The sequence below is a fragment of the Streptomyces sp. XY006 genome, assembly GCF_002237655.1.
Taxonomy (GTDB): Bacteria; Actinomycetota; Actinomycetes; order Streptomycetales; family Streptomycetaceae; genus Streptomyces; species Streptomyces levis.
In genome coordinates this window covers 57,152-109,332 of the sequence record NZ_NOKT01000029.1, presented here as the reverse complement: position 1 = coordinate 109,332, position 52,181 = coordinate 57,152, and the positions used below count along the sequence as shown (strand labels likewise).

The following is a 52,181-nucleotide window of genomic DNA, read 5'->3' as shown; positions in this document are numbered from 1 at the left end:
GACACCGGCTCGGAATCACCGTCGCGCACGCCCGGCCCGGATCATCTCGCGCGCCCCCGGCCCGCCCCCGACACCGGCCCGGATCATCTCGCGCGCCCCCGGCCCGCCCCCGACACCGGCCCGGATCATCTCGCGCACCCCCGGCCCGCCCCCGACACCGGCCCGGATCATCTCGCGCGCCCCCGGCCCACCCCCGACACCGCCCCGGCATCACCGTCGCGTACGCCCTGGGCGGTGATCGCGCGGTCGGGCGGTCGGCTGGCGGTGTCGTCCGGTGTCAGTCCGTCGGTCCGGCCGCCGTCTCCCCGTCCGGGGCCGACGCGCCGGTGCGTGACCGGCCCGCCCCGATTCCGGCCCGGCGCCGATCGCCGTGCCCAGGCCCAGGGCCAGTCCCAGCCCCACGTTGTCGAAGACGGTGAGGCCGAGCACGAGCCCCACCGCCGTGCCGAGTGACAGCCCGAGCGACACGCCCGTAGCCGCGCGCTTCCCGGCGGGCGACGGACCGCCGCCCTCCCCGGTGTTCCGCTGATCTTTCCCCATCGGCCCATCCTCGCACGGGGAGAATTCGCCCGGAATTCACCCGGCGAAAGGGCCCGAAAAGGGCAGGAGCCCCGTCGCCTTGCGGCGCGGGGCTCCTTGGGTACTGCTATCAGACCGGCGTGACGTTCTCAGCCTGCGGGCCCTTCGGACCCTGCGTGACGTCGAAAGACACCTGCTGGTTCTCCTCCAGGGACCGGAATCCCTGCGCGTTGATCGCGGAGTAGTGGACGAAGACGTCGGGGCCGCCGCCCTCCTGGGCGATGAAACCAAAGCCCTTTTCGGCGTTGAACCACTTCACGGTTCCGGTAGCCATAAGCCCTCCTTGGGCTCAAAAGGGTTGCCCTGCTCCAGAACCAGCAAGTGTGAAGATGAATTCTGCACAACTGCATATGTCTGAGAATGACGAGAGCCCGCGGTCACATGCTCCGCAGGCTCTGTACTGCAAGGGAAACCAAACTGCAACTTGCGACGAGCCTAGCACGCGGGCCCCGGAATGCAATAGGGGTCAAGATCACGTCACCCGAATGTTTGAACATCCCCCGGCCGACTGGCGGAGCGGCCGCGAGCGGCGGCCGGAGCCCCGACGGCGGGGCCGGACGCGGGGCCCGGTGCCGTGAGGGCTAGCCTCACGATGTGGACAATCCTCGCACCCGGCCGCGCGTCGGCCACATCCAGTTCCTGAACTGCCTGCCCCTGTACTGGGGGCTCGCCAGAACGGGCACGCTCCTCGACTTCGAGCTCACCAAGGACACCCCGGAGAAGCTCAGCGAGAAGCTGGTGCAGGGCGATCTCGACATCGGTCCGGTCACCCTGGTCGAGTTCCTCAAGCACGCCGACGACCTGGTCGCCTTCCCCGACATCGCCGTCGGCTGCGACGGCCCGGTCATGTCCTGCGTGATCGTCTCGCAGGTCCCCCTGGACCGGCTGGACGGCGCCCGCGTCGCCCTCGGCTCGACCTCCCGCACCTCCGTCCGCCTCGCCCAGCTGCTCCTCGCCGAGCGCTACGGCGTCCAGCCGGACTACTACACCTGCCCGCCCGACCTCGGCCTGATGATGCGGGAGGCCGACGCCGCCGTCCTCATCGGCGACGCGGCCCTGCGCGCCAACATGCTCGACGGGCCCCGCTACGGCCTGGACGTGCACGACCTGGGCGCGCTGTGGAAGGAGTGGACGGGCCTGCCGTTCGTCTTCGCGGTCTGGGCGGCGCGCCGCGAGTACGCCGAGCGCGAGCCGGCCATCACGCGCAAGGTGCACGCGGCGTTCCTGGACTCCCGCAACCTCTCCCTGGAGGAGGTCGGCAAGGTCGCCGAGCAGGCCGCCCGCTGGGAGGCCTTCGACGAGGAGACCCTCGCGCGGTACTTCACCACCCTCGACTTCCGCTTCGGCGGACCCCAGCTGGAGGCGGTCGCCGAGTTCGCCCGGCGGGTCGGCCCGACCACCGGCTTCCCGGCGGACGTGAAGGTGGACCTGCTCCAGCCGTGAGCCCGGCGGCGCCCCGGCACTACTCTGCTGGGAGGTGCGGGCGTGCCGGGGCCGGGGAGCGACCCCGCGCGCCTACGGGGGAGGGGTGACGCCATGCGGCCGCTCGACGTCGACGAACCCACGGTCGTGGGTCCCTACCGGCTGCTCGGCCGGCTGGGCTCCGGCGGCATGGGCCGGGTCTATCTGGGCCGCAGCGCCGGGGGCCGCACGGTCGCCGTGAAGATCGTGCATCCGCACTTCGCGCTGGACGAGGAGTTCCGGGCGCGCTTCCGGCGGGAGGTCGAGGCCGCGCGCCGGGTGGGCGGTGCGTGGACCGCGTCCGTCCTGGACGCGGACCCGGACGCGCGCGTGCCCTGGGTGGCGACGGCGTACGCCGCCGGTCCCTCGCTGTCCGCCGCGGTCGCCGACGGCGGGCCGCTGCCGGCCCACACCGTACGGGCGCTCGGGGCGGGGCTCGCCGAGGCGCTGGCGGCGGTGCACGAGCTGGGGCTCGTCCACCGCGACGTGAAGCCGTCGAACGTGCTGCTCACCCTGGACGGGCCGCTGCTGATCGACTTCGGCATCGCCCGGGCCACCGACGGCACGGCGTCCCTGACGTCCACCGGCGTCTCCGTCGGCTCGCCCGGTTACATGTCGCCCGAGCAGATCCTGGGCAAGGGCGTCACGGGCGCGGCGGACGTCTTCTCGCTGGGTGCGGTCCTCGCGTACGCGGCGACCGGCGAACCGCCCTTCCCCGGTGACTCCTCGGCGGCCCTGCTCTACAAGGTGGTGCACGAGGAACCGGAACTGGGCCTGCTGGACGGGGAGTTGCGCTCCCTGACGGCGGCCTGCCTGGCCAAGGACCCGGGCGCGCGGCCGGGCTCCGCGGAACTGGCCCGGCGGCTGGCTCCCCAGGGGGCGGCCCGGCTGGTGGCGGGCGGCTGGCTGCCGGGGCCGCTGGTGGAACAGGTGAGCCGCAGTGCCGTACGGCTGCTGAACCTGGAGGCGACGGAGGCAGGCGCGCCCTCGGGTCCGGTGGCGTTCAGCAGCCCGTCGGTGGGGGAGCCGGAGGCGGGCCTGGCCGAGGGTGTCCCGGCCGGCCCCGGCGTGACGGATGGCTCGGGTGGCGCGGGGGTCTTCGGACCGCCCCCGGTGATGGACGGGCCGGCGGCCTCACCGCGCGTACCGGCGTCCGCCGCACCGGCCTCCACCGCCGTGCCCGAACCCCGCGACGGGCGCCGGGAGGATACCGTCGTTCCCTCCGAAGGGCGTCGGCCCGGCAAGGTGTCCGTGTCCGTGGCCGCGACCTCCGCGCCCGAGGGCGAGGGGCGGGTGCGGAGGCTGAGCTGCACCGTCGCGCTGGCCGTCGCGGGGGCGATGGCCGCCGTGACGATCGGGTCGGTCCTCGTCTTCGACCTGCTGCCGGGCGGGGGCGGCGGGGACGACGCGGGTTCCGGCAGCAACGACGCCTACTCGCCGCCCGGGGCGAGCGCGAGCTCCGCCCCGTCCGGCACGGTGCCCGCCGCCTACCTCGGTACCTGGGAGGGCCAGGGCACCGCCCTGGACGGCAGACTGCCGCTCGGCACGTTCCGGGTCACCGTGCAACGGGCCGAGGTCGGAGAGGAGTTGGGCCGCGTCCGGCAGACCGACCAGCTCGGCGGCGTCTGCGTGGACGTCCTCACCCTGAAGCAGGTGACGAAGAAGGAGCTCGTCGCCACGTCGGTCGGCGCGAAGACCAACCACAGCGGCTGCAACCCGGCTTCCACCACCGTCCGGCTCACACCGACGGGCGACGATCTCCAGTACCGCTCGGAGAGCGCGGAGTCGGGTCGTCCGCAGGCCCGGCTGTCGAAGGTGCGGTAGCGGACGACCGGCGCACGTGCCGGGCGAACAGGCCGACGAGCAACGCGATCACCGCCAGACAGGCAGCCAGGCCCACGGCCCACAGCCACGGGTAGTGCACATGCACCCAGCAGGGACCGCCCTCGCGGTAGCAGTCACCGTCCCAGTCCCGGCGCCGTTTCGGCCGTGCGGTCGCGCTGATCGCCCCCGCGATCAGGTAGCCCGCGACCAGCCCGGGCAGCGAGGCGGTCGCCCAGGCCAGCGACCGCGGCTTGCTCTTCTTCCAGTCCATCCGGGTCAGCGGCGCCGCCCAGGCGAGGAAGACGAGCGGGATCAGCGCACCGACCGTGCCGGCGAAGGCGTACGCACCGCCCGGCCAGGCGGGAGCGAGACCGCCCCACAGCTCGTGACCCCAGTACCACTCGAAGAGGAGCAGCGGCGTCAGCAGCAGCAGGAAGGGCGCCGGGGACCACCAAGCAGCCCCAGGCACAGCCCCGGTCCCGCTTCTCCACCGCGTCGGCGTGTGACCACCCGGGGCGGTGGTCGTAGCGCAGCGCCGATCCCGCCGCCTTCCTCCGTTTCGGCTTCGCCGAACCGCCGCTCAACGCCTCACCCCGGGACGACGACCGTGCGCAGCTCGCCGTCGCCGAGGTGCAGCATGCCCTTGCCCGGGGCGACCTGGCCGCCCACCATGCTGCGCGAGAGGCGGACGCCGATGAGGTCGCCGCTGGAGGACTCCTGCGGGGAGAGCAGGATGCCGCGGCGGGCCTTCTTCGCGTCGACCTGCCAGCCCGAGAAGCCGCTGCACACGTCCTCCTCGTCACCGGCGATGACCAGGGCGAGGCCCCGCTCGGCGCCCCGTGAGACCAGCTTCTTCAGCTGGCTCTCGGCGTCGCAGTCCTCCAGGATCTCGCCGTCGTCGACGAGCACCGCGATCGGCTCCTCCAGGGACGCCTGGTCGATCAGCTCCTCGAAGTCGTCCTCGTCGATGTCGTCGCCGGTGAAGACCTTCAGCACGCCGTCCGTACCGTCGAGTCCGCGCAGCGGCGACTGGCGCGGCGCCGCGATCACCAGCCGCGTGCCCTGGGCCAGGAACGAGTGCGCGAAGTTCAGCAGCACCGTCGAGCGGCCCGACTTGGCCGGACCCGCGATGACGAACGCCGGTACGCCCTGGGCGAGATCGGGCCCGAAGCCGACGATCTCGTCACCGCCGATGCCGGCCAGACCGTACAGCCGCGAACGGGACGCGTCCGGGTCGCGCAGTTCCCACGCCTCCGGGAAGGAGATCCGGCTGGGCAGGCTGTCCACGCGGAACGGGCGCCGTGCGCGCGGCACGTCCGCGTCGCGCGCGGCGGCCGCCTCGCCGATCGCCGCCAGCGCCGCTGCCTGGCCCTGGCCGCTGGTGTCCTCGGCGAGCAGCGCGAACTGCGTCTCCGTACCGGACTCGTTGCGGAAGGCACGGCCCGGCGGGATCTCCTCCGGCACCTTGCGCACCGGGATCCCGAGCGAGGAGAAGTCGCTGCGGTCCGCCAGGCGCAGGCCGTACTTGTCCTCGGTGAGCGTGGCGATCCGGCCCACCAGCAGCGTCCGGTCACCGGTGAGCACCAGGTGGATGCCGACGCTCGCGCCCTCGCGCATCATCGTCTGCAACTCGTCGGTGAGCGAGCCGTGGTCGATCTCGCCCAGCGTGGGCACCCAGCCCTCCCAGCGGTCCAGCAGCACCACGATGTGCGGCAGCCGCTCGTCCTCCGACACCGCCGCCCGCTGTTCGCCGATGTCCGCGAAGCCCTTGTCCGCCAGCAGGTCCTGGCGGCGGCCCAGTTCGCCCTTGAGCCGGTTGACCAGCCGTACCACCCGCTCGGTCTGGTTGCGCCCGACCACCGCGCCGCAGTGCGGCAGCCGGGTCAGGGCGTTGAGCGCGCCGTTGCCGCAGTCGATGCCGTACAGGTGCACGTCGGCGACGGAGTGGGTGCGGGCGATCGAGCCGGCCAGGGTGCGCAGCACCTGGGAGCGGCCGCTGCGCGGGGCACCGCCGATCATCAGATGCCCGAAGGAGGAGAAGTCCACCACGACCGGGCGGCGCGACTGGCTCGCCGGCAGGTCCTCGACGCCGTACGGGGCGGGCGCCAGCTTGCCGGGGCCGCCGGCGAACGCGGGCGGCTCGATCTCGTCCAGCAGCAGCGTCTCGTCCAGGGCGGGCAGCCACGGGCTGTGCTGGGGCGGGATGCCGAGGGAGCGGTTGGCGTCCCGGATCGTGTCGACGAGGACCTTCAGGTCGGTGATCTCCTCGTCCTCCCGCGCCTCCGCCTTCGGCTTGGCCAGCGCCGCCCTGCCGAGGTCCTCCCAGGCCAGCGGACCCACCCAGGGCATCAGCACGGCCGGGTCGGCCGCACCCGGGCGCCGTCCGCCGACGCGTCCCGACTGGAAGGGGACCAGGGAGGCGTGCCCGAGACGGGCGTACGCGCGGCCCGGGGTGCTCTTGGAGATGTGCCCGGCCTCGGGCGAGTCGATGACGTCGGTCGACTCGCCGCCGTCCGTCACGCGCAGCGCGATCCGCAGGTTGGTGTTGGCGCGGATCTCGGGGGAGACCACACCGGACGGCCGCTGGGTCGCCAGCAGCAGGTGGATGCCGAGGGACCGCCCTCGCTGGGCGATGTTCACCAGCCCGGTCACGAAGTCGGGCAGATCGCGCACCATCGAGGCGAACTCGTCGATGACGATGAGCAGTCGGGGTACGGGCCGGTGCGAGGGGTCGCGGCGCACCAGATCCTGGTAGTCCTCGATGTCCTTGGCGTCAGCGGCGGCCAGGATGTGCTCGCGCCGGTGCAGCTCGGCCCCGAGCGACTCCAGCGCGCGCTCCACGAGATGGGCGTCGAGGTCGGTCACCATGCCGACGGTGTGCGGCAGATGGACACAGTCCTTGAAGGCCGCGCCACCCTTGTAGTCGACCAGCACGAACGTCATGTTCTCGGGCGTGTTCGCCACCGCCAGCGCCGCCACGATGGTCTGCAGCAGCTCCGACTTGCCCGAACCGGTCGTACCGGCGATCAGACCGTGCGGCCCGTCCTTGCGGATGTCGATCCCGAACGGCCCGTCGTACGACTCACCGATCACGGCCAGCGTCGACTGACCGCCCATCCGCCAGCGGGCGACGATCGCGTCACTGGTCGGCGGCTCCAGCTGCAGCACGTCCAGCAGCCGGCTGGAGGCCGGCAGCGCCGAGTCCTCGGTCTCGCCGCTGATGTCCCGCAGCGGCGACAGCGACCGCGCCAGCCGCAGACACCAGGCCGGGGAGACGAAGTCGGGCCGTACGTCCTTCAGCCGCTCGGCACCGGCCTCCTCCACGCGCAGCCGCAACTTCTCGACGCGGCCCGCCTGTTCGGGCTGCGGGGCGCTGGTGTGCCAGGCCTGGAAGGAGGGGAAACCCCCGGCCACCGGCTGCGCCTGCTGCGATGCCTGCTGCTGTCCGTGCTGCTGGAGCTGTCGGTCCGGCTCGGACTCCTCGGCCTTCGGCTCGGCGACGACGTACGCCTGGCACTCGCCGGGCAGGAACCGCTCCTCGGCGTCCAGGCAGATGGCGAACATGGACACCGACGGGCCCTCGCGCAGCAGCCGTACGACGCCGGGCAGGGACCGCAGCCGGCGCGAGCCGTCCCACACCACCACGATGTCCGGGTCGCTGAACGTCGAGCCCTGCGACCTGTTCTGCTCGGCGGCCTTCTTGCGGGCGTCGAGGATCTGCGTCAGCTCACCGATCCGGGCGCCGACGGTCTCGGCGTCGGTCCCGATCAGCGCGTTGACGTCCTGCCCGCCGGAGGGGCGGGCGTGCGGCAGCCAGCGCACCCAGTCCCAGGACTCCCGCGCGGCGTTCTCGCTCAGCACGTAGAACTGCACGTCCATCGGGCTGTGCAGCGCCGCCGCCTGCGCGACGGCCCAACGCCCCAGCGCCCGGGCGGAGTCACCGGGCCCGGCCATGCCGACCACCCCGAGAGTGCGCAGGTGCAGCGCGACCGGGGCGTCCTCGATCTTCCAGGTCACCTGACGGCGGTGGTCGTCCTGCTCGGGATCGTCCAGCACGACCTCGGAGGGCAACTGCCCCGTCCCCACCCGCAGCAGGAGGTGGTCCCGGTCGGTACGCCGCCGCTCCCAGAGCCGGGTGCGGGGCCCGGTCCCGACGGCCAGCACGGTCGCCGGGTCGGGTATGGCGTGCCGCCGGTCGTTCCGCTCCGCGACGAGGGCGTCCTGGGCGTCCTTCTCGATCCGCTCCTTCTGCTCCTCGTACTCCTTGACCTGCTTGGCGTGCGACTTACGCCCGTGCTTCTTGTCGTTGTAGTAGTTCGCGAAGAGCAGGACCGGGCTCAGTGCGGCCATGATCAGGTAGTACCAGCGCTGGAAGATCATCACCGAGACGACGGCACCGACCAGCGGCGTCAGCGCCATCAGCCACGGCAGCGGCCGGGCCTCGTACTCGCGGGGCGCCGAGGGCAGCCGGAAGTTGGTCTGCCGCTCGGGCGGACGCAGCCGCGGGGGCCGGTTGTAGTCCAGCCCGATGCCGTCGTCGGACCACTTCAGGGCGGCGTTCGGGGGCGTGTACCGGGTGAGTTCGAGCAGGGTGTTCCCGACCCCGATCTGCGCGCCGAGGGGCCACTCGACGGGTCCGTCGTCGGCGTCCTGTTCCTGCTCGCCCTTCTTGCCCTTCCGCTTGCGGCCCTTGTCGCCGCCGGACTCCTCCTTGTCGTCTCCGGCGAGGGGAGTGCCGTCGAGGGTGACGTGCTCCCGGTCCGTGTGGACGGCGACCCGGCAGGTGCCGTCGGTGGCGACGGAGAGGGTCAGGGCCCGGGCGTCGACCTCGGGATCCTCGATCCGGACGTACGCCGCCGCCCCGCTGCCGATGTCGTACCGCCCGACCCCGAGCCGGTGCACGAACCCGGCGGCCGGACCGCCGACGACCCGCAACTCGACGAGCCCGGTGGGCTCACCCGGCAGACACCCGGAGGGATCCTGGAGGCTGACGACGGCGCCCTCGCGCAGGGGCGAGCCGACGACGGTGGCGGCGGGATCGACGGCGTATCCGTCCACGTACACGAGGGGCGCGTTGTTGGCCGGCGCGTGCCGGTGCTGTCCGAGCGGGATGACCTGCGCCCCGCTGTGCCCCACCTGCTTGGCGAGCTCCTGGGCGATGTCCCCCACGGTGGACTCAGGATCCGCATCGAGCACGACGTCGGCGGTGCCACCGCCGTACGGGTCGACGACGGTCAGAGTCAGGCGCACGACTTGTCCTCCCCGTGCCACTGGGCCGGTGTGGCCGCTGTGGTGTCCATTGCTGCGCCCGCTCCAGTCACGTGTCGTCACCGGGGTCACAGCCGTAAGGACGATATCCGTTCGGTGCGGTGGCGGGGCAATGGGGAGGTGCGGTGATGTTCCCAATGGCAATGTCGTGCACGCTTTCACGACGCCCCGTTCACAAGCCGAGGATGTGGCACCACAGGCCACACCCGTAAGCTGCAGGCGCAAGAGCGGACGATCACACCGGTTGCCACGTGCGATCGGCAACTCGGCTTACGGGCCGACGAGTCCGCACACAGGGAGCCACGGGGGTTGGCCCTGCGGCGTTGTGAGAGGGAGCGGCTTCATGGCCAAGGACCTTGACATCACATATCAGGACATGCGGGAAGCTGCCAAGCATGTCGTGAAGGAGAAGGAAAAGCTCCAGGAGAAGCTCGAGGGCCTCCGCAAGTACATCAACAACCTCGTGCAGTCCGGTTATGTCACGAAGAGCTCGTCGAAGGCGTTCGACGAGAACTTCGACGAGTTCGTGCAGGGCACGAAGACGACGCTGGACGGTCTGGACGGCATGGGCGACTACCTGACCATGGCGGCGGACAAGTTCGAGCAGATCGACGAGGAACTGGCGAAGCAGGCTCGCAAGTAGGCGACTTCCGGTGTCGTGGGCGGTGCGGCGGGGTGCGGGGCACCTCGCCGCACCGTCGTGCGCGGAGCGTTCGTATGCGCGAGCGAGGGGGCGGGGACCTTGGTGAAGCGTGCCACCGGGACGCGGAGCGGCAAGCAGGACGAAGCCGACGTCCGCTTTCGGATGCGGGACGGCCTCGGGATAGCCGGCGGGGTCGCCTTCCTGGGGGCCGTCCTCGCGGTGATCCTTCTGGTGTTCGGCCTGTCGAAAAGCCTTGCACGGGAGACGCTTCCGCAGCTGGCGGACTATCTTCCCGGGGGTTCCTGGGTGGCCGGTGGGGCCCTCGGAGCGCTCACCGTCGTGGGTGCCGTGGGAGTGCGCGGCTCCGCGTCACTGTCCGCGCCCGGACATGCGACTCGCTTCGGGCGGGCTTGGCGGCACGCCCGCACGGCGATCTGCTGGGCGGCAGCCTTCTGCCCGTTCCTGTACCTCCTGAGCGGCCTGCCCAGCCGCAACTGCCGCTCCGCCGGCTGCGCCTATGTTCCCGGGACGGGCACGGCCTTCTTGGCTTACGCGCTCACCGCCGGCGCGGCGGGATGGTGCCTGTACCGCTGGACGAGAGGGCGGGCGGAGGAGCGGGCGGCCCAGGCGCGGGAGAGGGCGCGGAGGTTGCGCAAGGAGGGCAAGGGCAAGAGCCGGGCGGTGCGTCGGCGTTGAGCGCCCACAGGAGCGTCACCGCATGCACCGCACGGCCCTGCGGCATGCCGTCAGCCGGTCGTCACGGGGACGCCGGCCGCGGAAAGCGCGTCAGCGATGGCCCTGGCATCGGGAGATCGGAATTCGATCGCCTCTCCCGACCGGAGCAGCACGTCCACTGAGGGCGGAAGCCAGGCCACCCCACTGCCCATCAGGACCGCGCCCTCTACTTCGGCGAGCGGAAGATTGAGGACGGCCCCGTCCGCCCCGCGGGCGCGCAGATCGCCTGCCTCGACCGCCAGCACCCCGGTCCGCGAGGGGCCCTGGTCCCAAGCGGCGGAGACGGTCCCGGCGGGCCCGCCGTCCGGCTCGCCCAGACCGAAGCGCACCGGGTGCGACGCCGCTCCGCCGGAAAAGGCCGAGGCGAGGGAACGCGCGGTGCTGTCGAGTTCGGCCCGCTCCCGGCGGCGCATGCGTACGACCTTGGGCAAGCCCAGCACAATGACCAGCAACGCCAGCAGACCGGCCACGGCCAGACCAGCGGCGTCGTGAGGGCGGGCGACGGCGAAGACCACGGTGACGAGAGCAGCCGGGGCAAAGAGGGCCGTGTAGAGCAGAGCCGGATGGATCTGGAAGCCGGACAGGGAGGTCGTCGCCGATAGGGCGCCGGTCGACGCCGTCTGCGCCAGCCGGGTGCGATGCAGCTCTCTCCGGCGCGCCCGTGCCCTGACTACCCGCTCCCGTTCGGACCAGCCGTAGCGTCCGGCGTACTTGCTGATCGTGCTCCAGGCGAAGAGACCTGCGACGACCAGACAGGGCAGCAACCCGAGCACAGAGGGGTCGGACATGTCGGCGAGGACGACGGTGGCCAGGATGAGCGACAGGACGAGCGCAAGAGCCGCGTAGAAGAAGCGGCCGTGCGGATACCCCTCCGCTCCATAGCGGGCGGGGAAGTCCGAGTCGGGTCCACGATCCACCGCAGCCCACTGCCGCAGCAACTCGAAGCGCTTGGTCGACCGCTTGCGCAGGGCACCAAGGACGATCAGCGCCGGAACGGCCACGACGGCCAGAAGCACGACGCCGAGGACGACGGTCACGGCGACGTCGGTGGAGTCGTTCGCCTCGGATTCCGCGGCGTCGATCACCATCGCGGGGACCAGTCCGGCGACAAGAGTCACCGCTCCCGCGCACAGGAGGAAGACGAGGGCACGCGAGCGGGCGAGGTCCTCGCGGATCAGCACAGCCAGCGCCTGCCCCTGGTCCCGCAGACGCGAGCCACGGTCCGGCCAGCTGTCCGGTGCCCCCGGGGGGTCAGGTAGGGGCGCCGCCCGCAAGAACGAGGCGCGGGCCGGAGGGTGACCGTCGTTCGTGTTCGTCGTCATGTCCGTTCCTGTGTCGTCAGCTCATTCACCCGGGGTTCGGGAGGTGAATACCGAGTGGCCGGCGATGACCGCGACCAGGCCGGCCAGCTCTCGCACTTGGTCGGGATCCAGACTCGTCCCGATGACGAGGAGTCCTTTACCACCGTCTGCAGGACAGGTAAGCACTCCGGCCAGACCGGTTCGCAACTCGGTGCCGACCTCGCCCTCCCAGTCGCGCGGGACTGCTACCGAGGGCTGGGAGATGAAGCCGAAGCCCAATCCCATGTCGGTGGGGAATCTCTCGACGTATGCCATCTTGTCGGCGAATCGCTGGTCGAATACCTGGGCCAGGAGCTCGCCGAGGTCCATCTCGTCCGGGCGCTCAGGCACGGCGACGACACCGCCGTAGACCTGCCAGGCGGCCTGTGTACCGGTACTCGGCAGCGGAGCTGTGATCACCCCGTACATCAGTACACCGTCTGCGAGGAACCTGTCGTAGCAGTAAAGGAGGCCGTCAGTGAATTCCTGTCTACGTTGCTCGGGTGTGTTCGGGTAGGTGAGACGGACGAGTTCGGCGCACCGTGCCCGGGTGGCCTCTCTGTCGGTTCCGTCGGCCATGAGATCGAACCAGTCCGGCGGGACGAAGAAACTCACCTCGCCGGGGGTGATGCTCGCGGGATCGATCGTGGTGCTCAATTGGTGACCTTCGGCTTTTCTGTGAGAGGACCGAAGTCCCAGGAGAAGATCTTGCCCAGCGTCTCGACGCTGTCACCGCTGCCTTCAGCCGTCATGACGTTCCCGGTCCACGTGGTGAAGTACTGTCCGGTTCGCCAGATGAATTCGCTGTGGCCCATGGCGTAGGTGCTTCCGGCCAGTTGAAAGTAGCCCATGGGCAGCTCTTTGGCCGGCCCTACGAGTTGAGGCACCATCCGGGTGGGCGCTCCGGAGGCCTTTGCTGCGGCGAGAATCCCTTCGCCGACCTTGGCGCCCACCTTGCCCAAGCCGAATCCGACGGCATCCATGATGACGTCCTTCGTCAGCAATGCCTTGCCGAAGCTTCCGGTCGTGCCCACCGCAGAAAGGTAGTGGGCGCCGAGAGCGACTCCGGCGAGGACAAGTGAAGCAGCGCCGAGGAACTGGAGTCCGGGAACGAGCGCGAGCAGTCCGGTCACCGCGCTGAGCAGCCCGGCGATGTCCCCGATGAGGTCGAGCAGTGGCGCCAGTTTTCCGAGGACTTCGATCGCTTGATCGTGAAGCCAGGCCGCTGCGTCGGCGATGGCATCGAGCGCTTTGCTGATACTCTCGCCGAGCTTTTCCCAGAACCCTGGCTCGTTCGGCGCGATGTCGATGGCCTTCTGCAAACGCTTCGCGGCGTTGCGGCCCTCTTCCTCATAGTCATGGTGAAGCGTGCGGGCACGCTTGCGGACTTCTTCGACGGGGTCCGCGTCGTCGCCACCGGAGCCGGTCGGCTTCTTCTTCTCCGCCTCCGGCCCGTCCTTGTCCTTGGACTTGTCGGCCGCGGCCTTTGCTTCAGCGGCTTCCCGTTCGAGACTGCGGGCCTTCTTCTGCTTGTCCTCCATGTAGTCGGACCAGCCTTGGATGACGCGCTTCGCCTTGTCGAACGAATCGTAGGCGTCCTCGACCTTCGGCCGGAAGTCGTCGTCAAGCAGTTCCCGGAACGCGATCGCGGCTTTTCCGCGCCAGTCTCCGTCCGCTGCGCCCTTGAGGACACGCTTGATCTCGCCCAGGGCGTCCGCGGTATGCCGAATCGAATCAGCTACCTTGTCTACAGCTACATGGTCCCCGGGGCAAGGGACGAAGCCCAGCACTGGGAAGTCGTCGACGGTCGGTGCACTCACTTCTTCTTTGCCGCCTTCGAGAGCTCCTTGGCAAGGTCCAGATCGAGCTGATCGAAAGCCTTCTCAATCGTGTCGAGGGTTTTGGCGGCCCCCTTGGAGAACTTACGCAGTTGCTTGATCCCGTAGGACCATTCGTCGCCGAACTCCTCCATGCGGCGTTCCAGGTCGGACGCCCCCATGGCCTTGGCGTCGATGTCCGCCATCGCGTGGATCGGCTTGGCGAAGAGCTCGTCGATGTCTCTGAGGTTGTGGCGTACCCGGTTCAGCATCTCGCCGTCGATGTACAAGTCGCTCATGGAGTCCCCGTGCAATGAAGTCGTGTCTGCCGCAGGCGGCCGGATCAGGACTCGGTCCTGGCGGCCCGCCGCGAGGTACGCCGGACGGGAAGCCTGCCGACGAGTTCACCGAAGGCCGCCTCGTGGGCGGAGTCGCCGGCCCTCGTCGGCGCGCCAGCAACGCGCAAAGAGTTGCACTTCAAGCCGCGCTCTCCTTCCGACGGTGGGCCTACGGAAGGTAGACGCTATCGGTGATGCTGCTGCTTTCGCCATTGCGAACTGCCGCGCGAAGGTGGCTATCTGGGGCGTTGCTGGGCATAAGGCGCCTGCCCGAAGCCGGAAGCTTTCCCTGATGTTGACCCGTCGGGACGTCAGGTGTCACGCCGGGCATGTGCCGGGGCCGTCCGGTCAATCGGCTTTCTGAACCTCGTTGATCCACAGGGTGTGGGTGAACTCGTCCACACTGTCCGCGTACGCCGCCATACGGCCGGGGTCGTTCCACACCATGTAGAGGCACAGGTCCAAGCCGGACTGCTCCACGCGCCAGCCGTAGCGGACCGTGACCATGAGCTGGTCGTCCACCGTGGCCCAGTAGCGGGTGGAGCGGAGGCCCTCGCCGAGGCGTTCCGTGGTGAACGTGTCCACCTCCACGGGGCGGACTACGTTCCCGGCGTCGGCCTGGACGATCTGGCGCAGGGTGGCGTCGCGGTCGCCCTCGCTCTCGGCCAGGAGGAGGAACGCCGGAACCGGCAGTTCGTCGGGGTACGGGATGAACAAGAAGGCCTGGTCCGCCGGGGTCAGCTTCGAGAAGTCCGCGACGAACGCGGACAGGAGCTCGCGGAGGCCTTTGATCCTGCGGCGCCTGGGTTTCTCCTCATGCGCGTGCAGGACCGCGAGGGCGCAGAGCTCCGCCCATTCCTCCCGCTCGCCCTCGCTGCTCCAGCGCATATGGGTCGGAAACCACTGGAGTGTCTCCGAGTCCGTGTCCACAAACTTCATGAATGGCTCCAGCGGAACGTCGTCATCACGGCGTCGAAGAGGTCGACCAGGAGCTCCGCCATCTCGCCGTCCGGCCTGCCGTCCGCGATGGTGCTGAAGGAGATCGTCAGCCACTTGGGCGGGGCCGAGTCCGGGATCTGGAGGAGGTATTCGACGCGCCGGGAGGCGAACTCGACGTCCCTGGCGATGTCGGGCTGTGCCACGCCGTCCACACGGAATCCGGTCGCCCCGTCGATGGTGATCTCCTCACTCTGCGAGGCATCCGGGCGCAGGGAGCTCAGTACCAGACCGGCGTCCAGGCCGACCGCCGGAACGGTGAGTGGCTCGGAGACGATGAAGGAGGCCGGGAGAGCCATGCCGTCCACCCGCTCGACCGGCAGGTGGAGGTCCATGGCGCGCGATTCGCGGGCCTGCCGGGCGACTCTCTTGAGCCGCTTGATGAGTTCCATGCGCGCCTTGGCGAGGTCGTCCCTGGGGATGTCGTCCGGAAGCTCGTCAACGGAACGGTCGACGATGCGCTTGATCGCCTCGCTCGTCCCCTCCCGCAGCGGGATCATGTCCCAGCCTGGTGGCTGAACGAGGTTGTAGCCGGTGGGCGCTGCGGCCGTGGTGTCGATTGTCTCAGGCACGTCGAGCCTTTCCCCAGATCGCGGAGCACAACACGAGAACCGGCGTCACGAGCGCCCCGAAAACGCCCACCCAGTAACCGGTGACGATCGCAGGCAGGACCAGCATGAAGGAAATGGCCATCGCGTGGGTCAGGCCGGCGGGGCGGCTTTCCGGCCGCGGGTTCTGGAGGAAGAGAACCAGCAGACACACGATGGCGGCCGAGACGACGCCCCGCTGGAGCCAGACCCACGCAGGGCCCAGTGACTTGGGGATGAGGAAAGCGCCACCGACGTAGACGAAAAGGTAGACAAAAGGCACGATGCTACACAGACGGGCCAGTGCCACGGCCCCACCGCCCAGTCGGTCGACGAGGGAGCCCGAAGTGTTCCCCTGCGATGTCATGCGACTTTCACACTCCCTGTGCCGGCACTCACCACGTGGAGCCGATCGGCGCTTTCCATGTGTTTTCTTTCCAGTCGTTGTAGCCGTCGCTGGACCACTTGTCGGGGAGAACTCCGTCCGTTCCCTTGGACGCCGCACTCCAGGCGTCGCTCTGGCCGAAGACCTTGTCCGTGGCGTCGGCGCCGGCTCCAGCGTAGATGGCGGCCATGGAAATGCCGTACCCGGCCCGAGCCTTCGCGGTGTTCCCTACGGCCGCGTCCGGGAAGGCGGTCTTGTTCTTGGCGAACTGGGAGGCATGGGCGGCGAGCTCGTCGTCCCCGAGGTGCGCCCACTTGGACGCTGCGCTCGGCTGAGGGAGTTCCTTGGTCACGAGCCCCGCTTCGCCTGAGATCTTCTTCCGCGTGTAGGTGAGCAGGTCTTTGTAGAATTTCTTCGCGCCCTCGTCCCCAGTATTGGCGATGGCCCTCTGGAGCGAGTTCATCATCGACTTGTGCGCGGCCAGACCGGTCTTGAGGCGGGAGGTGCGGGAGGCGACGGCGGCGGTCTTCGTCGCGGCGTTGGCGCCCTTCAACATGGTGAGGCCGGCTCGTCCGGCGCCCATGGTCAGCAGGCCGATCGAGTCCATCGCCACCTCCATCCAGGACGCCTCGCCGGCTGCCGCGAGGAGCGCTCGCGCGCCGAGGATGATGCCGCCGAGTGCGAGGGCCAGGACGTTCAGACCGGGAATGAACAGTGCGACGACGCCAATGATCGTCGCTGCCCAGCCCAGGGCGTCCAACACGACTTTGATCGTGTCGATGTTGTCGTGGATCCAGCCCTTGAAGTCGTCCCAGAGGCTGTCCTCGATGGCGTCGTCCAACTGGTCGCGGATCTTGCCGGCGTGGTGGCGGGCGCGCTCGTCACGGTCGCCCTTGATGCGTTCGAGCTGGTCCCGGTAGTCCTGAAGCGGGTCGCTCTTCGTCCCACTGGGCGAAGGGCTGGGTTTGGAATCGTCGCCGGAATCCTTCTTGGCCTTATCCGCTTCGAGGTTCTCCTGCTCCCTCTTCGCGTTGGCCAGAACCTTGTCGGCCTCGGTCTGGAGGTCCTCCAGATCGTTGGCCCAGTTGGTCAGGTGGCCGTGGACCCGCTCGTAACGGTCCGCCACTTGGCCGAGACGCTTCTCGAGATCGTCGGCTTCGTCCTTGAGCTTGGTGGCGCACTTCCCCTTGAGCTCGTTGTCGTTGCCGATCCCACGCAGCATCTTCGTCTGTTCGCGGAGCGAACTCGCGACCGATTTCATGTGCCGGACCTCGCGGCGGATCTCCTCCGGGTCCCCCGGTACGGGATCGGAGTCGGCGAGGGGGTGCCAGTCGCGCGGGCGGGCCTTGGAAGGGGTCGTCACTTCTTCTTCCTTGCCTTCCGCAGCTCATCGGCCAGCTGCTTGTCCGCACCGGTGAAGCCGTCGATCGTCGACTTCACCAGCCCGCTCACCCCTTCGAGGTTCTCAAGCAGTTTGCTGCGGTGATCGTCCCAGTTGTCGACGAACTCTCCCATGGCGTCTGCTATTTCACCGCTGCCCCAATAGGGGTTCATGTCGTCTTTTCGGTTGTTCAGGTTCTTGAGCTCTTTGTGAATGCTCTTGAGTCTGGATTCCGACTTCACGAGGAGATCGACGTTGACTATCAGGTCGGAGTCGCCTGCCATGCGATGTTCAGTCCTCTCGCTTCTCGCGCGGATGCCGCGTGACGGCCATCTGCCGGGTTTGTGAGCATTCGCGGCGCCAAGGCGGAGGCTTGGACGACGGGACCGGCGCGGTGGCGATGGCGGGAAGGGACTGGCGGTTCAAAACGGCTCCCCCGTGAGGCAAAGGCTCAGTCAAACGCCCAAACGCTATCGCTGGGGTCGCTGGTTTCGCCAGGGCGAACTGCTCGCGGAACATAGGCAATCAGGACGTGAGGACCCGTCTCACCACAAGGGCGGGACGGGCCTGACGGGCATGTGCAGAGGTTCGGTGTTGCTGCCGTGAAGGGATCCCCACAGGTAGGGCCGGGTGTGCCGGATCAGCGGTTGACGGACTGGATCTCCTGGACGGTGACTGCTTGTTCGTTGCCGAATGTGCCGTTCGGGAGGTCGCCGCCTGTGCCGCCCGTGCCTGTCCAGGCGATGTCCCAGGTGATGGTGGCCTGCAGCTTGAACGTGCCGTTGCCGGAGGAGCGGAGGTACTTGAGGCCGCAGGGCGGGGTCTGGTCGGCCTTGCCCTTGGCGTACGGCTCGCCGATGGAGCCGTCGGCGTTGATGACGCACTCGCCGGAGGCGGGGTAGGTCTCGGCGTCCTCGGTGCCGGGCTGCAGTTTGAGGGAGACCGGCTTGGCGGTGGTGGTGGCCTGAATGTTGAAGCCGGGGACGTTGATGGCCGCGGTTGCCTGGACCTCGTCGAAGACGGCCTTGTCGAGCCAGGCCCACGTCGGCAGGTTCACCTTGGTCTCCGCCTCGGGCGCGAGGGTGACCTTCGTGTCCGGCAGCTCCATGTGCTGGTACGCGAGGGCGGCGAGCATCTCGGGCTTGATGGCCTCCTCGTAGCGGGCCGGTGGTGCCTCGCCGTTCTCCACCCAGAAGGGCAGGTCGGTGCACGAGGTCCGCTTGAGGTAGTCCGGCTCGTTCGGATTCTCGACGCCGGCCCAGAACATGCCCTTGCCGTCGTTCTCGACGTTGTAGTCCTTGTAGCCGGGGCTTCCGTCCCAGCCGAACTCGTCCTCGTAGTGACGCTTGGTCTGGCCCAGCGCCGAACCCGCGGTTCCACCCATGCCGGGTGTGCTCAGCTGGCGCTCGAGGTCCTCGGACATCTTCTTCTTGAAGTCCTTGGCGCCCAAGTACGGGGCGTACCAGCAGGGTGGCGGCGTCCAGTTGAGGTCCGTGGATGCCACGTTCCCGGTGCTGCCGTCTTTGGTGACGGATCCGGAGTACTGGATGCGGGCGGCGGCGTAGATGCCGGTGTTGTCTTTGCCGCCTTCTTGTTCCCTGCCGGCGCCCTGGTCGTTCGGCATTGGCTCCTCAGCATGCGCCGGTCCCGTGAGGCTGAGAGTGCCGAAGGTCAGCGTCAGGATGAGTGCGCTTGCGCGGAAGGCGGTACGCGTTGCCCCGCTCACTGGCACTTCGCCACCTTGGTCTCGACGAACACCTTGGAAGCCTGCCAGAGAGCGTCGCTCGTAGGGACCTTGACCATGATGATCTTGAAGTAGTCGAAGTCTGAGATGCTGGGCTTGCTCTTCAAGACCTTTCCGGTCTTGATCTCCTTGCCGTAGAACTTGCTCGAGTCCACGCAGAACGCGACTTCTACCGACTTGCCGTTCGGGGCCGAGCGCGTGGTGGCCTGGTAGTGGCGCCGGGTGCCGGTGGCCGTCCAGCCGCCGTCGATTCGGCCGTCGATCTGTGTCTTTGCGTAGTGCAGACCGCCGGCTGTGGAGTAGGCGGTCACGGCCGCGTCATTGGATGTGCGCTTGTGCACGCCCCGGTAGATCGCCCGGACGAAGTTCGCGGCGTCATCCATCGCAGCCGCCTCGTTCGGGTCCTTCGGCTTCTGCCAGTCGAAGACGAGGTTCATGTCCTTCGGCAGGGACAAGTCCACGCCGTCCGGCTTGTCGCCGGCCTCGGCCGCTGACGGGTCGGCGGACTCCCTCGGCGTCTTAGCCCCCTGGTCGGCTCCTGCGATCTTGTCGTTGGCGGCCGACTTGTCGTCCCCGCTGCCGCAGGCCGTCAGCAGCAGTGCCGCCACTGTCGACAGGGTGGCGAGGACGGGCAGGGTGCGGCGCTTCACTGAGGCTCCCGTGAAAGATGAGGGTTCGGTACGAGCACTGAGAGTAGTGGTGAGCTTTTTCGATTCTGCAGAGCCACCGCCCAACCGGGCGGGAGCCGGCCGAGCTGCGACCCGCTCAAGCGGGGCGTTGCCAGGCGAGGTCGGTCAATGGGCCTTGTCGGGGAGCCGAAGCGTCCGGGCGAAGTCGTCCACGGCCTCCATTGCCGCTGCCATGACTTCGGGGTCGTCGTGGTGTGCGCGGAGGCATACGTCGGGGCGGCCGGGCGGGGTGTGCCAGTGGTAGGTCACCGACGTCATCACGCGGGTGCTGTCCGCCGGGTAAGAGCGGGTGACCCGGATGCCGTCCCCGCCAAGATGGGGGGAGGGAAAGGGAATGCGGCTGGTGCGTTGCTGCCACTCGGGGATGTCCTGGTGAAGCTCGGTCGTCGCACTGAATCCCTCACAAGAGGCCGTGTCGGGGGCGTCGCAGTGGATGCGGGTGGCGTGCACGACCAGGGGCATGTAGGTGAGTGGAACGGGGTGGTAGATGAACGCCTCGTCGGCTTGGAGCTTGTCCCGCAGGATGACGATTGTCTGCTCGTAGAAGGTCTTGTGGAAGCGGCGGAGCTTTCGAGTGAGTTCGATGTCCTGAAAGGCCGCCAGGCCGATCAGGTGCTGATCCAGCCATTCCTTGAAGGTTCGTCTGTCGATCTGGAGATGGAGATAGCCCCATAGGCGCGGGTCGGCATCTGTGTCGATGTGGAGCGGGGCGCCGAGGTCGGTGCTCCAGAGGGTGCCATCTGACATGGGTGGTCTCTTTCGCCGAGGCGTGGGCAATGGGGGCGGGTCCTCAGGAGTGGCTCCAGGGGAGGGTGCTCATGACGGCGTCGAACAGCTCCCCGGGTGTCGTAGAAGGCGAGGCCCGAGCCGGCCCTGATCAGCGTGCTGTAGGAGAAGGTGAGGTTGCCGTCGGGCCTAAATCAGGTCGGCACCGCGAGCACAACGGCGACCGTGACGATGCAACGAGTCAGGACGCGCACGTCCTGCCCCCTCGCTTGGACAGCACCTCCGTGGTCTGCCAGACCCCGTCGCTGTTCTTCTTGAGCTGAGTGCTGTACGTGACGTACGGACTCTCGTCGGAGGGTGTCTTGTCCACCTTCCCGGTCTTGCGGTTCTTGTTGTAAGCCTTGCTCTCGTCGGCGCAGTAGACGACGGCAGCCGTGTCACTGTCCGCGACCTTGACGTTCGGGTCGAAGTAGCGCGTGACACCCGTCCACGTGAGGTCCTCGTCCAGCCAGGCCTGGACCCACTTCTGAGCGCTCACGAGCGCTTTGCCCTGGCGGTAGTAGGCGAGTATCGACGAGTTGGTGTCGCCGCGGACGATCGCATCGTCCACCGCGTTCACCGTCTGCGCCACGTCGGACAGCACCGCGTCCTCGGTCCGATCACCTGTTTTCCAGCCTTCGAACCTGTTCTCCACCCCCTTGGGGAGGGCGATATCGGGCCTGTTGGTGGGGCCGGATGCGCCAGCACTCGGGGAGACCGACGTGGTCGCGCCGCCCGCATGGGGGCGGCCTGTGGTCTCGTCTTTGCTCTTCGAGTTGTCGTCCCCGCTGCCGCAGGCCGTCAACAGCAGCAGCGAGGCCGTCGCCATTAGTGCGGCGGCAACGGACAATGGGCGGCGCTTCACAGTGGCTCCCGGTGTAGAAAAGATGCAGTGTCGATCCGGCAGTGGTCGCGGGAGGATCGTCGGCCACTCACGCCGACGGTTCCCAAGACGAACGGGACCGGGCAAGGTGCCAGTTCGTTCCATGTCCCGGCCAGATGGGCCGAGCCGGAGTGGGGCGGCTTACTCAAGTGGCCTTACTAGTGGCACCGCTCCAGGGAAGGCGGCCCCTTCTATCGACACTGCTCCGCCTTCGCCTCGACGAAGACCTTGGACGCCTGCCATAGCCCGGCAGCAGTCGCAGACTTGACCATCACGATTTTGTAGTAGCCGAAATCCTTCAGACGCGGTTCGGTCTTCAGGACCTTGCCCGTCTTGATCTCCTTGCCGTAGAACTTGCTGGTGTCTGCGCAAAACGCGACCTCCACCGACTTGCCGTTCGGGACGGACCGCGTGGTGGCGTCGTAGTGCCGACGGGTGCCGGTCGCCGTCCAGCCGCCCTTCATCCACTCACCGATCTGGACCTGCGCGTAGTGAAGTCCGCCTCCGGTGGCGTACGTGGTGACGGCCGCGTCCTTGGTGGAACGTTGGTCGACGCCGCGATAGATGGCGCGGAGGAAGTTGGCGGCGTCATCCATAGCAGCAGCCTCGTTCGCGTTGTGTGACTTACTCCAGTCGAAGACGAGGTTCATGTCCTTGGGCAGGGACACGTCTACGCCGTCGGGCTTGTCCCCGGACTGTGCGGCTGACGATTCGGCGGGCCTCTTGGGCATCCCAGCGCTCTGGCTGGTGTCGGCGACCTTGTCCGTGTCGGTCGACTCCTCGTGCCCGCTACCGCAGGCCGTCAACAGCAGTGCTCCCGTCGCGACCAGGACGATGGCGGGCGATGCGGGGCGCTTCACGGTAGCGATGGTGGCTTTGAACAGATTCCGCATGGTGTTGATGTGGCTGAGCAGGCTTCCGCGGTGGTCGTTCCAGTTGTTGACGAACTCGTCCATGGCGCCCGTGACGTCACCCCTGCCCCAGTTCTTGCGCATGTCATCGCGATGATTGCCCATGCTCTTGAGGTCCTTCTTGGTTCTCTTGGGTCGGGACTCCGACTCCACCAGAAGGTCGACATTCACCTTGATGTCTGCGTCGTTCGCCACGCTTACTTCTCCGGCAGGCTCGTGAGTCTGTGCTGATGGACAGTTATCAGCGGTTGACGGACTGGATCTCCTGGACGGTGACTGCTTGTTCGTTGCCGAACGTGCCGTTCGGGAGGTCGCCGCCCGTGCCGTCCGTGCCTGTCCAGGCGATGTCCCAGGTGATGGTGGCCTGCAGCTTGAACGTGCCGTTGCCGGAGGAGCGGAGGTACTTGAGGCCGCAGGGCGGGGTCTGGTCGGCCTTGCCCTTGGCGTACGGCTCGCCGATGGAGCCGTCGGCGTTGATGACGCACTCGCCGGAGGCGGGGTAGGTCTCGGCGTCCTCGGTGCCCGGTTGGAGCTTGAGGGACACCGGCTTGGCGGTGGTCGTCGCCTGGATGTTCACGCCTCCAGCAGCCAGTGACGCGGTCACCGAGACCTCTTTGAATGTGGCTTTGTCCAGCCATGCCCAGGTAGGGAGGTTGACCTTGGTTGCCGCTTCAGGGGCAAGGCTGACCTCCGTCGAGGGCAACTCAATGCGGTTGTAGGCGAGTTCCGCGAGCACTTGCGGGGTCACAGCGTTGGGGACCTCGGGGGTGTCGCCCGTCTCCACCCAGAACGGGTCCCTGTCGCAGACCTGGGCCTCCGGGTCCATCCACCTGTCCTCGTCGCGGACGGCTACCCACCAACTGCCTTCGTCTGCCTTGTCGAGGTTGTAGTTCTTGTAGGTTCCGTCCTTGTAGCGGTTGCGGAACTGGCCGACAGACGCCTTGGCGTAGCTGTGCTGACCCGGGGTGTTGATGGTCTCGGTGTAACTGTCCTCGACGTACTTGGAGAACTCCTGGGCCGTGCGCGGCTCGTACCAGCACGCCGGCGGGCTCCAGTCACCCACTGGTGTGACCTGCCGGGACCCACCGCCGCTGCTGCCGACCGTGCTGCCGGTGAAGCGAACCACCGAAGTCAGGTACTTGCCTGAACGGTTGCCGCTCGTCTCAGCCGCCCTGTCACCCCCCTGGGTGCGGCCATCCCCCCGTGATGCGAAAGCGGAACCCGAGGTCACGGCCAGTACCGCAGCCGTCATTCCGGCCAGGAGCAAGGTTGTCCGTGACGTCACGGAGTGCACTTCGCGCTCCCCCTGTCCGAAAGGAGGCTCGTGGTCTGCCAGATGCCTTGCGCTGTCCTCTGTACGCGGGTGTTGTACGCCACGTAAGAGTCCTTGCTTACAGGGTTCTTCTCGGCCTTGTTGCTCTTGCGCTCCTTGTCGAATGCCTTGCTCTCGTCGGCGCAGTAGGCGAGGGCGGCAGTGTCCTTGTCGACCATCAGGAGGTCCGGGTTGTAGAAGCGCACGGTCCCGGTGATCGACTTACCGTCATTGACGTACCCCTGTACCCATTCGGCCGCGTCGGCGAGGGCTTCGCCCTTGTAATAGAACTCCAGGGCTTCGGAGTCCGGGTTCCCCGCAACGATGGCGGCGTCGGTCGCGTTGATCCGTTCCTTGACGTCCGTCAGGAGCGCATCCTTGGCCGCGTCTCCGGTCTTCCATGTCTCAAAGACGTTGTTCACATCGCTCGGTAGCGTGATCGTCGGGCGCTTGGCCGCACCCGAGGCGCTGGGGCTCGGTGGATGCGTGTCGTTCGTGTCGTCCTGATCTGCACCCGAGATCTTGTCGGCGCCCTTCGACGAGTCGGTGCTGCTGCCGCAGCCCGCCAGGAGCAGGGCAGCGACCGCGGCGAGTGCGGCAGCGGCGGGCAGAGGACTGCGATTCAAGATGACTCCCCGTGAGACAAAGGCTCAGTCAAGTGGTCCGAAGGTATCGGTGAGGTTCTCGGTTTCGCCAGAGCGAACTTCCCGCAAAACACGGCCAAAGCGGGGTGTATCGAGCGTGGTGTGATCTACGTTGTGTCCTGATCGCGCGCCACACTGCTCGGCCGGGGCCGACTGCTTGCCGGCGCCCTGGGGCAGTCTCGCGCGACGGCGTTTGCTGTCGCGTCGGTCGCCGTCGCCTTTCCGATGCTGCGGCGCTTACTGGCACTGCGCCGCCTTTGTCTTAACGAAGACCTTGGATGCCTGCCACAGGTCCTTGCCCGCGGGGACCTTGGCCATGACGATCTTGTAGTGATCGAAGTCCTCGAGGCTGGGCTCGGTTCGGAGGATTCTCTGAGACTTGATCTCCTTGCCGTAGAACTTCTGCGAGTCAGCGCAGAACGCCACCTCCACCGACTTGCCGTTCGGCGTGGACCGGGTGGTCACGTCGTAGTGGCGCAGCGTTCCGGTGGCGGTCCAGCCGCCGTCGATCCAGGCGTTGATCTGCGTGTTCGCGTAGTGCAGCCCATCGCCGGTGGCGTACGTCGCGACGGCCGCGTCCTCGGTCGTGCGCTTGTCGACGCCACGGTAGATCGCACGGAAAAAGTTCGCGGCGTCATCCATCGCAGCCGCTTCGTTCCCGTCCTTCGGCCTGTCCCAGTCGAAGACAAGGTTCATGTCCTTGGGCAGGGAGACGTCCACGCCCTCCGGCTTGGCCTCGGTCTGGGCCGCCGCCGACGGCTTCGTGGACTCCTTCGGCGTCTGTGCGCCGCCCCGTTCCACGCCGGCGGTCTTGTGGTTGTCGCCGGGCTTGTCGTCCCCGCTGCCGCAGGCCGTCAACAGCAGGGCCGCCGTCGCTGTCAGTGTGACGACGGCGGGCAAGGTGCGGCGCTTCACAGTGGCTCCCCGTGAGCAGACAGACGTGCAGTACGAGCACTGACGTTATCGGTGTGGTTTTCGGTTTCACCACCGCGAACTTCGGAGTGAACAGGATCAAGCCGGTAGGTATGGGGCCTCGCATGGAGTCGGCCATGTCGGGCTCCTGCCGAGACCGGGTCGGAGCCTCCGTAGGGACTATTCGCTACTGCGGTGCCTGGTAGCTCCCCTGTGCGGACCCCGAGGGCAGCGCGCTCTCGTGAACCCGCTCGATGGCGGCGTCAGCGAGCCGTATCCGCTCGGCACCCACTGCAGCAGTGCCGCCAGGGCAGTGGTGGCGCGTTTGACGTCAGTGGACACCGGTCGTCTCCCTCACCTTGTCGACGAGCCGGGCGATGCCCCTGGGCACGGCGGTCAGCGGGCCGTCGGTGGCGTCGTAGTAGGGGACGCGGCCGCCGCCGGACGGGGCGGGCAGTCTCAGCAGCCGGGGCGGGATGCCGAGGGGGTCGGCGATCGCGGTGTCGCGGCACAGCTCGCAGACGGGCAGCAGGCGTCGGCTCGTGTCCTCGGCGGAGACCCGGACGTGGGAGAGCCGTACGCCGCGTCCGTGCAGGGGGTTGACGCCGCAGCACAGCTCGCTGTCGTCGCCGGTGAGCGCGGCACGGCCGGCCCGCGCCAGCACGATCACGGTGACCAGGGTCGCCGGATCCGTCCCGGGCCGGCGGGCACGGCCGGGGTCGCCGTCGAGGAGGAGCAGCGCGGCGTCGAGGCGGTCCCAGGCGCGGGGCTCGCCGTCGCGCTCGGTGAACTCCCGGGTGAGGGCGCTGATCTCGGCGTACGCGGTGCGCCGGAGGTAGGACGCCGACGGTTCCGTCGGTGCCGTGAGGGGCAGGTGCGGGGTCGGTTCCGTCGCCGGGCGCCGCCGGCGCAGTACGAGCGCCGCGATCCCGGCCAGCACGGCGGAGAGCAGGAAGGCCGTGAAGGCGCCGACCAGCAGACCCGGCCAGAAGTCGGTGGCGAACAGCGGGGGCAGGGCGTTGTCCTCGGCGGGGCTGGGGGCCGGTGCGGGGGAGGGGCCCTCGACCGGCCGGTCCGTGCGCGGTGTCCGGTCGAGGAAGGTCATCAGCGCGTCGAGGCGTTCGCCGAGGAGGTGGTCGTCGGACTCGTCCGCCCTGCTGTCGCCGAGCGTGATGTCGTCCGGCAGGTCGAAGAGCAGCCGGTCGCCGTCCAGGCGCAGGCCGTGGTTGTACGCGTCGATCGTGCCGTCGCCCGGGTCCGCGACGACGTACACCCCGGGCTCGCCGACCTTGGCGTGCACCGCGGCGGCGAACAGCTCGGTGTCGCCGGCCGACTCGTTCTCGGACGACTGCGGCACGAGCGCGACGTACACCGGGCCGCCGCCGTCGGAGCGCCGGAAGTCGTCGATCCGCTGGTGCAGGCGGTCCAGCCGGCGGGCGTCGAGGACGCGTGGACTCTCCGGGTCCGTGTAGACGGGGTCCTGCCGCAGGCCCGCCGCGACGCGTTCGGCCCGGGCGGACATCTCGGCCGGGGCGGGCGGCCGTACCCCGCTGGACGCGGTCTGGTCGAAGACGGCGGTGGCGGTGAGGGCCACCGCGGCGGCGGCGAGTGCGGCCGCGGCGACGACGGCGACGACGCGGACGACGGGGGACGGGGACGGCCTCCGGCGTGCCGCGGACGGCATCCGGCGCGCCGTGGGGACCGGCCTCCAGCGTGCCGCGGACGGCATCCGGCGCGTCGTGGGGTCCGGCTCACGGCCAGCCGTGGCGTCCGATGCCTGGCCTGCCGTGGGGTCCGTGGCGTCCGATGCCTGGCCTGCCGTGGGGTCCGGCTCACGGCGTGCCGTGGGGTCCGGTGCCTGGCCTGCCGTGGGGTCCGGCTTCTGGTGTGCCGTGGCGTCCGATGCCCGGCCTGCCCTGGGGTCCGGCTTTCGGGTGGCTCCCGCGTAACGGCGGCGCAGGCGGCGTCCGTACGCCGCCAGCAGCAGGATCAGCAGAGGTACGCCCGAGAGCAGGATCCCCGTGAGGAAGGACTGGTTGCGGCGGTCGGACGGACCGATGTACATCGCTTCGGGCTCGTCGTGCTCGTACTTCGCGCGAGCCGCCTCCGCCCGGGCTGCGGCCTTCTCCGGACCCTGGGCGACGACCTCCGCGAACCGCTCGAAGCTCAGCAGCGGGCCCGCGTCGTAGGGGAGTTCGTAGAGCTGGGCGCTCCAGGCGTCGTCGGCCGGGGCGCGCACCCCGAAGGCCGTGGCGTCCGTCACGCCGTGGTCGTCGACGAGCACGTACAGCCCGTCCCGTCCCAGCCGGTCGTGGACCGCCCCGAGCAGCTCCTTGCCGTCCCGGACGCTCTCGGCGGGCAGCACCAGGACGTAGGTCGGGACGCCGGTCCTCTCGGCGAGCCGCGCGAACTCGGGGGCCGTGGAGCGCGGGACGGCGCGCGGCAGTTGGTCCGTGACGTAGACCGGCTGTTCGCGCAGGCGGTCGGCGAGATAGGCCGCCTGGGTCGGGGCGGCGGGGGTCTCGGCCCGGGCGGGGGTGGCGGTTGCGAAGAACGCTGTCAGCGCGCAGAGGGCCAGGCAGAGGGCCGGCAGAAGCCGCAGGGCGCGGCCGCGGCCGGTGCTCGCCGGCGGTATCCGCCCTGCGTGCGCGTGGTTCGACGTGACTGCTTCCACCGGTGAGCCCCCCGCGGTCCGATCGCTGTCCGCGCGGCACTCTACTAAGGGCTTCGCGAGTGCTACAGGTCGGCTGTGGCCCAACCGGCCCCGGCTGGAACAGGTTTGGCGCTCCGGGGCGATACGGCAGGCTGCTCGGCCGCTGCGGAGTCGCGTCGCAGAGCGGCCGGAGACCGTAACGGCGCGGTCCCGACTTCGTGAGTGAATCGTGCAGACGTGATGTCCGGCACGTGGCCAACCCGCGGCGCGGAAACGGCGGTTGGGGACGTCCTGGATTCGCTGATGCACAGGTGCCGGTGCCTCGCCCGGCTGGTGCGGACGGGGCGCGACCGGGCGGGCGTTGCAGAGGGATAACGGGCTGCGGCCCGGGGTCGGTGGGGCCTGAGGCGCCTTGAGGGGGCTATGTGCGGCTGATACGGTGCCCTGGCTTGACACTCACTTCGGCGCTGGCTATTCCGCCAGCTCAGGCACCATTTCAGCGGGCCGAGAAGTGCGGAGTGTCCCATTTGGTCAGTAACTTCTTGGGTGTACGGGGAGCGGTTGCGTGAAGATCCAAGAGCGTACGGGGGCGGGCGCCGGTCGTTCCGCCGCTCCGGCTCAGCCGTCGGTCGGTGACCGGCTTCCCACGCCGCCTCGCGAGCGCAAACCGGCACTGGCCGCGCTCGCCGTGCTGCTCATCCTCGTGGGCGCGCTGGGCGCGACGATGCTCGTGCTCCAGGCCGGCGACCGGATCGAGGTCGTCATGGTGAAGAACCAGGTCCAGGCCGGGGACTCCCTCAAGGACAGCGACGTGACCTCCGTCATGGTGGCCAAGGACGACAGCATCCACTACGTCGAGTGGGCGCAGCTCGACGCCATCAAGACGTACAAGGCCAAGTCCACGATCTACCCGGGCACCCTCGCCGTCGGCGAGATGTTCGCCAAGAAGGCCAGCCTCCCCGCTGGCAAGGCCTCCGTCGGGCTCGCGCTGAAGGAGGGCCAGTACCCCTCCGACATCAAGGCCGGTGACGTCGTCTCCGCCTACCGCGTCGGCGCGGCGAGCTCCGGCTCGAACAACTCCGGCAACGGCTCCGGCACGGGCGGCGGCAGCTCCTCCACCGCCGGTGCCCTCGTCGACGACGCGCGCGTCAACACCGTCGCCGAGGACGACGACGCCACGGTGAGCACGGGCAACCTCTCGCTCACCCTCCTCGTCGACCAGGCCGACGCGCCCGCGCTCGCCTCCGCGGCGGCCGCGGGCGAGGTCGCCATCGTGCACGTCCCCGGCAACTAGAAGGCGGCACCCACCCCATGGCGCTCATCGCTCTCGCCGCCGACAAGGGTTCCCCCGGCGTCACCACCGCGGCCGTCGCCCTCGCGGCGGTCTGGCCGCGGCGTGTCCTGCTCGCCGAGACGGACCCGGCGGGCGGTGACCTCGTCTACCGCAGTGCGGCCGCGCACGGCGGACCGCTCAACCCCAACACCGGCATGCTCTCCATCGCCGCGACCGCGCGCCGCGGCCTGGTGCCGGACCAGCTCTGGGACCACGTCCAGCCGCTCAGCGGCGGTCTTGAGGTGCTCGTCGGGCTCGGCATCGCCGAACAGGCTGCCGGACTGGCCGGGTTGTGGCCCACCCTCGGGCACGCCTTCGCCTCCCTCGCCGACTCCCCGCACGCCGCCGCCGACGTCATCGCCGACTGCGGACGCATCAGCGGCGACACCCCGGCCCTCGACCTGTTCCCGCACGCCTCGCTCGTGCTGCTGCTCTCCCGCACCGAGCCGGAGTCCCTCGCGCGGGTGCGCGACCGGGCCGCCGCCCTCGCGGGCAAGCTGCACGGCGGACCGCGCGGCGCCGCGTCCCTCGCCAACCCGGTCATCGGTGTCGTCCTGATCGCCGACACCGGTACCGCGGGCAAGCTCGCCTCGCAGGTCAACGACATGCTCGTGCACGCCCAGACCGGCGCGCGCGTGCTCGGCACCATCGCCGACGACCCGGCCGGCGCCGAGCAGCTGGCCGGCCGCAGGCGCGGACGTCTCGACAAGTCGCTGCTGATCCGCTCGGCCCGCAAGGTCGCCGCCGACATCCACCAGCAGTACGGCGCCGCCTGGGCCGCCTCCGCCCAGGCGAACCAGGCCCAGCAGGGCCCGAGCCAGGCTCATCACGCCCAGCAGGCCCCTGGCCAGGCTCATCACGCCCAGCAGGCCCCGAGCCAGGCCCAGCACGCCCAGCAGGGCCCGAACGTCCCGCATCAGCAGACCCCGCACGTCCCGCACCAGCAGGCGGGTCACACGCAGGGCCACGCGGGGGCCGGCACATGACCGCTGTCGACCACCAGTTGGTCAAGCGGTTCCGTCAGGACGCCGGCGACCGCATCGCCGAACAGCGCCGGCAGGACCAGCTCAACAACGTCACTCCGATGTCCACGGAGGACGAACGGCAGTACGCCCGGGCCGTCATAGCCCAGATCCTGGAGGAGTACGCCCGCGCGGAGATCAACGCGGGCCGTACGCCGCTGGACGCCGAGACCGAGGAGCAGTACGCGGCCGCCGTGCACGCCGCCCTGTTCGGCGTCGGCCGGCTCCAGCCGCTGCTGGACAACCCCGAGGTCGAGAACATCGACATCAACGGCTGCGACCAGGTCTTCGTCGGGTACGCCGACGGCCGCGAGGTGAAGGGCGACCCGGTCGCCGAGACCGACGAGGAGCTCATCGAGCTCATCCAGGTCCTCGGCGCCTACTCGGGTCTGTCCTCCCGCCCGTTCGACTCGGCCAACCCGCAGCTCGACCTGCGGCTGCCCGACGGGTCGCGACTGTCGGCCGTCATGGACGTGGCCCGGCGCCCGGCGCTCTCCATCCGCCGCGCGCGCATGGGCAAGGTGTTCATCTCCGACCTCGTCGGAAACGGCACGCTGACCCCCGAGGTCGCCCACTTCCTGGCCTGCGCGGTCCGGGCCCGCAAGAACATCATGATCGCCGGTGCCACCAACGCCGGAAAGACCACGCTGCTGCGCGCCCTCGCCAACGAGATCCCGCCGCACGAGCGCCTGATCACCGTCGAACGGGCCCTGGAGCTCGGCCTCGACACCTTCCCCGACCTGCACCCCAACGTCGTCGCCTTCGAGGAGCGCCTGCCCAACTCCGAGGGCCAGGGCGCCATCTCGATGGCGGAGCTGGTGCGCCGCTCGCTGCGTATGAACCCCTCCCGCGTCATCGTCGGTGAGGTCCTCGGCGACGAGATCGTCACCATGCTCAACGCGATGTCCCAGGGCAACGACGGCTCGCTGTCGACGATCCACGCCAACAGCTCCAGCGAGGTGTTCAACCGCATCTCCACCTACGCGCTGCAGGCCTCCGAGCGGCTGCCCATCGAGGCCAGCCAGATGCTGATCGCCGGTGCCGTGAACTTCGTCGTCTTCATCCAGCGGCGCAACAACTTCGGCAACGGCGGCCGACTGCAGCGCATGGTCACCTCCGTCCGGGAGGTCAACGGCGTCGACGGGCGCGTCCTGTCCAGCGAGGTGTTCGCCGAGACTCCCGACGGCCGGGTCGTGCCGCACGCCCCCCTTGCCTGCCTGGAGGAACTGATGGCACACGGCTACCGGCCGACCGGGACCTGGGGGTGAGCCGGGGATGAACACGACGACTCTCGCCGCACTCGGCTCGCTCGGCTCCATGGGCGGCCTGTTCTCCACCGAGGTCCTGTACTCGATCGGCAGCGGCGTCGCCGTCGGCGGCGGGCTCGCCCTGCTGCTCGTCGCCGTACGCGGACTGCCCGTCAAGCCCGACCACGAGAAGCAGAAGGCCGCCCAGCGGGCGAGCGAACTGATCCGCTTCGCCGGGCAGCGCGGCTCCCTCGCGGCGATCGTCGGCCTCGTCGTGCTGCTGCTGACCCGCTGGGCGGTCGCCGGCATCGCCGCCGGTGTCCTCGTCTTCTTCTGGGACCGCCTCTTCGGCGGCGCCGGCGAGGAGCGGGCCGCCATGCGCCGCGTGGAGGCCCTGGCCTCCTGGACGGAGTCCCTGCGCGACACCATCGCCGGCGCCGTCGGCCTGGAGCAGGCCATCCCGGCCTCCGCCCGCGCCGCGGCCCCCGTCCTGCGCCCGCACCTCGACGCCCTCGTGGACCGGCTGCGCGCCCGCACCCCGCTGCCCGAGGCGCTCCAGCAGCTCGCCGACGAGATCGACGACGCCTCCGCCGACATCATCGTCGCGGCCCTGATCCTCAACGCCCGGCTGCGCGGGCCCGGTCTGCGCCAGGTGCTGGGCGCCCTGGCCAAGTCCGCCCGCGAGGAGGTCGACATGCGCCAGCGGGTCATGGCCCAGCGCGCCTCGACCCGCCGCTCGGTGCAGATCGTCGTCGCGGTCTCCATCGCCTTCGTCCTCGGCCTGTCCATCTTCAACCGCGACTTCGTCGAGCCGTACGGCACGGCGGTCGGCCAGCTCGTCCTCGCCTGCGTCTGCGGGCTGTTCGCGCTCGGCTTCTGGTGGCTGCGCAAGCTGTCCACCATCGAGACGCCCGAGCGCTTCCTGGTCCGCGACCAGACGGGTGTCCGGTTCGTCCGGCCCAGGACGCCGTCCCAGCAGCAGCCGCAGCAGACGCTGCCGCAGGAAGAGGGGGCACGCCGGTGAACCTCACGATGCCGCTCGTCGTCGGCGCCGTCATCGGCCTCGGCCTCTACGCCCTCGTCCGCGCCCTCATGCCCGGCAAGCGCAGCGCCGTCGCGCAGGTCGCGCGGATCGACGCGATGCGGGCGCGCGGCTCGGCCTACGAGTCGGCGCGCGTGGAGCGTGAGACGGGCCGCCTGGGCACACTGCGCGCCGAAGTGGGCCTGCGAGTCGGCGAGTTCTACCTCCAGCAGGGCTGGGAGCAGCGCTCGCTGCGCGCGGACCTCGCGGTCCTGGAGCGCAGCTGGGAGAAGTTCCTGGCGACCAAGGTGCTGCTGGGGGTGGCGGGCCTGTTCTTCGGCCCCTTCCTCTTCGCCGTCGTGTGGACCCTCGGGGTGGGCAGCAGCCCGATCATCCCGGTGTGGCTGGCGCTTCTGTTCGCGGTGGTCTTCTTCTTCCTGCCCGACCTCGAAGTACGGCGCGACGCCGCCGAGAAGCGGCGCGACCTCAGGCGCGTGATCGGCGCCTACCTCGACCTGGTGTCCATGAGCCTGGCCGGCGGGCGCGGGCTGCCCGAGGCCCTGATGGCGGCGGCCGAGGTCTCCGACGGCTGGGCCAACCAGCGCATCAGGAACGCCCTGGCCGACGCCCGGATCACCGGCGTCAGCCAGTGGCAGGCGCTGGGCGCGCTCGGCGAGGAGATCGGCGTGGAGGAACTCAAGGACCTCTCCGCCTCGCTGGCCCTCGTCGCGGACGACGGCGCGAAGGTGCGCGAGTCCCTCGCCTCCCGGGCCGAGACCATGCGGCACCGCGAGCTCGCCGAGATCGAGGGCAGCGCGGGTGAGAAGTCCCAGTCGATGCTCGTGGCGCAGCTGCTGCTGTGCGCCGGGTTCCTGGTGTTCCTGATCTTTCCGGCGGCGATGCGGGTGTTCCAGGTGAAGTGAGCCGGCCTCCCAACTGAAGAACCTCCGAACGGATCTCGAAAGGACAAGACGTCATGAACGGACGCACCTTCCACACCGGCATCCCCGCCGTGGACTTCCTGGTCACCTTCCTCCAGGCCCGCACCGAGCGGGCCCGCTCCGGCGAGCTGGACCGCGGTGCCTCCGCGGTCGAGTGGGTCATCATCTCCGCGGTCGTCGTGGCGATCGTCGGGGTCGTGGCCGCCATCATCAACGCCGCGCTGAGCGAGGGCGCCAACAAGGTCGGCGACTGCATCAAGGGCGCGGACGCGGGCAAGACCTGCTGACGTTTCCAAGGACGACGGGGTTCACGGGGATGCCGGCAGCGCTGGGCAGACGCATACGCCGCAGGGTGGAGGCCGCACGGGAACGGGCGGCCGCCGGCGGCGACTCGGGCATGACCGCGATCGAGTTCGTGCTGCTCACCCCGGTCCTGTTCTTCATGATCTTCGCGACCGTGCAGTTCGCCCTGTACTTCTTCGCCGACCACGTCGCCCAGGCGGCGGCCCAGGCGGGCGCGCGCAAGGCGCGCGCCACCGCCGACGAACAGCCGGGCGGATGGCGGGGCGAGGCACGGGACGTGGTCGACAGCTACATCCGGCAGCTCGGCCCGCAGCTGGTCCTGTCGCCGGACGTGACGATGCTGCAGCCGGAGCAGAACACCGTGGGAGTGGAGATCGAGGCACGCGTCCCCACGGTCTTCCCCGGGCTGGACCTGACGGTGCACGCCCAGTCGATGGGCCCGGTGGAGCGGTTCGTCCAGGAGGAGGGGAACTGATGCCCGGCGCTTCTTCCCGTCCGGCAAGCCGCGGGACGGCCGACGACAGCGGCCTGTCCACCGTCGAGGTGGTGATCCTCGCCCCGGTGATGATCCTGTTCATCCTCGTCCTGGTGGCCTTCGGGCAGCTCGTGGACGGCCGCGGAGCCCTGGACGGCGCGGCCCGGGACGCGGCCCGCGCGGGCTCCATCCAGAAGAACCACGCCCTGGCGATGGCCGAGGCCAGGAAGGCCGCCGAGGCCAACCTGGCGGACGTCTGCTCCGGCCCCGTCACGGTCGTCCAGACCAGCCAGGGCTTCGAGCCGGACACCATCTTCACGGTCGAGGTGAGCTGCCAGGTGCGGGGACTGGCCATGCTCGGGCTGGACATCCCGACGCGGCTGTCGGCCAGCTTCAGCTCCCCGCTCGACCCGTTCCGGAGGTCGGCGTGAGCAACGTTGCGCGGGCCGTGCGGACCTGGTGGGCCGCACGCCGCACGCACCTGGACGACCGCGGCTCGGGAGCCGGCGCGGTCATCGTCTTCGCGCTGGTCTTCCTCTCCCTCTCCGCGTTCGTCATCGACGGCGGTCTGTCCATCTCCAAGCGGGAACGCGCCGCCGACATCGCCGAACAGGCCGCCCGCTACGCCGCCCAGGACATCGACCGCGAGGCGCTGTACGAGAACGAGGGCGGCCCGGCGCCCATCAACTTCGCCAACTGCGACGCCCGCGTGAAGGCCTTCGCCCGCGAGATGGACATGACGGGCGCGGACATCGCGGCGACCCACTGCGTCGCGGCGAACGCCGACGCGGTCGAGGTCGAGGTGCAGCTCACCTACTCCCCGGTCTTCACCGGGATGTTCTACGGCGGCGACGTGACCGTGCGTGGCCAGGCGGTGGCGGAGAACCAGGTCGGCTGACGACTGCGGGCGGAACCTTCCAGGGATCTGCACACCGTTCACCGCGAGGTCGTGAAAAGACCGGCCGGGGACGGGTCCCGGCGCATTTCCCCCGCCGTACGTCACCGGTGTGTACCGCGATGCGGCGGATGATGTGAAGGGAACGGGCCGGCCGGTGACCGAACGCCCACACTCATGAATGCGGGCGCCCTTTTCCACCGCGCGCGCCCAACTCCGGGCTGGCCGCCCGTTATCCCCGCGTGCTTTGATCGGTCGCGCTTGAGCACGTCGTCATTGTTGAAACGAAGGGAACCGCCTCCCATGGCCTTCACCCCGCAGATCGAGACCGCCCAGATGTCCGACGCCGAGCTGGACGGCATCGCCGGCGGCCAGGCGGGTGTCGCCGCGGGTGCCGGCGCCGCCGCCGGTCTCTACGTCGAGACCACGGCCGCCGGCCTGACCGCCGGTGTCGGCGGCGGCGTGGGCCTCACCGTCTCCCCGCAGGGCATCGCGGCGGACCTGCACCTCAACGCCGCCGTCGCCTCCTGACGCACGCGTCGCGACGCACGAAAAGGCCCCGGTCGGTCGGAACCGGGGCCTTTTTGCCTGCCTTTCGGGACAGCGGCTACTTCTTCTTCCGCTTGTCCTCGGTCTTCATGGCGTCGTTCACCTTCTTGGTGAGCTCGTCGTCGAGCTTCTTGAACTCTCGCACCACGGCGTCGGACATACTCGCCAGCGCGTCGAGTTGCTGGGTGATGTCCTCGCGCCCGTCCTCCCAGTTCGACTCGAAATCCCCGAGCGCGTCATTGACGCCGCCGTCACCGATGTCGTCCTGGTAGGACTCGAAAAGCCTCTTGGTGTGATTCAACCGGGTCTTGAGAGAACGCAGCCGGCGCCCGAACCCCTCCAACTCGGTCAGCGGCAACGCGAGATCGCTCTTGCCCTGTCCCATACGACGGTCTCCCTCACGTCCGGCACGTCCTGGACCCTGATCGTTCCAGCACCGTATCCCGGCCCTGATGTGCCTCCCGACGGTGAGTCCATAAGATCTCTGTAGGCTCAGCACACCCACCTCCCACAGCTCGGCCTCACGCAGTCCACGTACGTCCCCCCTCGACCCCAGGACACCCGCCATGCCGCGACGCCGCACCTCAAGCTCGTCAAGCTCGACGGGAGACACGACGGGAACGACGGCTCCGAGGAACCGGACGCCGCAGCCGGTGCGGATCCGGCGGCGGTCGTTCGGGGACTTCGTCAAGGCCTTCCTCGCGTTCGTCGCGCTGGCCGTGCTCCTCGTCGGCGTGCCCCTCGCGCTCGCCACGCAGATCGGATGGCCGCTGCCCGACGGCGTGCCGAGCCTGGACTGGCTGCAGCAAGAGATCACCGTCCACACCTTCCTCAACATCCTCACCGTCATCGTGTGGTTCGCGTGGGCGCAGTTCACCGCCTGCGTGCTGGTGGAGATGAAGGCCGCGCTGTCGGGCGTCGGCGTGCCCGGCCGGGTGCCGGGGGCCGGGCCCAGTCAGCTGCTCGCACGGCAGCTCGTCGCCGCGCTGCTGCTCGTCGGCGCCACCGCGGCCAGTCTCACGCCGGGGCTGTCGCAGTTCGGGCAGGGGTACGACGCCCACCAGAAGCCGACCGTCGCCGCGGCCCAGGCCACGCCCGGGATCTTCGCCCAGCAGCAGGAGCAGGCCTCCGGCGCCGCCGCCGCCCTCGCCGAGCAGGCCTCGCACGCCGCCGCCCACGCCGACGCCGGCGGCAGCACCGCCCGGCAGGGCGACACGAAGTACTACCGCATCCAGCCGCCCGAGGGACGTCACCACGACTCGCTGTGGGAGATAGCCGAACGCCACCTCGGTGACGGGCGCCGCTACAAGGAGATCTTCGAGCTCAACAAGGACCGGGTGCAGCCGGACGGGTCCAAGCTCTCCGAGGCCAGCCTCATCCGGCCCGGCTGGATCATGGAGATGCCGGGCGACGCGCGCGGCGGTGAACTCGTCGAGATGCCCGACGAGGCGCCGAACGTCTCGCCCGACGTGCAGCAGCAGATCGCCGACTACGCGCAGACCGGCGACCACGCCCAGGGCGGTGGCGGGGCCGGCGCCCAGGACGGCGGGGCCACCGGAGGCCAGGACGGCGGCCGGGGCGGTGAGCACGGGCAGACCGGCGCCGGCGCCGCCCAGGTGTCCGTCCCCGAGCAGCAGCGGCCCGCCCCCGACGGCGACCGGCAGCAGGCCACGGCGGCCACCGAGTCCGAGAGCGCCTTCGGCCTGCCCGAAGCGCTGCTGGCCGCGCCCCTGCTCGCCGCCGGTCTGCTCGGCGCCCTCGGCCGGCGGCGCCGGCAGGCGCTGTGGCAGTCGGCGTTCGGCTCCGTCGGCGGACGGCGCGGCATGGAGCCGCCCACGCCGAGCGGGGACGCGCAGGACGTCCAGGACGCGCTGCTCGTCGGCGCCGACCCCGAGGGCGTCCGGCTGCTCGACCGGTCGCTGCGGGGTCTCGCCGCCTCCCTCGCCGAGGAGTCCCGGGGCCTGCCGGTGGTGTACGCGGCCTGGCTCAGCAACGGCGACCTGCACCTCCAGCTCGCCCAGCCCTCGGGCAAGCCGCCCGCGCCCTGGCAGCAGGGACAGGACCAGACGTTCTGGATGCTGGCCCGCGCGGACGCCGAGGGCTACGGCGACGTCGACACGGCCGCGCCCTACCCGGGGCTCGTCAGCCTCGGCACCATGGACGACTCGCGACTCCTGCTGAACCTGGAGGCCGTGCCCGGCATCGTGTCGCTCTCCGGCCGGGAGGCCGACCGGGCCGCCGTCTTCGCGTCCGTGGCCGCCGAGTTGGCCACCAACGGCTGGTCCGACCGCATGACCATCACGCTCGTCGGTTTCGGCGAGGACCTCACGCCGCTGGCCCCGAACCGGATCCGGCACCTGGAGGACGTCGAGGCGCTCGTCGAGACCATGGAGGCCGAGACGCGGCAGCGGCGCGGGGCGCTGGGTGCCGCCGGGCAGGACTCGGTGCTCACCGGCCGCACCGGGCCCGCACAGCACACCCGTTGGGCCCCGCACCTCGTCCTGCTCGCCGCCCAGCCCTCCGCCGAGGACGCGGTCAAGCTCGCCGAACTCGCCGCCGACGCGAGCCGGCTGGGCATCGGCTACCTCGTCGGCACCGAGACCGGCGATCTGCCCGGCGCCGCCTGGGAGATGGAGATCACCGGCCAGGGCAAGCTGCTCGCGCCGCTGCTCGGCCTGGAGCTCGACGCCCAGTTGCTGCCCGCCGCCCAGCAGCGCGCCGTGGTGGAGCTGTTCGTCGAGGCCGACCCGGAGAGCCGGCCCGAGGGCGACCCGGCCCACCGGCCGCCGTTCCTCGTCGACATCAGCGAGCAGGGACGCCCGGCCGTCTACGCCCGGCTCGTCGGGCCGTACGAGATCATCGGCCTGGACACTCCGGACGGGGACCGCAGCGCCCTGCTGCACGAGGCGCTGGCGCTGCTGCTCCTGCACCGCGAGGGCGTGCACCCGCGGGTGCTGTCCTCGGCGCTGTGGCCGCGCGGTGTCACCGACGACGTGCGCGGCGCGCTGCTGGACCGGCTGCGCGACTGGCTCGGCGCCGACCCGGACGGCACGCCCCGCCTGGGCACCGACGGCAGCGGGCGGCTCACGCTCGCCAAGTCCGTCGTCTCCGACCTGGACGTGCTGCGGTCCCTCTACTACGAGGCCACGCAGGGCAAGGGCGTCGGCAGCCGGGCCGTGCGCGGGCGGCTGCTCACCGACGCGCTCGTGCTGGTGCGCGGGCCGCTGCTCGCCGACCGGCCCGAGGGGCGCTACCGGTGGCTCACGCACGAGATCGTCGACGCGCAACTGCCGCTGCTGGTCGCGGACACCGGACTGGCGCTGTGCGCGTTCCACATGGAGAAGGGCCGCGCGGAGAAGGCCATCGAGGCGCTGAACGCGGCGCTGCGCACCGCCCCGGAGGACGAGCGCCTGTGGCACGAGCTGCTGCGCGCGACCCACGCCACCGGCGAGGCGGACCGGCTGACGGCCCTCGCCACCGACCTCATCCGCCGCAGCGGGGCCCGCGGGCTGCCGCCGCGCACGGAGGCGCTGCTCGACGAGCTGCTGCCGACGTGGCGTGACGCGATCGCCGCGGCGGGATGAGCACCGGGCTGCTGGTCCTGGCCGCCGCGCTGTGGGGCGCGGCGGCGGGAGCCGTGCTGCCGCGGGCGGCCTACCGGTTCTCGGCGCCCTCGGGGGAGCCGTGGCTCGGGGAGTGCCCCGGCGGGCACCCGGTCAGGGGCTGGCTGGGCCCGGCCTCCTGCCGGGACTGCGCGGACCGCGGGTACGGTCCGCGCACGATCCCCCTGGCCCTGGCCACGGCTGCCGTCTGCGCCGCCCTCGCCGCCGCGACCGGCACCCGCCCCGAGATCGGCGTCTGGCTGCTGCTCGCCCCGGTCGGTGTCCTGCTCACCGTGGTCGACTTCCGGGTCCGGCGCCTGCCCGACCCGCTCACGCTTCCCTTCGCCGCGGCAGCGCTGGCCCTGCTCGGGCTCACCGCCCTCGTCCCCGAGCACGCGGGGCAGTGGACGACCACCCTGCTCGGCTCCCTGGCCCTCGGCGGCGGCTACTTCGTCCTCTTCCTCGTCAACCCCGCGGGCATGGGCTTCGGCGACGTCAAGCTCGCCCTCGGCGCGGGCGCGGTCCTCGGCTGGTACGGCTGGCCCACGGTCATGCTGGGCACCTTCGCCGGCTTCCTCCTCGGCGCCCTCTACGGCCTCACCCTGATCCTCACCCGCCGGGCCACCCGCAAAACGGCCATCCCGTTCGGCCCGTTCCTGATCACAGGAGCACTCCTGGGCCTGCTGACGGGCGCGTACGCGGCCTGACCCGGCCGCTGCCGCCGGGCGCGGGTCATCCGCCGATGCCGGCAGCGACCCGGCACACCACGTACAGGCCGTACGCGGCGAGCAGCGCACCGAGCAACCGGGTCCAACCGGCCACTGGCAGGCTCCGATGCGCGCCGGCCATGCGGCGCAGCCGGGTGGGGTACCGGGCGGGAGTGAACTCCTGGAGCTCTTCCCGGCCACTGGACTCGATCATGGGGAACCTCCGGAACAGGGGCGGATGCCCGACGCCTTTTCCGGTGATCTTCCCGCCCGGCTTCCGTGCCCTCCACACGGCGCGCCCCGCCCCCGCTTCGGACGGCCCGATCCCGCCCCCGCGCAGCCTGGCGTCCGGTCCGTGCGGCCCCTGGCGTACGCTGGGCGGGTCCGTCCAGAACCCTTACGAAAGGGACGCCCGGTGACCGAGAAGGCCGACCTTCAGCCCATCCTCGACCGTGCTGCCGCCGGTGGGCGGATCACCCCGGACGAGGCGCTCGTGCTGTACCGGGACGCCCCGCTGCACGCGCTGGGGGCCGCCGCCGACGCCGTACGGCGGCGCCGGTACGCGGGGACCGAGCACATCGCGACGTACATCATCGAGCGCAACATCAACTACACGAACGTCTGCGTCACGGCCTGCCGCTTCTGCGCCTTCTACGCCGCCCCCAAGGACACCGCCAAGGGCTGGACGCGCGACCTCGACGACATCCTGCGCCGCTGCGCCGAGACGGTCGAGCTGGGCGGCACCCAGATCATGTTCCAGGGCGGGCACCACCCGGACTACGGCGTCGAGTACTACGAAAAGCACTTCAAGGCCATCAAGGACGCCTTCCCGCAGCTGGTGATCCACTCGCTGGGCGCCTCCGAGGTCGAGCACATGGCCCGCATCTCCAAGGTCAGCGTGGAGGAGGCCATCCAGCGCATCCACGCCGCCGGCCTCGACTCCTTCGCCGGCGCCGGCGCCGAGCTCCTGCCCGAGCGGCCCCGCAAGGCCATCGCCCCGCTGAAGGAGTCCGGCGAGCGCTGGCTGGAGATCATGGAGATCGCGCACAACCTGGGCGTGGAGTCCACCTCCACGATGCTCATGGGCACCGGCGAGACCAACGCCGAGCGCATCGAGCACCTGCGCATGATCCGCGACGTCCAGGACCGCACGGGCGGCTTCCGCGCGTTCATCCCGTACACCTACCAGCCCGAGAACAACCACCTGAAGGGCCGGACCCAGGCGACGCTCTTCGAGTACCTGCGGATGATCGCCATCGCGCGGCTGTTCATGGACAACATCGCCCACATCCAGGGCTCCTGGCTGACCACGGGCAAGGAGGTCGGCCAGCTCTCCCTGCACTACGGCGCCGACGACCTCGGCTCGATCATGCTGGAGGAGAACGTGGTGTCCTCGGCCGGTGCCAAGCACCGGTCGAACCGGATGGAGATCATCGACCTCATCCGCAAGGCGGGCCGGGTCCCGGCCCAGCGCTCCACCACCTACGAGCACCTCGTCGTGCACGACGACCCGGCGAACGACCCGGTCGACGACCGCGTGGTCTCGCACATCTCCTCCACGGCCATCGAGGGCGGCACGGCTCACCCCGAGCTGAAGCTGCTGGCGTCCAACTGACCCGACCGTGCTGACGATCCACACCGCCCCGCTGGTCCTGCCGGCGGGCGCGGACCCCGTCCCGGACGGAGCGGTCGCGGTCGACGGCGACCGGATCACGGCCGTCGGACCGTACGAGGACGTGGCCGACGAGACGCCCGGCGCGCGCGTGCGGCGCTGGCCGGGCGTGCTCACACCGGGCCTGCGCCAGTGGCACCCGCTGTGGCTGCTGCGCCGGTGCTACCACCCCGACCCGCGCGAGGCCGGCGAACTGGGCGAGGAACCCCTGTGGGGCGAACGGCTGGCCGCCCTCGGCGAGCTGGACGAGACCCGCTGGGCGGGCAGCGTGCGGCGGGGCGTGCAGCGGATGCTGCGGTACGGCACGACGGCCGTCGCCTCGCCCGGCGCCCGCTTCCGCGACCCGCTGGTGGCCATGGCCGTCGCCCGTTCCGGCCTGAGCGTCGTCGGCACGACGGACGCCCCCGGCACACTGCTCGGCGAGCGGCCCGTCCTCGACCCGTTCGCCGAGGGCCACGACCTCCGGGGCACGGTCCACGGCCCGCTCACCATCGGCGGCCGGGCCGACCTGGCCGTGTTCGACGTGCCCGACGAGACGGCCCTGTGCGAGCGCGGCGCGGTCACGTGCGTGGCGACCGTGCTGGCCGGCCGGCTGGTCTACCGGGCCCGCTGACGCCGGGGCTCGGCCCGCGAAGATCCCTCAGCCCGCGAAGGCCCTTCATCCGGCGAAGGCCCCTCAGCCCGCGAAGGTTTCCGCGAACGCGCCCGAACTCTGCTTCACCCCACTGCAGTCGGTGGCCGCCTCAGCGGTGTCGGTGCCGGCCGCGCACTGCCGGTCCCGGGCCGTGGACCACATCGACACCCAGGCGATGCCCTTCTCCTCGGCGAAGGCACGGACCTCGGCCGCGTCGGCGAGCGTGAAGGTCTCGCCCGCGACGTCGTTGACGCCGATCATCGAGGTGAGCGCCATGCCTCGCCAGGCCTCGCCGTCGGACGTGCCGAAGACCTTCCTCAGCTGCCGGTGCGCGGCCTTCGCGGCGGTGAGCGCGTAGCCGCCCATGTCGCCGTCGTAGGACGGGCCGTAGTTCATCGTCATCAGGTTGACCGTGGCGACCCGCACGCCGTGGTCGTTGGCCGAGGCGAGCAGCGCCAGGCCGTCGGCGTCCAGACCGGAGGGCATCACCGGCAGCGTGAACGAGACCTCCAGATCGTCCCGTTCCTCCTGCAACCGCGCGATCGCCCGCGAACGCAGCGCCACGGACGCGGAGTCGGACAGGTCGTCGCCCTCGATGTCGAAGTCGGCCAGGGTGGCGCCGGCCGCGTCCAGGGCCTCGCCGTAGGCCGCCGCCAGTGCGGAGACGCTGTCGCAGCTCGCCGCGAGCTCCTTCCCGGAGGCGCCGCCGAAGGAGACCCGGACCCGGCCGCCGTCCTCCTTGAGCGCCGCGACGCGGGAGGCGACCGCCGGGTCACCGAGGGCGCGGGTGCCGTTCCAGCGCGGGGTGCAGTCACTGCCCCCGGCTATGACGAAGGCCAGGTTGTACGTCGTGGGGGAGCCGGCCGTGTCGGTGCCGGCGGCCTCGGTGGCGCTGACGTACGGGGCGTACGAGGTGCCGGCGGCGGACGGGGCGCCGGGTGCCGCCGTCGCCGAGGGGGCCGCGCGGGCCGGGCCGTCCTGGCCCGAACAGCCCGTGGCGGCGAGGGCGATCAGACAGCCGACGGCGGCGGCCCGTCTCCGCAGACTCCTCATACGGCGCGCTCCCTCTCTCGTGAGACCTCAGGGGTCAAGGTTCAATACGTTTCCCAGCCGCAAACGTCTCACGAAGGTGGGGGTACAGGACGCGTTCCGTCGGCGTTCTCGAGAACTCTCAGAGAAAGGACAGCCTGGGTCCTTTCTCACGGCTCGCTCACAAGGAAACCCGAGTTTAGGGCACAGAAGCCGCCCTAGTGTCCGGGGAATGCATTCCGAGCCCGCCATCGAGAACCGCGCCTCGCGCGGTCGCCGCCGCAAACGCGGCAACGGGTCCCCCGAAGGCCCCGTGTTCGTCGACACCTCCGGACGCCGCGCCCGGCTGCTGCGCCGGATCGGCCTTGTCCTGGGGGCCGTCTGCCTCGGGTACGCGGCCGTCCTCGGCGCGGCCTTCATGGGCTGGGGCACCTCGCTGACGCCGTCACAGTTGCTGCCGTTCGCGGGTGCGGGGCCCGGCGGCGGCCCCGGCGGCCCGGGTGGCCCGGGAGCCCCGACGGCCCCGCCCGGGACGGGAACCGGCACCGCCGTTCCCTTCCCGCGGCCGTCCGCGTCCGTCTCCGCCCCGGCGTCCGCCGCCGCGGTCTCCGACTGACCGGGGCCGCCGAATGACCACGACCACCCCCTCACGCGGCCGCCGCCGCGCCCCCTCCCGGATGGAGCGGGCCGCCGGCAAGGCCGCCGCGCTGCAGCGGCCGCGCGTCGTCCTCGCCCTGCTGCTCCTGCTCGCGCTGGTCTGCGTGATGCTCCTGGACGGCTATCTGCGCGCCGAGGTCGGCGGCGACCAGCGCGTGCGCACCGGGGCGAGCTCCAGCGACGTACCCGACGAGATCCTGGACGGCGGGCCGATCGTCACGTTCCGGGGCGGACGGGCCACGACCGTCTCGGTCCCGGACAAGACCATCGCGCTGACCTTCGACGACGGCCCCGACCCGACCTGGACGCCGCAGGTGCTGGCCGTCCTGGAGAAGTACGACGTGCCCGCCACGTTCTTCCTGGTCGGCTCGATGGTCTCGCGCCACCCGGGCATCGTCGAGGACATGGTCGAGCAGGGCCACGAGGTGGGGATCCACACCTTCACGCACGTCGACCTGTCGTACCAGAGCGAGGCCCGCGTCCGGCGCGAGATGGAGCAGACCCAGCTGGCGCTCGCGGGCGCGGCCGGCATCACGACCACCCTGTTCCGGGCGCCCTACTCCTCGCAGACGGACGCCATCGACGACTACAGCTGGCCCGTGTACGAGAAGCTCGGCCAGGACGGCTACACCAGCGTCTTCGTCGACACCGACAGCGACGACTGGAAGCGGCCGGGCGTGGCGAAGATCGTCCAGTGGGCCACGCCGGAGCAGAACGAGGGCGCCTCGGTCCTCTTCCACGACGCGGGCGGCGAACGCTCCCAGACGATCGCCGCGCTGCCGAAGTACATCGAGAAGATGCGGGCGAAGGGCTACGCCTTCACCACCATCAGCGGCGTCCTGAACCAGCAAGAGCAAGAGCAAGAGCAACAGCAGGCCCCCGCCGCCCAAGGCGACGGGCGGACGCGTCTGCAGGCCGCCCACCGCCGGGCCACCGGCACCCTCCTCTACGAGGGCAGGGCCCTGATCGCGGCCGTCGCGGTCGCCGAGGTTGCCGTGCCCACGCTGTCCGCCGGCCTCATGGTCGTCGGCGTGGCCGTCCTGGGCCGCTTCGGGATGATGCTGATCCTCGCCCGCCGCCACCACCGGCAGCGCAACCGGCGCAGGTTCAGCTGGGGACCGGACGTCACGCGCCCGGTGAGCGTGATCGTGCCCGCGTACAACGAGAAGGAGTGCATCGCCAACACCCTCCACTCGCTGGCCCGCAGCACCCATCCGATCGAGATCATCGTCGTCGACGACGGCTCCACGGACGGCACGGCCGAGATCGCCGAGTCCCTCGGCATGCCCAACGTCCGGGTGATCCGCCAGGCCAACGCGGGCAAGCCGGCCGCGCTCAACCACGGGGTGCGCAGCGCCCGGTACGACATCGTCGTCATGATGGACGGCGACACCGTCTTCGAGCCGGACACCGTGCGCCTGCTCGTGCAGCCCTTCGCCGACCCGGAGGTCGGCGCGGTCGCGGGCAACGCCAAGGTCGGCAACCGCACCACCGTCATCGGCGCCTGGCAGCACATCGAGTACGTGATGGGCTTCAACCTCGACCGGCGCATGTACGACCTGCTGCGCTGCATGCCCACCATCCCCGGCGCGATCGGGGCGTTCCGCCGCGAGGCGGTGCTCCAGGCGGGCGGGATGAGCGAGGACACCCTCGCCGAGGACACCGACATCACCATCGCGCTGCACCGCGCCGGGTGGCGGGTCGTCTACCAGGAACACGCCCGCGCCTGGACCGAGGCGCCGGGCTCACTGAAGCAGCTGTGGTCGCAGCGCTACCGCTGGTCCTACGGCACCATGCAGGCCCTGTGGAAGCACCGCAAGTCCCTCACGGACAAGGGACCTTCGGGCCGCTTCGGACGGGTGGGCATGCCGCTGGTGGTGCTGTTCCAGATCGTCACCCCGGTCTTCGCCCCGCTCATCGACGTCTTCACCGTCTACGCGATGATCTTCGTCGATCTCAGGGCGTCCCTGCTGGCATGGGCGGCCGTGCTCGGGGTGCAGCTGCTGTGCGCGGCCTACGCCTTCCGCCTGGACCGCGAGAAGTACCGGTACCTGCTGATGATGCCGCTGCAGCAGCTGGCCTACCGGCAGATGATGTACCTCGTCCTGATCCACTCCTGCGTCACCGCCCTCACCGGCGGCCGGCTGCGCTGGCAGAAGCTGAAGCGGACGGGCGAGGTCGGCACCCCGGCGGGGACCGGTTGATGGGGACCCACCGCAAGGGCGCCGTGGCCGCGGAGCGGATCCGCACCGCGGCGCCGGCCGGCCGCGACCGCTACTTCGACACCCTCCGTGCGGTGGCCCTGGTCCGGGTCGTCGCCTATCACACCTTCGAGTGGGCCTGGGCCGGGCTGGTCTTCCCGTCCATGGGGGTGATGTTCGGCCTGGCCGGCACCCTGATGGCCCGGTCGCTCAGGCGCCCGGCGGCCGGGGTGCTCGCGAGCCGGGTCCGCCGGCTGCTGCCGCCCTTCTGGTTCTGGGGCCTGTTCGTGACCGGCGCGATGCTGGTGCACGGCTGGATGCCGGGATGGCAGATCGTCTTCTGGGCCGTCCCGCTCGGCGACCCGCCGGGCAGCGCCTGGGGCGAACAGGCCTGGGAGATCGTCTGGTACCTGCGCACCTACCTGTGGTTCGTGCTCCTCTCCCCGCCGCTGCTGCGGCTCTTCCGGCGCGCGCCCGGCCCCGTCCTGCTCGCCTCCCTCGTCCCGGTCGTCGCCCTCACGTACGCCTGGCGGCCGCCGGACGGCCGGTTCGGCAGCGTCCTCACCGACCTGGCGACCTTCCTGTGCTGCTGGCTCCTCGGCTTCGCGCACCACGACGGCGTGCTGGCCCGGCTGAAACCGGCGGCGGTGCTGCCGCTCGCCTCGGCCGCCCTGGCCTGCGGCGCCTGGTACGCCCTCGCGCACCGGGCCGAGTACGGCACGTACGACCTGGACGAGAACCCGCTCGCGCAGGCCTTCTGGTCCGCCGGGTTCGTGACGCTGCTGCTGTACGCCAAGGCCCGTCTCGGCACCGGCTTCGCGGCCCTGGCCCGGCACCGCCGCCTGGACCGGCTCGTGACGGTCCTCAACGCCCGGGCGGTGACGGTCTACCTGTGGCACGAGATCGCGCTGATCCTGGCCGTGCCGCTGATCGACCGGTGCTGGGACGTGCCCGCCTTCGAGGCGTATCTGCCCCTGGAGAGCCAGTGGTTCCTGTTCGGCGTCGGCTGGCTGCTGATCGCGGTGTTCGTGCTGCTGTGCGGATGGGTGGAGGACGTGGCGGCACGGCGCGCACCCCGGCTCCTGCCCGGAGGGCGTCCTGCAACAATGGGCCCGTGACCCGCGCATCCCTGGACAAGCAGCCGCACGAAGTCGCCTCGATGTTCGACGACGTGGCGGAACGGTACGACCTGACCAACGACGTGCTGTCCCTCGGCCAGGACCGGCGCTGGCGCAAGGAGGTCGCCAAGGCGGTCGACGCGCGCCCGGCGCAGAAGATCCTCGACCTCGCGGCCGGCACGGGCACCTCCTCGCTGCCCTTCGCCCGCACCGGCGCCTACGTCGTCCCCTGCGACTTCTCCCAGGGCATGCTCCAGGTCGGCAAGCAGCGCCAGCCCTGGCTGCCCTACACCGCCGGGGACGCGACGCGGCTGCCGTTCAAGGACGACAGCTTCGACGCCGTCACCATCTCCTTCGGGCTGCGCAACGTCCAGGACACGGACGCCGCGCTGCGCGAGATGCACCGGGTGACCCGGCCCGGCGGGCGCATCGTGATCTGCGAGTTCTCGCACCCCACGTGGGCGCCGTTCCGCACGGTCTACACCGAGTACCTGATGCGCGCCCTGCCGCCGGTCGCCCGGGCCGTCTCCTCCAACCCCGACGCCTACGTCTACCTCGCCGAGTCCATCCGCGCCTGGCCCGACCAGCCGGCCCTGGCGCAGCGGCTGGGCGGGGCCGGCTGGTCGCGGGTGGCCTGGCGCAACCTGAGCGGCGGGATCGTCGCCCTGCACCGGGGCTTCAAGAAGGACTGACGCCCGACGGGCGCGCCGACCAGCACTGCCGGCTTCCTGCGACCTGATCCGGACGACGGGTCCTAGCGGTCGCTGAGCACCATGTACGGGTCGCCCGGTTCGTCCAGCTCCCGTTGCAGTCCGCCCCGGGGCGGTCTCGGGACGCGCGGCTCGTGTACGCCTCCGCCGCCCTCGCCCGGCCCGAAGTCGAACCAGACGTAGACCATCGAGTCCCGCGGCACCTCGGCACCGGGCTGCGGGTACTGGCGGACGACGTAGTCGACCACGGCGAGATGGAAGTCGGGCCGGTCCGGCGCGTTGAGGAACAGTCCCTGCGCCCGGGCCGTCTCGCGGGCGTCCACGGCCATCAGACCGACCAGGCGCGGTACCCGCACCTCGGGTGTTTTGTGGGATATGTGCACAGATGTCACCCCCAGCGGTACAGGAAGGGTAACTCCGGCCCCGCGGCGGCCGGAAGCGACAGGTGTCTTTCTGTGACAGTCGACTACCGAGCGTCACCGGACGTGTCGCGCCGGGGGCGGCCCTTCGGCCGGGTGATCAAGTGCGCTGAATAGACTGCCCGTGTCCTGTGCCGGTCGGCACGCAGATTTCGAACCTTGGGGAGATCCCGCCGTGACCGAGCCCCTCTCCGAAAACACCGCCGATGTCATCGTCGTCGGCGCGGGGCCAGCCGGCTCCACCACCGCGTACCACCTCGCCAAGGCCGGGCTCGACGTACTGCTCCTGGAGAAGACCGAGTTCCCGCGCGAGAAGGTCTGCGGCGACGGCCTGACCCCGCGCGCCGTCAAGCAGCTCGTGGCGATGGGCATCGACATCTCGGAAGAGGCCGGCTGGCTGCGCAACAAGGGTCTGCGGATCATCGGCGGGGGAGTGCGCCTCCAGCTCGACTGGCCGGATCTCGCCTCCTTCCCCGACTACGGCCTGGTCCGCAAGCGCGACGACTTCGACGAGCAGCTCGCCCGGCAGGCCCAGAAGGCCGGTGCCCGGCTGTTCGAGAAGTGCAACGTGGGCGCGCCGGTCGTCGACGACCGCACGGGCCGCATCACCGGCGTGCACGCCAAGCTCGGCGAGGAGAAGCGCGAGGTCACCTTCCACGCCCCGCTGGTCGTCGCCGCCGACGGCAACTCCACCCGGCTCTCCCTCGCGATGGGCCTGCACCGCCGCGAGGACCGCCCGATGGGCGTGGCGGTCCGCACGTACTTCACCAGCCCCCGCCACGAGGACGACTACCTGGAGTCCTGGCTGGAACTGTGGGACCGCCGCGGCCCCCAGGACCGCCTCCTGCCCGGCTACGGCTGGATCTTCGGCATGGGCGACGGCACCTCCAACGTCGGACTGGGCGTGCTCAACACCTCCGAGTCCTTCAAGGAACTGGACTGGCGCGAGGTCCTGAAGGCCTGGTGCGCCTCCATGCCGGAGGACTGGGGCTACACCCCGGACAACATGACCGGCCCGATCCGCGGCGCCGCGCTCCCCATGGCCTTCAACCGCCAGCCGCACTACACCAAGGGCCTGCTGCTCGTCGGCGACGCCGGCGGCCTGGTGAACCCCTTCAACGGCGAGGGCATCGCCTACGCCATGGAGTCCGGCCAGATCGCGGCCGACGTCATCGTCCAGGCCCACGCGCGCTCCACCCCGGCCGGCCGGGAGCTGGCCCTCCAGCGCTACCCGCGCGTCCTGAAGGACACCTACGGCGGCTACTACACCCTCGGCCGCGCCTTCGTGAAGCTCATCGGCAACCCCAAGGTCATGCAGATCGCCGCCCAGCGCGGCCTCACGCACCCGCTGCTGATGAAGTTCACGCTGAAGCTCCTCGCGAACCTCACCGACCCGACGGGCGGCGACGCGATGGACCGGATCATCAACGGCCTGAGCAAGGTCGCGCCGAAGGCCTGACCCGCCGCCCGGGGCGACCACACCGACGGCCCGGCGCGCGTACACCTCGTCGCGCCGGGCGATGTGCCGGACCCGCCGTCAAGGCGCCGCCGGGCGCGAACAATTCGGGCATAGGGCGCGAGTAGGCCCGGAGTCGTCCCGTCGCCGGGGCCGGAGTCCCTGAAGGGCGTCGGCGGGCCGCGACGCCGACTCGGGCCGCCCGGATGCGCCGGACCCCGGCGAGGCGCTCACAGGGGCCCTGGAGGGGCGTGTGGGCGTGCCGGGGTGTGCGGGGCGGGCCCGGACAGGCCGGGAGGGCCGTTGCCGAACGGTGGCAGCGGCCCTCTTGCCCGTTTATGTATGCATCAGTGGTGAGATGACGTCAGAGGACGCGCACCGCGCCCGACGCCGGGTAGCCCGACAGGTCCTGGATGACGACGCCCTTGGACGGGTTGGCCGCGTCCAGGTACTGGCCGTTACCGATGTAGACACCCACGTGGTACGCGGAGCCCTTGCCGCCCCAGTACAGGATGTCGCCGACCTGGACGCTGGAGAGCGGCACGTCCGTGCCGGCCATCGACTGGTCCTGCGAGACGCGCGGCAGGTCCACACCCACCTGCTTGTACGCGGCCTGCACGAGGGAGGAGCAGTCCCAGGCGTTGGGACCGGTGGCGCCCATGACGTAGGCGTCGCCCACCTGCGCCTTGAGGAAGGCGATGACGGTGGCGACGCTGCCGCTGGCGGGCGCCGAGACCGACGTGGAGGTGGAGGCGGAGGCGGAGGCGGAGAGGGTGGCACGCTCGGCGCTGCGCTCGGCACGCTCGGCGGCGGCCTTGCGGGCGGCCTCGGCGGCCTTCTTCTTGGCCTCGGCCTTCTTCTTCGCCTCGGCGAGGTCCTTCTTGGCCTCCGCGGCGGCCTTGGCGGCGGCCGCGTCACGCTCTGCGCGCAGCTCGTAGTTCGCGGCGGCCTGCTGCGTGGCGGCCGCGGACTGGGCGACCGCGGCGGACATGTCGGCCGTCAGGGTGGGCAGTTCGATGGTCTGCGTCACCGGCTCGGCGGCGTTCGCCGAGGCCGACGCACCCGCCGCTGCCATGCTGAGAACGCCACCGGCAACTCCGGCACGCATGGCGATCGAAGAGGTCGCGCTGCGGCGGGGCTTCCGGTGGCTGCGTATGTGAGCGGTGTGGGACATGGGAACAACCGGTACCAGGGGCTCCTTCATATCTTCAAGAAACGTGTGCTGCGCCACAGTTGTTCAACGCGGGGCCCAAAAACCCCGAACGAGGCCCTTTATTGACGCCGTAACGGACATTGCGGGCGCCCTGTGACCGGCCTGTGATCACGGTGTTTGATCAATACGCCCGAATTGCCCCGCGCCTACCATTCGTTGGGTTGATTGGCCAAGCCCCGTTCTCACGCAGCTCTCATCAATGTGGCGGACGTCACGGAACGGTTGCCCCGGGGGTGGCGTCACCGGCGCGTCGGTCACGGCCGGATCACGGCCCCGCGAAGATCGTGAACGTACTCACGCGTCCACACCTCGCCCCGTACACCCCCGGAGGTGTGAACGCGCCTCTATCAAGAGACCGAGTCCACCGCCAATTTGCATGCACGCGAACTCTCTTGATATGGAGACGCGCCCTCCGAGCTGCGCTGACGAGCCAAAATGTCACCTCTGGTGATCACTCGGACGCTTCGCGTGTGAAGATCACCGCTCATCCGACTTCATGATCGATCGTCAGGTGGTGGAGATCACAAAGCTTGTGCAATACCCCGTGTCGCAGATCACAGAGCGTCGGGCATAAGATGCACGCGGTTGGGCTTGTGACCTGCTTCACATGTTCCCGATCTTCGCCGGGGCGGGCGGGGTTCGCGGGGCTGCTGGGGCGGACGTGAGCCCGACGCTAACCGCCAGCAGTCAGTGCCGACTGAGAGGAGCGAGGAGCGGTGAACGCTTATGCGCCCATCCTCGTACTGGGAGCCCTCGGGGCAGGCTTTGCGATCTTCTCCGTGGTCATGGCCACGTTGATCGGGCCCAAGCGGTACAACCGGGCCAAGCTCGAGGCCTACGAGTGCGGTATCGAGCCGACCCCCACGCCGGCCGGCGGCGGGCGCTTCCCCATCAAGTACTACCTGACGGCGATGCTCTTCATCGTCTTCGACATCGAGATCGTCTTCCTCTACCCCTGGGCCGTCACCTTCGACGCCCTGGGGATTTTCGGGCTCGTGGAGATGCTGCTCTTCGTGCTCACCGTCTTCGTCGCGTACGCGTACGTATGGCGGCGCGGCGGCCTGGAATGGGACTGAGGGGCCACAAGTCATGGGACTCGAAGAAAAGCTG

51 protein-coding genes (1 of these 51 cut by a window edge) are annotated in these 52,181 nt (G+C 70.3%); 25 read left to right on the top strand and 26 right to left on the bottom strand.

Translation table 11 applies throughout. The annotated features are described in order from the left end of the window. Positions 1–649: 649 nt before the first annotated feature. Positions 650–853 (bottom strand): cold-shock protein, encoded by a 204-nt coding sequence (locus CHR28_RS29280; protein ID WP_003974443.1) that lies wholly within the window; start codon positions 851–853, stop codon positions 650–652. 320 nt (positions 854–1,173) lie between these two features. On the opposite strand from CHR28_RS29280, the gene CHR28_RS29275 reads away from it, so the two are divergent. Both CHR28_RS29275 and CHR28_RS29270 read left to right on the top strand, forming a co-directional pair. Further along, complete coding sequence (locus CHR28_RS29275) at positions 1,174–2,022, top strand: menaquinone biosynthetic enzyme MqnA/MqnD family protein (protein ID WP_094056706.1); 849 nt, start codon at positions 1,174–1,176, stop codon at positions 2,020–2,022. 93 nt (positions 2,023–2,115) lie between these two features. Next, positions 2,116–3,864 carry a serine/threonine-protein kinase gene (locus CHR28_RS29270; protein ID WP_094056705.1) on the top strand — a complete coding sequence of 583 codons (1,749 nt, stop codon included), beginning with the start codon at positions 2,116–2,118 and terminating at the stop codon, positions 3,862–3,864. Here the strand turns inward: CHR28_RS29270 and CHR28_RS29265 are convergent. Both CHR28_RS29265 and CHR28_RS29260 read right to left on the bottom strand, forming a co-directional pair. Next, positions 3,779–4,333: a hypothetical protein gene (locus CHR28_RS29265; RefSeq protein WP_094056704.1), complete on the bottom strand. Its 555-nt coding sequence runs from the start codon at positions 4,331–4,333 to the stop codon at positions 3,779–3,781. The two genes, CHR28_RS29270 and CHR28_RS29265, sit on opposite strands and share 86 nt — an antisense overlap. Positions 4,334–4,452: 119 nt before the next feature. Next, positions 4,453–9,114 carry an FtsK/SpoIIIE domain-containing protein gene (locus CHR28_RS29260; RefSeq protein ID WP_094056703.1) on the bottom strand — a complete coding sequence of 1,554 codons (4,662 nt, stop codon included), beginning with the start codon at positions 9,112–9,114 and terminating at the stop codon, positions 4,453–4,455. Positions 9,115–9,475: 361 nt separating this feature from the next. Here CHR28_RS29260 and CHR28_RS29255 point away from each other — a divergent pair, with 361 nt between their 5' ends. Both CHR28_RS29255 and CHR28_RS29250 read left to right on the top strand, forming a co-directional pair. After that, positions 9,476–9,775: a WXG100 family type VII secretion target gene (locus CHR28_RS29255; protein WP_082319687.1), complete on the top strand. Its 300-nt coding sequence runs from the start codon at positions 9,476–9,478 to the stop codon at positions 9,773–9,775. A 99-nt stretch (positions 9,776–9,874) separates the two neighbouring features. Then, on the top strand, positions 9,875–10,471 hold the full coding sequence (locus CHR28_RS29250) for a hypothetical protein (RefSeq protein ID WP_143655925.1): 597 nt from the start codon (positions 9,875–9,877) through the stop codon (positions 10,469–10,471). A gap of 50 nt (positions 10,472–10,521) precedes the next feature. On the opposite strand, the gene CHR28_RS29245 is transcribed toward CHR28_RS29250, so the two are convergent. The 18 genes from CHR28_RS29245 to CHR28_RS38575 form a co-directional block, all read right to left on the bottom strand. After that, positions 10,522–11,691, bottom strand: a complete 1,170-nt coding sequence (locus tag CHR28_RS29245; protein WP_143655923.1) for a hypothetical protein — start codon at positions 11,689–11,691, stop codon at positions 10,522–10,524. A gap of 162 nt (positions 11,692–11,853) precedes the next feature. Then, positions 11,854–12,507: a hypothetical protein gene (locus tag CHR28_RS29240; RefSeq protein WP_256984477.1), complete on the bottom strand. Its 654-nt coding sequence runs from the start codon at positions 12,505–12,507 to the stop codon at positions 11,854–11,856. Further along, on the bottom strand, positions 12,504–13,670 hold the full coding sequence (locus CHR28_RS29235) for a WXG100 family type VII secretion target (RefSeq protein WP_094056700.1): 1,167 nt from the start codon (positions 13,668–13,670) through the stop codon (positions 12,504–12,506). The genes CHR28_RS29240 and CHR28_RS29235 overlap by 4 nt, the downstream gene beginning before the upstream one ends. Then, entirely contained in the window at positions 13,667–13,966 is a 300-nt protein-coding gene (locus CHR28_RS29230; protein WP_094056699.1) for a hypothetical protein, read from the bottom strand. The genes CHR28_RS29235 and CHR28_RS29230 overlap by 4 nt, the downstream gene beginning before the upstream one ends. Before the next feature lie 387 nt (positions 13,967–14,353). Continuing rightward, positions 14,354–14,944 (bottom strand): hypothetical protein, encoded by a 591-nt coding sequence (locus CHR28_RS29225; RefSeq protein WP_094056698.1) that lies wholly within the window; start codon positions 14,942–14,944, stop codon positions 14,354–14,356. After that, complete coding sequence (locus CHR28_RS29220; RefSeq protein WP_143655921.1) at positions 14,941–15,573, bottom strand: hypothetical protein; 633 nt, start codon at positions 15,571–15,573, stop codon at positions 14,941–14,943. Before CHR28_RS29220 ends, CHR28_RS29225 begins: the two co-directional genes overlap by 4 nt. Beyond that, entirely contained in the window at positions 15,566–15,898 is a 333-nt protein-coding gene (locus tag CHR28_RS29215) for a hypothetical protein (protein ID WP_143655919.1), read from the bottom strand. Before CHR28_RS29215 ends, CHR28_RS29220 begins: the two co-directional genes overlap by 8 nt. 85 nt (positions 15,899–15,983) lie before the next feature. Beyond that, complete coding sequence (locus CHR28_RS29210) at positions 15,984–17,336, bottom strand: hypothetical protein (protein WP_094056695.1); 1,353 nt, start codon at positions 17,334–17,336, stop codon at positions 15,984–15,986. After that, positions 17,333–17,638, bottom strand: a complete 306-nt coding sequence (locus CHR28_RS37560; protein WP_143655917.1) for a WXG100 family type VII secretion target — start codon at positions 17,636–17,638, stop codon at positions 17,333–17,335. Before CHR28_RS37560 ends, CHR28_RS29210 begins: the two co-directional genes overlap by 4 nt. 356 nt (positions 17,639–17,994) lie before the next feature. Then, positions 17,995–18,978: a hypothetical protein gene (locus CHR28_RS29205; protein ID WP_256984476.1), complete on the bottom strand. Its 984-nt coding sequence runs from the start codon at positions 18,976–18,978 to the stop codon at positions 17,995–17,997. A gap of 98 nt (positions 18,979–19,076) precedes the next feature. After that, positions 19,077–19,748 (bottom strand): hypothetical protein, encoded by a 672-nt coding sequence (locus tag CHR28_RS29200; protein WP_094056693.1) that lies wholly within the window; start codon positions 19,746–19,748, stop codon positions 19,077–19,079. Positions 19,749–19,892: 144 nt separating this feature from the next. Continuing rightward, positions 19,893–20,534, bottom strand: coding sequence for a hypothetical protein (locus CHR28_RS29195; RefSeq protein ID WP_094056692.1), 642 nt, complete (start codon positions 20,532–20,534; stop codon positions 19,893–19,895). Positions 20,535–20,754: 220 nt separating this feature from the next. Beyond that, a complete protein-coding gene (locus tag CHR28_RS29190; RefSeq protein ID WP_094056691.1) occupies positions 20,755–21,417 on the bottom strand; it encodes a hypothetical protein in 663 nt (220 codons plus the stop codon). A gap of 209 nt (positions 21,418–21,626) precedes the next feature. Next, positions 21,627–22,541, bottom strand: a complete 915-nt coding sequence (locus tag CHR28_RS29185) for a hypothetical protein (RefSeq protein ID WP_373453397.1) — start codon at positions 22,539–22,541, stop codon at positions 21,627–21,629. A gap of 46 nt (positions 22,542–22,587) precedes the next feature. Further along, entirely contained in the window at positions 22,588–23,598 is a 1,011-nt protein-coding gene (locus CHR28_RS29180; RefSeq protein WP_094056690.1) for a hypothetical protein, read from the bottom strand. Between the two features lie 29 nt (positions 23,599–23,627). After that, positions 23,628–24,284, bottom strand: coding sequence for a hypothetical protein (locus CHR28_RS29175; protein ID WP_256984474.1), 657 nt, complete (start codon positions 24,282–24,284; stop codon positions 23,628–23,630). 255 nt (positions 24,285–24,539) lie between these two features. Then, positions 24,540–25,217 carry a hypothetical protein gene (locus CHR28_RS29170; RefSeq protein ID WP_094056689.1) on the bottom strand — a complete coding sequence of 226 codons (678 nt, stop codon included), beginning with the start codon at positions 25,215–25,217 and terminating at the stop codon, positions 24,540–24,542. 328 nt (positions 25,218–25,545) lie between these two features. Then, positions 25,546–27,888, bottom strand: coding sequence for a hypothetical protein (locus tag CHR28_RS38575; protein ID WP_256984473.1), 2,343 nt, complete (start codon positions 27,886–27,888; stop codon positions 25,546–25,548). A 544-nt stretch (positions 27,889–28,432) separates the two neighbouring features. Between CHR28_RS38575 and CHR28_RS29155 the strand changes: the two genes are divergently transcribed. The 10 genes from CHR28_RS29155 (at position 28,433) to CHR28_RS29110 (ending at position 35,635) form a co-directional block, all read left to right on the top strand. After that, positions 28,433–29,161, top strand: a complete 729-nt coding sequence (locus CHR28_RS29155; protein ID WP_094056688.1) for a hypothetical protein — start codon at positions 28,433–28,435, stop codon at positions 29,159–29,161. 17 nt (positions 29,162–29,178) lie between these two features. Next, a complete protein-coding gene (locus tag CHR28_RS29150) occupies positions 29,179–30,186 on the top strand; it encodes a hypothetical protein (protein ID WP_256984472.1) in 1,008 nt (335 codons plus the stop codon). Continuing rightward, positions 30,183–31,490, top strand: coding sequence for a CpaF family protein (locus CHR28_RS29145; RefSeq protein ID WP_094056716.1), 1,308 nt, complete (start codon positions 30,183–30,185; stop codon positions 31,488–31,490). Before CHR28_RS29150 ends, CHR28_RS29145 begins: the two co-directional genes overlap by 4 nt. A 49-nt stretch (positions 31,491–31,539) precedes the next feature. Further along, complete coding sequence (locus CHR28_RS29140; RefSeq protein ID WP_179272597.1) at positions 31,540–32,493, top strand: type II secretion system F family protein; 954 nt, start codon at positions 31,540–31,542, stop codon at positions 32,491–32,493. Further along, positions 32,490–33,413, top strand: coding sequence for a type II secretion system F family protein (locus CHR28_RS29135; RefSeq protein ID WP_179272596.1), 924 nt, complete (start codon positions 32,490–32,492; stop codon positions 33,411–33,413). The genes CHR28_RS29140 and CHR28_RS29135 overlap by 4 nt, the downstream gene beginning before the upstream one ends. A gap of 53 nt (positions 33,414–33,466) precedes the next feature. After that, positions 33,467–33,718 carry a hypothetical protein gene (locus tag CHR28_RS29130; protein ID WP_031107180.1) on the top strand — a complete coding sequence of 84 codons (252 nt, stop codon included), beginning with the start codon at positions 33,467–33,469 and terminating at the stop codon, positions 33,716–33,718. A gap of 29 nt (positions 33,719–33,747) precedes the next feature. Continuing rightward, on the top strand, positions 33,748–34,209 hold the full coding sequence (locus CHR28_RS29125; protein ID WP_094056686.1) for a TadE family protein: 462 nt from the start codon (positions 33,748–33,750) through the stop codon (positions 34,207–34,209). Continuing rightward, on the top strand, positions 34,209–34,640 hold the full coding sequence (locus CHR28_RS29120; RefSeq protein ID WP_094056685.1) for a TadE/TadG family type IV pilus assembly protein: 432 nt from the start codon (positions 34,209–34,211) through the stop codon (positions 34,638–34,640). Before CHR28_RS29125 ends, CHR28_RS29120 begins: the two co-directional genes overlap by 1 nt. Then, positions 34,637–35,107: a pilus assembly protein TadG-related protein gene (locus CHR28_RS29115; RefSeq protein WP_256984471.1), complete on the top strand. Its 471-nt coding sequence runs from the start codon at positions 34,637–34,639 to the stop codon at positions 35,105–35,107. Before CHR28_RS29120 ends, CHR28_RS29115 begins: the two co-directional genes overlap by 4 nt. A gap of 300 nt (positions 35,108–35,407) precedes the next feature. Beyond that, complete coding sequence (locus CHR28_RS29110; RefSeq protein ID WP_094056684.1) at positions 35,408–35,635, top strand: hypothetical protein; 228 nt, start codon at positions 35,408–35,410, stop codon at positions 35,633–35,635. Positions 35,636–35,711: 76 nt separating this feature from the next. On the opposite strand, the gene CHR28_RS29105 is transcribed toward CHR28_RS29110, so the two are convergent. After that, a complete protein-coding gene (locus CHR28_RS29105; protein WP_094056683.1) occupies positions 35,712–36,038 on the bottom strand; it encodes a hypothetical protein in 327 nt (108 codons plus the stop codon). A 181-nt stretch (positions 36,039–36,219) separates the two neighbouring features. Between CHR28_RS29105 and CHR28_RS29100 the strand changes: the two genes are divergently transcribed. Further along, complete coding sequence (locus tag CHR28_RS29100) at positions 36,220–39,237, top strand: BTAD domain-containing putative transcriptional regulator (protein ID WP_094056682.1); 3,018 nt, start codon at positions 36,220–36,222, stop codon at positions 39,235–39,237. Next, a complete protein-coding gene (locus CHR28_RS29095) occupies positions 39,234–39,962 on the top strand; it encodes a prepilin peptidase (RefSeq protein ID WP_094056681.1) in 729 nt (242 codons plus the stop codon). Before CHR28_RS29100 ends, CHR28_RS29095 begins: the two co-directional genes overlap by 4 nt. A 25-nt stretch (positions 39,963–39,987) precedes the next feature. Here CHR28_RS29095 and CHR28_RS29090 read toward each other — a convergent pair whose 3' ends face one another. Continuing rightward, positions 39,988–40,176: a hypothetical protein gene (locus CHR28_RS29090; RefSeq protein ID WP_094056680.1), complete on the bottom strand. Its 189-nt coding sequence runs from the start codon at positions 40,174–40,176 to the stop codon at positions 39,988–39,990. Between the two features lie 201 nt (positions 40,177–40,377). Between CHR28_RS29090 and mqnC the strand changes: the two genes are divergently transcribed. Further along, a complete protein-coding gene (mqnC, locus tag CHR28_RS29085) occupies positions 40,378–41,577 on the top strand; it encodes a cyclic dehypoxanthinyl futalosine synthase (RefSeq protein WP_094056679.1) in 1,200 nt (399 codons plus the stop codon). Positions 41,578–41,584: 7 nt separating this feature from the next. Then, positions 41,585–42,247 (top strand): amidohydrolase family protein, encoded by a 663-nt coding sequence (locus tag CHR28_RS29080; RefSeq protein WP_094056678.1) that lies wholly within the window; start codon positions 41,585–41,587, stop codon positions 42,245–42,247. A 63-nt stretch (positions 42,248–42,310) separates the two neighbouring features. Here CHR28_RS29080 and CHR28_RS29075 read toward each other — a convergent pair whose 3' ends face one another. Next, positions 42,311–43,321 (bottom strand): chitinase, encoded by a 1,011-nt coding sequence (locus tag CHR28_RS29075; RefSeq protein WP_094056677.1) that lies wholly within the window; start codon positions 43,319–43,321, stop codon positions 42,311–42,313. A gap of 208 nt (positions 43,322–43,529) precedes the next feature. Here CHR28_RS29075 and CHR28_RS29070 point away from each other — a divergent pair, with 208 nt between their 5' ends. The 4 genes from CHR28_RS29070 to CHR28_RS29055 are packed head-to-tail and all read left to right on the top strand — an operon-like array spanning position 43,530 to position 47,965. Beyond that, positions 43,530–43,913 (top strand): hypothetical protein, encoded by a 384-nt coding sequence (locus tag CHR28_RS29070; RefSeq protein WP_094056676.1) that lies wholly within the window; start codon positions 43,530–43,532, stop codon positions 43,911–43,913. Between the two features lie 13 nt (positions 43,914–43,926). Further along, entirely contained in the window at positions 43,927–46,158 is a 2,232-nt protein-coding gene (locus CHR28_RS29065) for a bifunctional polysaccharide deacetylase/glycosyltransferase family 2 protein (RefSeq protein WP_094056675.1), read from the top strand. Next, entirely contained in the window at positions 46,158–47,273 is a 1,116-nt protein-coding gene (locus tag CHR28_RS29060; RefSeq protein WP_094056674.1) for an acyltransferase family protein, read from the top strand. Before CHR28_RS29065 ends, CHR28_RS29060 begins: the two co-directional genes overlap by 1 nt. Next, positions 47,270–47,965, top strand: a complete 696-nt coding sequence (locus CHR28_RS29055) for a demethylmenaquinone methyltransferase (protein WP_094056673.1) — start codon at positions 47,270–47,272, stop codon at positions 47,963–47,965. The genes CHR28_RS29060 and CHR28_RS29055 overlap by 4 nt, the downstream gene beginning before the upstream one ends. Before the next feature lie 62 nt (positions 47,966–48,027). Here the strand turns inward: CHR28_RS29055 and CHR28_RS29050 are convergent, their stop codons facing one another. Next, on the bottom strand, positions 48,028–48,339 hold the full coding sequence (locus CHR28_RS29050) for a PASTA domain-containing protein (protein ID WP_094056672.1): 312 nt from the start codon (positions 48,337–48,339) through the stop codon (positions 48,028–48,030). Positions 48,340–48,577: 238 nt separating this feature from the next. Between CHR28_RS29050 and CHR28_RS29045 the strand changes: the two genes are divergently transcribed. Next, a complete protein-coding gene (locus CHR28_RS29045) occupies positions 48,578–49,861 on the top strand; it encodes a geranylgeranyl reductase family protein (RefSeq protein WP_094056671.1) in 1,284 nt (427 codons plus the stop codon). A 361-nt stretch (positions 49,862–50,222) separates the two neighbouring features. On the opposite strand, the gene CHR28_RS29040 is transcribed toward CHR28_RS29045, so the two are convergent. Next, complete coding sequence (locus tag CHR28_RS29040) at positions 50,223–51,062, bottom strand: C40 family peptidase (RefSeq protein ID WP_094056670.1); 840 nt, start codon at positions 51,060–51,062, stop codon at positions 50,223–50,225. Between the two features lie 725 nt (positions 51,063–51,787). Here CHR28_RS29040 and CHR28_RS29035 point away from each other — a divergent pair. Then, positions 51,788–52,147, top strand: coding sequence for an NADH-quinone oxidoreductase subunit A (locus CHR28_RS29035; RefSeq protein WP_003992243.1), 360 nt, complete (start codon positions 51,788–51,790; stop codon positions 52,145–52,147). A gap of 13 nt (positions 52,148–52,160) precedes the next feature. Beyond that, positions 52,161–52,181, top strand: partial view of a NuoB/complex I 20 kDa subunit family protein gene (locus tag CHR28_RS29030; protein WP_007383964.1) — the 5' end (the start) only. It continues 534 nt past the right edge of the window; only the first 21 of its 555 coding nucleotides appear in the window; the start codon lies at positions 52,161–52,163; the stop codon falls past the right edge of the window.

Bases quoted from the DNA above. Each gene is read 5' to 3' on its own strand.
- CHR28_RS37560 (WP_143655917.1), bottom strand. From the start codon at position 17,638: ATGGCAGGCGACTCCGACCTGATAGTCAACGTCGATCTCCTCGTGAAG.
- CHR28_RS29130 (WP_031107180.1), top strand. From the start codon at position 33,467: ATGAACGGACGCACCTTCCACACCGGCATCCCCGCCGTGGACTTCCTG.
- CHR28_RS29105 (WP_094056683.1), bottom strand. From the start codon at position 36,038: ATGGGACAGGGCAAGAGCGATCTCGCGTTGCCGCTGACCGAGTTGGAG.
- CHR28_RS29230 (WP_094056699.1), bottom strand. From the start codon at position 13,966: ATGAGCGACTTGTACATCGACGGCGAGATGCTGAACCGGGTACGCCAC.
- CHR28_RS29255 (WP_082319687.1), top strand. From the start codon at position 9,476: ATGGCCAAGGACCTTGACATCACATATCAGGACATGCGGGAAGCTGCC.
- CHR28_RS29040 (WP_094056670.1), bottom strand. From the start codon at position 51,062: ATGAAGGAGCCCCTGGTACCGGTTGTTCCCATGTCCCACACCGCTCAC.
- CHR28_RS29100 (WP_094056682.1), top strand. From the start codon at position 36,220: ATGCCGCGACGCCGCACCTCAAGCTCGTCAAGCTCGACGGGAGACACG.
- CHR28_RS29125 (WP_094056686.1), top strand. From the start codon at position 33,748: ATGCCGGCAGCGCTGGGCAGACGCATACGCCGCAGGGTGGAGGCCGCA.
- CHR28_RS29180 (WP_094056690.1), bottom strand. From the start codon at position 23,598: ATGACGGCTGCGGTACTGGCCGTGACCTCGGGTTCCGCTTTCGCATCA.
- CHR28_RS29150 (WP_256984472.1), top strand. From the start codon at position 29,179: ATGGCGCTCATCGCTCTCGCCGCCGACAAGGGTTCCCCCGGCGTCACC.
- CHR28_RS29280 (WP_003974443.1), bottom strand. From the start codon at position 853: ATGGCTACCGGAACCGTGAAGTGGTTCAACGCCGAAAAGGGCTTTGGT.
- CHR28_RS29140 (WP_179272597.1), top strand. From the start codon at position 31,540: ATGGGCGGCCTGTTCTCCACCGAGGTCCTGTACTCGATCGGCAGCGGC.
- CHR28_RS29270 (WP_094056705.1), top strand. From the start codon at position 2,116: ATGCGGCCGCTCGACGTCGACGAACCCACGGTCGTGGGTCCCTACCGG.
- CHR28_RS29225 (WP_094056698.1), bottom strand. From the start codon at position 14,944: ATGAAGTTTGTGGACACGGACTCGGAGACACTCCAGTGGTTTCCGACC.
- CHR28_RS29195 (WP_094056692.1), bottom strand. From the start codon at position 20,534: ATGTCAGATGGCACCCTCTGGAGCACCGACCTCGGCGCCCCGCTCCAC.
- CHR28_RS29070 (WP_094056676.1), top strand. From the start codon at position 43,530: ATGCATTCCGAGCCCGCCATCGAGAACCGCGCCTCGCGCGGTCGCCGC.
- CHR28_RS29090 (WP_094056680.1), bottom strand. From the start codon at position 40,176: ATGATCGAGTCCAGTGGCCGGGAAGAGCTCCAGGAGTTCACTCCCGCC.
- CHR28_RS29065 (WP_094056675.1), top strand. From the start codon at position 43,927: ATGACCACGACCACCCCCTCACGCGGCCGCCGCCGCGCCCCCTCCCGG.
- CHR28_RS29110 (WP_094056684.1), top strand. From the start codon at position 35,408: ATGGCCTTCACCCCGCAGATCGAGACCGCCCAGATGTCCGACGCCGAG.
- CHR28_RS29205 (WP_256984476.1), bottom strand. From the start codon at position 18,978: ATGCCGAACGACCAGGGCGCCGGCAGGGAACAAGAAGGCGGCAAAGAC.
- CHR28_RS29060 (WP_094056674.1), top strand. From the start codon at position 46,158: ATGGGGACCCACCGCAAGGGCGCCGTGGCCGCGGAGCGGATCCGCACC.
- CHR28_RS29145 (WP_094056716.1), top strand. From the start codon at position 30,183: ATGACCGCTGTCGACCACCAGTTGGTCAAGCGGTTCCGTCAGGACGCC.
- CHR28_RS29095 (WP_094056681.1), top strand. From the start codon at position 39,234: ATGAGCACCGGGCTGCTGGTCCTGGCCGCCGCGCTGTGGGGCGCGGCG.
- CHR28_RS29120 (WP_094056685.1), top strand. From the start codon at position 34,209: ATGCCCGGCGCTTCTTCCCGTCCGGCAAGCCGCGGGACGGCCGACGAC.
- CHR28_RS29075 (WP_094056677.1), bottom strand. From the start codon at position 43,321: ATGAGGAGTCTGCGGAGACGGGCCGCCGCCGTCGGCTGTCTGATCGCC.